The organism is Candidatus Hydrogenedentota bacterium (genome assembly GCA_012523015.1).
Lineage (GTDB): Bacteria > Hydrogenedentota > Hydrogenedentia > Hydrogenedentales > CAITNO01 > JAAYBJ01.
In genome coordinates, this window is record JAAYJI010000078.1 from 1 (window position 1) to 49,987 (window position 49,987).

Genomic DNA, 49,987 nt, shown 5'->3' on the forward strand with positions numbered 1-49,987 from the left:
AGAGATAGAACGTAAGAAGAAACTTGATCATCCTCCTCTTTTGCGCTATGTCATAAGCAAAAGTTATGAGTATTGGTCTCCCGAACAAATTAGCGGCCGCCTTCGTCTGGAATATGCAGGCGACCCCACAATGCAAGTGTCTCATGAAACCTTTTTTCTAGCAGCTTATACCGACAAGCGCTTTACCAATCTTTTTGTCACCCATTGGCGTCAAAGACGAAAGAAACGCAAAAAAGAGGGCTTTTAAGACAATACTTTCCTAAAAAGACTCGTTTTGATACAATTTTTGAAGAGCAGTTACAAAGGGCTGTTCAAGATTTAAATAATAGACCAAGGAAAACACTTAATTACAGAACTCCGGCTGAAGTCTTTTTTCAGGAAGGGGTTGCAATTCGAGTTTGAACCTGCGGATTATAGAGCGTCAAACTTTTCTTTCACAAGGCAATCGTACTGAATAGGTACTAAGAAAACTACAAACATCTTATTAATAAATCTTCATGTCAAAAAAAAAGCAATTCCTTAAAATCTGAGACTAAGATTCTACCAGCGCTGCTCAACCATCCCTTGACAAAAAAATGTCTGTAATGGTTACGATAAGAGGCTTTTTTTTAAATCACTGCATCGCAGCCATGCCTAAGTAAAAATAAAACAAGATTCTTATAAAACTGCATAATTCGAAGAGTAAAAATATTCGCTCACAAAAACGGGTATCAAAAATCCCACGGGCGCTGCGATAAGACTTGTTATCACGACACAATACCCGAAAACGTTTATCTATCTAAATGCTTTCAAGTAGGTTATGTTCTTTTCTAAAAAAATGCCATGTCCTTAGTCACTGTTTTTCTTTTCCCAAATATGCATTAGCATTGCCTTAAATGTGATCAAGATCACAATCAACTGTAACTACGGAAAAGGCTCTCTTTCGCATAAACTAAAATATTTTTGTAAAATGGGAACTTTTTCCCTCCTTAAGGAATATACCTTTCTGAAAGTTGTTTGTACCAGTAGGGCGATAACATCGACCCTGATCTTGGTTTTAACCTGAATCAATGGCAAAGCACTACTTTATAACGTAAATTTGAATCTTTGTGGTCTCAACAAGTAAACTATCAATATCCCTAACAAAATATTAATATTTTCTTGTTACACTTAGTCAACCTTTTGAAATTCCCATACGTTTCTATAAACGAAAGTGACACACACAACACTATTCAACAGACCCATTCCTCGCAAGAGCGCGGACCGTGCCTCCTTCCCTCCCCCGCCATACGGTCCGCGCCAATTTTTTTTGCTTCCTCCCTACCTAAACCCCTACAATCTCTTTTGTTCCATTACATGAAGAAGAGTGCCTGCTCATTGAAAAGATACCCCGCCTTAGCGCATAAAAAGGCGGTCGATGCCACCATCGGTGCGAATATTTTTTAAAAGCCCGCGGCAGCCCTCTTCAAAAAGCCTGAAAAAGGATGTTGTTATGAGCACTGACTTGGGATATACCGACTATCGGGAAGTACTAGCCTTGCCGGAACGATACAAACCGGCAGATGTAATACGCAATTACAAAAAAAGCATCAAACAATTGCGCATTGAAATTAGCGAAAACGAACAGGCCGATGATTTGCGAGATCATTATCTGTTGTTAATCGCACAATTAAATGTGGCGTTCTACATTTTGCGCGACCGGCAGCGAGGCGAAGAATATCTACAACAACGGGAAGAACTTATTGCGCTGGAAGAAACTTGGCGGAGTGTGGCGGCAACGGGAAGCATGGAAGAACAAGACCGCGCACGCCGAAGCTATGACCAATCGCTGCGTAATTTTTTAGCCAAATACATGGAAGAATATTTGCTGGAAGCAGGACGCGATCCCGATTGTATGGAGCACAGTGGCTGGAATTCCGTTTATGAGCGCCTCGCAGGTCGGGTTTTCCGGCAGTATCGCCAGCAGCGTTACCACGAAATTCATGAACGGCTGCCCTATTTCGAAGTATCCACACCAACTATAGACTGGGAACAACGCGCCGATTTTGTGGCGACTCTGTTGGAAGGAATCACGGACGATGAGTGAAACACAAGCAGTAGATTCTGCAGAATATGATGCACAAATAGAAGAATGCCTTGCTTATGCAGTGGCTGAAGGTGATATTGTAAATTTCCGACTTCTATTCATGCCGGCATCCCCCTTTCGTGAGGATTCCCCTGAAGATGCCTCCACCTCAAAATATGACTATTTGTTTCCGGAGAATAAAGACAGCGAAATCTATCAACGCGCCTTGGCTCTTGTACAAGAGAACGAAATCATTTCCTTTGTACATGAACAATTAAAACGAAAAGGGCCGCCGCAGCTGCCCTGGCAATTGGTCCTAATGCTGGGGGATAACGCCCTGCGCTTAGGAAAATATACTGCTGCTGCCCAGGCCTATGAATTGCTCCGTGTACGACGACGTATTCAGGAACTCTTCATGGATCAAGGCGATGACTGCCTTAAAAAAGGGAACAGCGCTGGCGCCGTACAAGGCTATCTTATCGCCTTGGGCTTACAATATGATTACAGTGCTTTTCCCGAACCCTTGCCCGCAGTACCGGATTATCACGAACGCGCCCCCGCCTTGCACAGTGTCTATCCCATTGACTCGAAACAAATTCTCGCCTTGCAGGAAGACAGTACCCTCTGCAAAGTTGCCTATAACTACCTCTTTCCTTATGCGGAATTTACCGGTCGCTTAGATGCGCTGAGCTTAGAGGAACGGGTCGCTTTTACGGCAGCCTTGATACGCGGACTCGACCCTGATTGGGACAGCTTCGCCGCCCTATACCGAAACTGCTTGGAACAAAGTGACAAACAGCGCAGCGCCTTTGAAAAGATCAATGCCTATTCTATGGAAGTAATTGATATGCTCCGCGACGATCCCTTTGATACGGAGACCCTTGCAGAATTGAAAGCGATTCCGCAACGGCTCGCCGAAACCGACACGCCAGATCAAGAGTGGTGGCACTATGTGAAAATAATGGCAACACACCATCCGGGATCCGCGCTCTTCATCGCAAGGCAGCGCCTTACTGCCACCCATGAAATTGTGATACCCCGTGTCAATGCTCATTCGGAACTGGCGAAAGCACTGGGATTGATTATCTGACAGGAAAAACAACATGCCCCTATTCCAACTTCTTCTCGTCGTGATGAGTACTGCAATGACCGGCGTTGTGGAAGCGCCGCAGCCTTATGGTGTAGTACCCAATGAAAGTCAGCTGCAATGGCATGAACTGGAATTTTACGGATTCATCCATTTTACGATCAACACCTTTACAAACAAGGAATGGGGCTATGGCGATGAATCGCCCTCGCTCTTTAATCCCTCCGACTTTGACGCCGATCAAATTGTTGGTGTCGCTCAAGACGCAGGGATGACCGGGCTCATCCTCACCTGTAAACATCATGACGGATTCTGCCTTTGGCCCTCGAAATATACCGACCATTCCGTTGCAGCCAGTCCGTGGCGCGAGGGGAAGGGCGATATGGTTCGAGAATTTTCAGAGGCATGCCGCAAAAAAGGGCTCCGCTTTGGCGTCTACCTTTCCCCGTGGGATCGCAACCACGCCGATTATGGACGTGATGCCTACGTGACCTATTACAGAAATCAGTTGCGCGAATTGTTAACCGAATACGGTCCTATTTTTGAGGTCTGGTTTGACGGCGCTAACGGCGGCGACGGTTGGTACGGCGGCGCAAAAGAAAAACGAACCATCGACCGAAGCAGCTATTATAATTGGCCGGAAACCTGGCAAATCGTACGAGAACCCCAACCCACGGCGCAGCTCTTCTCTGACGTAGGCCCCGATATCCGATGGGTAGGCAATGAGTCCGGCTATGCGGGAGATCCCTGTTGGGCGACCTATACGCCGGAAGGATACAAGGGCTTGCCGCCCAGTCCGGGACAAACGAATTCTAAAGCAGGCGAAGAAGGAACCCGTAATGGAGACTATTGGATGCCTGCGGAAGTGGATGTTTCTATTCGACCGGGATGGTTTTATCACCGTTGGGAAGACCGAAAAGTGCGCAGTCTCGACAACCGACAACAAATCTATTTTCAATCCGTCGGGCGCGGCGCTTCCCTGCTATTAAACCTACCGCCTGACCGACGAGGCCGCATTCATGAAAAGGATACGGATGTATTACACGCTTTCGGCAAATGGTATCGCGCCCTTTATGCCTCAAATCTGATTGACGGCGCGGACATCTCCGCATCCAATGTACGGGGTAATGATGCGCGCTTCGAAGCCGCAGCTGTGGGTGACCCTGATCGAAATCGCTATTGGTCTACCGATGATGACGTAACAACGGCAACCCTTCATCTTAGCTGGCGAGACGCCATCACCTTTAATGTAGTCAGTCTCCGCGAATATTTGCCCCTTGGCTTGCGCGTGGATCATTGGGTCTTGGAGTATCAAGATGGCGGAGCGTGGAGGGAATTCGCACAAGGCGTTGGTATCGGTAACCGTCGCTTATGGCGAGGATCAGCCATTACCACCACGGCAATACGGCTGCGCATCGAAGACGCGTCTGCCTGCCCTGCTATTTCAGAAATTAGTTTACATCGGGACAATTTTGAATAAAGGGCCGCACTTACTTTATAACACCGGGAAATACTTTAAACTGAAAACAGGATTACGTTGACGTCATACCTTCAACAGAAATAGAGGAATCACTATGAAATATGCCATGACACCGGTTTTTATTGTAGCGCTTCTCTGCGCCGCGGGCTGCGGCGCCCTTTCCACCAAAACGACCGACTCCCTTCAGACATCGGAACACTTTACAAAGGAAATTAAATCTACGGTGGAAACAAATTATTTGCTTTTTCTCCCCGAAAATTATGACCAAACACAGCAACAATGGCCGCTCCTGCTTTTCCTCCATGGCGCGGGAGAACGAGGCGACGATCTGAGCAAGGTAGAAGTACACGGACCGCCTCGGCTTATCGCAGATGGGAAAAAAGATTTCCCTTTTATTGTTGTGTCCCCCCAATGCCCGAAAGATGCATGGTGGAGTGATGGCCCGCAAATTGACGCCTTGGACGCACTCCTAAGCCATCTCATCAAAACATATCGTATTGATGAAAATCGCATTTACGCCACAGGGCTCAGCATGGGCGGCTTCGGTACCTGGCGCCTCGCTTGCGAATATCCCGATCGTTTTGCCGCCATTGTTCCCATCTGCGGAAGCGGAGAACCCTATCGTGCCCATAAGATCCGACACCTTCCGGTCTGGGTATTTCATGGCGCAAAAGATGATGTGATTCCTATTCAGTCATCGCAAATGATGGTAGATGCCCTGAAGAAAGCGGAAGGTAACGTGGAATTCACCATATACCCGGAAGCAGGTCATGACGCTTGGACGGAGACCTATAACAACGCTGCCCTCTATGAATGGCTCCTCCAACAAAGACGCTCGCTAAATAAATAGACCAACATAGGGATAGAGAAAGGACCTGGCTTCCCACGCAGTGACGCGACCAATCCTCACCATTCCATGGCACGGACCATAGCGACATCTTTGCCAATCGCTTCCACTAAGGCTTCCCGGGAAGGAAATTTCTTTTCGGGCCGCAGCCGTTTGTGAAAAATAATTTCAAGATCTGCGCCCACCAAATTCTCTTCAAAGTCCAGCAGATGCGCCTCTACCAAAGGTCTGCTGCCCCGTATCGTAGGAGCAATACCGATATTGACGGCTGCTTTACGATGAGTACCCTTCACATAGGCTTCCGAGGCATACACCCCATGGGCAGGGATACAGGCGGCACCAATATCTATATTCGCAGTCGGGAAACCCAAGGTGCTGCCGATGCCTTGACCTGAAATCACGGTCCCATGGAGACTGTAGCTGCGCCCAAGATAAACGTCAATGGCTTCCACTTCTCCCAGCGCGACGCGTTCCCGAATTAAGGTGCTGCTCACCCGTTCCCCATTAATAATGAGCGGGGGCACTTGAGCCAGTTGAAAACCATGCTCCTGCGCGGCCTGTTTCAGATCGTTGTAATTCCCCTGTGCCTGATAACCAAAGGTAAAATCATGTCCGATTACAATAGCTTTTGCTTGACACCGCTCGACTAGAATCTTTTCTATGAAGTCTTGAGGAGACATGGTCACTGTTTCTTCGTCGAAAGGAAGGATGTAAAGAACGGCCACGCCTAAGGCTTCTAAAAGCCGCGCCTTTTGCGGGAGATCAGTCAAGATATACGACGCCTGCCCGGAGGAAAAGTAGTGGCGCGGATTGGGTTCCATGACCATGACAGCAGCAGTGCCCTTCCTGTCATCTGCATGTTCCATAAGTGTTTGGATAATTTTCTGATGTCCGCGGTGGACACCGTCAAAACATCCAATAGTCAACACCACGTCTTCAAAAGATCGTTCTGTTCTTCTGACATCTTCAATAATTTCCACTGAAAGTCCTCCCGAAACGAGATCAGGATGTAAAAACGCATTTAGGCTGCAAACGAAATCCGGCGGCTGAAGGGATCGGCACCGCCAAGGCAATCAGTTTACCCTCAGCATCTTTTAGCTGGATGAGATCGGAGGATGCGCCGCCGCTTTCCGGCAAGTTCAGCCCGGAAATGGCATTGCCTTCCGCGAGCATTTGCTTCTGCATCTCATTCACAACAACTGACGGAAAATCCAATACCTCTCCCATAGGAATGGCACGCTGCAGCACCGCCTCCTTGGAATCCAAGGCATCCAGCGTGGCGGCATCCTCCAGTCTGAATTTTCCTACCCGAGTACGCCGCAGCTTCGCCAGCAACGAACCGCAGCCAAGCTGTTGCCCCACATCATGACATAAGGTGCGCACATAGACGCCGCTGGAACAGCGCACAACAAGTTCCGCATCCGGCGCATTCCATTGGGTAATACGAAATTCCTCGACAGTCACCGACCGCGGCGGGCGATCGATTTCTTTTCCCGCCCGCGCAAGTTTATAAAGCCGTTTTCCCCCAATTTTAACAGCACTGACCATAGGCGGCACTTGCTGTATATTTCCTGTAAAATGCTTGCAAGCCTCTTGAATATCATCCAAGCTAAGATTGGGATCTACGGGCACAGTCGCCGTGATCTCTCCTTCCAGATCGTGTGATGCCGAAGTCAAGCCCAACCGCATGGCGCCTTCATATTCCTTGTCTAGAGCTGTCAAGTATTGCGATAGGCGCGTGGCTTGCCCGATACACATGACCAACAATCCTGTTGCTAAGGGATCCAAAGTGCCGGCATGCCCTATTTTGCGTATACCTGTCACCTTACGAAGCACATCCACCACATCGTGGGATGTTATTTTGGAAGGTTTATCGACAAGAAGAAGGGCATTCAATTGCATAGCTGTGGCACTCCGGCATTTCTATAGGGCTGGTCTATGGTCGGGAAATAAGCTTCGTTATTGTTGAAATTGTTCATGGTGAGCAAGAGCCGACAAGATTTCGTCGCGCGCCTCCTCCATGGACATCTCCAAGGTTGCTCCCGCAGCACAGGCATGACCGCCGCCTCCAAAGGAACGTAAGAAAGCGGCACTATCAAAAGAATTATTCGAACGAAAACTAACGCTAATTTTTCCCGGATAAAAACTCTTAAAGAAAATGGCAACTTGAACCTTGTTGATGCTTTGCCAAATATTGATCAGATTTTCCGTATCTTCCCGGCGTGCACCAAGCTGCTCCAAGTCGGCGTTATCAATCCAAGAAAGGGCTACCGAGCCGTTGAAGTGCAATTCCACACGGGAAAGAACGTGGCGCATCACTTCAAAATGTTGGCCGCTCATATTACTGAAGAGTTGTTGGTTTAATCGTCCAACATCAATGCCACTTTCTATGAGCTCCGCTGCGAGACGATGGGTTTGGGAGGTCGTATTGGAAAAACGAAAACATCCAGTATCCGTTGCCACAGCCGTATAGATGCAGGCGGCGGACTCAGGCGTCCAAGGCACCTCCGCCTCTTCATATAAGGCGGCGATCAATTCTCCCGCCGCAGCGTATTCAATGTCAATGATACCGGAAGTACCCGGCTCACCGTCTTCTCTATGATGATCGAAAATCAAGATTTGCTTCCCGGCGGGGATGTGATCCGCTAAGGCGCCAATACGCGATAACTGTCCGCAATCCACCAAAATGGCGACATCGTATTCCTCGGGCGCAACATCGGCATTCACGATGCTTTTCACACCGGGCAGCTCGCTAAAGGAATCCGGCACTTTTCCATCAAGGGCACAGACAATTTCAGTGACCCCAAAATGCTGCAAGAGCAAACGGAGTGCCAGCATACTGCCGATAGCGTCCCCATCAGGATTTACATGAGAAACAATATAGAATCGGGTACCGGTGCGCAGCGCAGCAACAGCTTCTTCCAAAGAAAGCTTGAGCATGGGCTGTTGTCGTTGTTCGGCATGAATCTCTTCAAAGACATCTTCAAGGTGATACACCTTATCCAAGGTATCATCAGAAAAGAAGCGGATCTCAGGCAAAACGCGCATGTGCAAAAACTTGCCTACCTCATGACGAATCCAGCCCGCTGAGTTCTGTAATCCCACTAAAGAGCTTTTACGCTCAGACTCGGAACCGAAGAGACTCACGTAAACATTCGCATAGCGCAGGTCGGCTGACATGCGCACGTCCATAATCGACACAAATCCAATACGCGGATCTTTTAAGCCTTTCGTGATCAGCTTTGCGATTTCCTCTTTAATGAGGGTTCCAACACGAAGGGTTCTGCCTTTTGCTTTCATAACAATTCCATCCTATAATCAACTAAAACCACTGCAGCACTCATCTCCACATAAGTAACAACAGTATTGAGTTGACTATTCACATGCCGGGAATCTCCACCCACGATACAGACAGCCAAACTGCTGCGTTGCCATAAATCCTGACCGCCTGTTTCTGCCACAGAACAGTTAAACTTGTTGTGCAGCCGATCTTTAAGACTTTTGATGAGACGCCGCTTGTCTTTAAGCGAACGCGCCTCAGGCAAGAGCAGTTCCATCTGCAACAACCCTATGGTCACGCGCTTCCCTGTTCCAGTGTCTTGGCGATAGATTCAATCTTGAACGATTCAATAACATCACCTTCGCGAATATCATCAAAACGCTCCAATTTGATACCGCATTCAAAGCCGGCACTTACGGAACGTACATCGTCTTTCATGCGGCGAAGCGAATTGATATGTCCTTCATAGACAATCACCCCATCACGTACCAATCGCGCTTGGGAACCGCGCGTAGTCTCTCCATCGGTCTGGTAGCAGCCTGCAATATTGCCGAGGGCAGAAGATTTGAATACTTCCCGGACTTCCGCATGGCCCGTTACCACTTCACGGGATTCAGGCGTTAACATGCCTTCCAGTGCGCTGCGAACATCGTCCAACGCCTCATAAATAACGCGATAGCTCCGTATTTCGACACCGGATTGTTCCGCCATTTTTTTGACTTTGGCATTCGCTGTGACATGGAATCCGATGATGACCGCATCACTGGTTTCCGCCAACAACACATCCGATTCACTGACACCGCCGACGCCTGCATGAACAACACAAACGCTCACTTCTTCATTACCCAATTTTGAAAAACTGGATTGGAGCACATCGACAGAGCCCTGCACGTCGGCTTTAATAATGATAGGCAAGGTCTTTTGTTCTTGACCTGAGAAACGCGCGTGAAAATCTTCTAAAGACATGTGACGGATCACAGGTCCGCGCTTAATCCGGGCGCGCGCCTCGCGTTTCTCGGCAATGCCTCGGGCAATACGCTCTTCTTGGGCAACAATGAAAACGTCTCCCGCTTCGGCAGGTTGATTAAATCCGGTCACGATTACAGGCATGGCGGGACCCGCTTCTTGCAGGGATTTGCCGCGGCAATCGGTGATGGAACGGACATGGCCAAAGCTTTGACCTGCCAAAAACGCATCGCCGACCCGTAAGGTACCGCTCTGAATGAGTACCCAAGCAACAGGCCCCAGTCCGGTAGTCAGTTCCGCTTCAATCACAGTACCCCGCGCTCTCTTATCCGGGTTCGCCTTCAATTCGAGCAGCTCAGCCTGTAATATGAGCATTTCCATAAGTTCTTCAACGCCATCATTCATTTTGGCGCTGATATTTTTCATAATGGTCTTGCCGCCCCAAGCTTCATCAAGCAAGCCATATTGGGTTAATTCCTGTCGCACCCGATCGGGCTGCGCATTGGCAAGATCACATTTATTGATAGCAACCACAATGGGTACTTCGGAAGCACGGGCGTGATTGATCGCTTCAATGGTTTGCGGTTTAACACCGTCATTGGCAGCAACCACCAAGATCACGATATCGGTAACATGGGCGCCCCGTGCACGCATTTGCGCAAAGGCTTCATGACCCGGCGTATCCAAGAAGGTGATACGGCCGCCGTTCACGTCGATATCATAAGCAGCAATATGCTGCGTGATACCGCCTGCTTCGCCTTCGACGACCCTCGTCGTACGAATCGCATCGAGCAAAGAGGTCTTCCCATGATCCACGTGTCCCATGACCGTCACCACGGGCGGTCTCAGCACCATGGATTCCGGAGGATCGAGTTCTTCAGCGCAGAGATCCTCCTCTTCAGGAATGACTACATTCACCGTACTATTGAATTTTTCAGCAACGCGCCGGACAGAATCCATATCCAGTTGCTGGTTCTTGGTCGCCATGATATCTTCATCCATAAGCGCTAAGATTACCTCGCTTACCGACACATCCATGAGCGTAGCCAAGCTCTCAACAGTCACCATCTCATCTACGTCAATGGTACCGCTGAACACTTTATCTGTCGTATCTATCTCCTGATCCTCACGTCTTTTTCTGCGACGCTTTTTCGTTCCGAAAACGGAACCCGCTTGAAATTCCTTCACTGCTGCCGCCGCCTCACGGCGCATATTTTCTTCACGGATACGAGAACGTTCCGCCCGTTTTATAGATTTTTTACTGCCCTTAGCATCCGTATCGCCCGCACGTCGAACCGGTTTTCCTTTAGCCACTTCACCTTCAAGCACCGGGTCGGTGGCAATCAAGGGGGTAGTCAACGGTCCGCTTTCTTTCGCTTTGGGTCCACGCCGCTGCGCACGCTTCTTCTCTTCTTCAAGCTTACGTTTGCGTTCTTCATCGCGCCGAATAACGGCCGCTACGATCTCCGGGTCTGCCCGAACATCAGATAATTGTGCGCCTCGCAATTCCTTTTGTGCTTTCTGTTTTTGTTCGCGTTCCGCACGTTGCAATACTTCCGCTTCGTGGCGACGTTCGGCTTGTGCCAATACACCCGTTGATTCAACCGCCCCTGCTTCCGTATCGGCATCGGCTAGAGAGTCTTTTTGACTCGATTCCGCATAAAGCGATTCTTCCGATTCCGGCAATATTTCTGCTATAGGTTTGGCAGCCGCTTCGCTATCCGCCGTTTCTTCATCTACAGTTTCCGACGGCGTTTCCGCTTCCGGCTCTACTTCAGGTTCTGCTACAGGTTGAGACACCTGTTCCTCTTCTTGCGGTGCTTCTTCTTCAAGAAGCTCTTCCGCCGTTTCTTCTGCCTCTGTCACTGCCGGCTCTTCCGGAAGAGTCTTCACAATTTCAGAGATCGGCTCCTCTTCGATGATCTCCGCCTCTACGATCTCGGCCTCTTCAACAATCTCATCAACAATAACCGCTTCTTTTTTCGCTGCCGCCTTCGGCTTCGCTTTGGCTTTCGGTTTCGCCGCCGCTTTGGCTTTTGGAGTCGCTTTAGCCTTGGCTTTTGCCGCAGTCTTTGCTTTTGGTTTGGCTTTCGGCTTTGCCGCCGCTTTTTTCGCTGCTGCCTTCTTGGCGGCCGCCGCTTTCTTTGCCGCTTCCTTCTTCGCTTCCTTTTCTTTTTTCTCTTGTTCCTTTTTCTGAGCGAGTTGATATTTTTCAACCTTCTTATCCAGCTCAGCGGGATCTTCGTCGATATCAAGCAAACAGTCTACCATGTCATCAGAAATTGGCGAATCAATGCCTTCCACAACATGGCCGAGTTTTCGAAGGGCTTCAAGCGCTTCCAAATCGGTAATGTTGTCAAATCTTTCCGCCAAACCGGTAATGGTTTGCATATAATCTAGACCTCCTGAAACGTTACATTATCGGTCCATGGTTACTTTTCAATCGACGATTTTGGACGATAATTCTTGCTTAACTCTATTAGTCGGCGGGCTGCTCTTCAGCGTCTTGAGAAAGATGCTCCCCGGTATCTTCGACGGGCTCCACTTCTTCAGAAGCTTGAGCGGTATCGCTTTGTTCCGGAACGGATTCTTCCACAGCGGTATCTTCGTCACCTTCGTCGGAAAGGTCTTCGTCCTCTTCAGAGTGCTCCTCGTCACTGCCGCGAATGTCTATGTTCCAGCCAACAAGTTGTGAAGCCAACCGTGCATTTTGCCCACGCTTACCAATGGCAAGCGACAATTGATCTTGGGGCACTTGCACGTGAATGCGCTTCATTTCTTCATTTAGTTCTATTTTAACGATATCCACCGGATTGAGTGCATGAACACAGAGTTCTTGAGGATTTTCGCTCCAACGGATAATATCGATTTTTTCACCATACAATTCATCAACCACAGCGCGGACACGAGTACCTTTAAGCCCTACACAGGCGCCCACCGCGTCCACATGGGGATCCAAGGATACAACGGCGACTTTGGTGCGGCTGCCCGCATCCCGAGCGATGGATTTGATCATGACCGTACCGTCGTAAATTTCGGGAACTTCCATTTCAAAAAGAACACGAACCAATTCAGGCGACGTACGCGATAAAATAACTTTCGTGTTATGGGGCGCGCGATTCACTTCAATAACTATGGCCCGTATTCGGTCACCGATTTTATATTTTTCACGGGGTGATTGTTCGCGCATGGGAAGCAGCGCCTCAACCTGACCAATACTCACCAGCAGACCGCTGGACACCATACGCTTCACCGCGCCGGTAACCACATCGCCTTCCCGTTGTTTAAATTCTTCAAAAATACGCTCGCGCTCGGCTTCTTTAATTTTTTGGGCAATCACTTGACGCGCAGTTTGTGCCGCAATACGGCCAAATTCGGCTGGCGTCGCCGGCACTTTGAGACGGTTGCCTACGACCACTTCCGGATTCAGTTTAAGAGCATCTTCTAACAAAATCTCCGAGGTCGGATCTTGAATGGTCTCGGTGACCAATCTGATTTCATAGACATTAATGGCAAGGGTCTTCGGATCAATATCAACGGATACATACGCCACGCGATTTAACGCTTTGCGCGCAGCAGTCTCGATAGCGCTTCGAATCGCTTCAAGAAGTGTATGACGATCCATACTCTTTTCGGACTCAAGTTGCTGCAGTATCAATTTAAGATTGTCTGACAAGGCGATCTCCTTTAACCAGAACTCATCGGTCGATCCAGTCTTGCTTTCTTGATATTGTTCAAATGCAAGGTAACGTTGGCACTTCCCAAATCCAAGTGGATCGTATCGGTTCCAACTTCTGTTAAAACTCCTTTAAACCGGCGCCGTCCTTCCACAGGAGTTATGACAGTAACCTCTACCGTACTGTCTGTATAGCGTTTAAAATGGTCTAGCTTTCGTATGGGTCGATTCAAGCCGGGCGAGGAAAGTTCAAGGAAATAATCTTCCGGCATGAACTCCAAATTGTCCAATAAAGGACTCAACATGCGGCTCGCCTTGGTACAGTCATCAAGCGATATTGACGAGCTCACATTATCAATAAAGACACGCAATAAGAGCGAACTTCCCTGTTTGCCGATTTCCAGCTCGACCAACTCATAACCCAACAGTTGGAGATCTGTCTCCACGACGGGCCAAAGTTGGCGTACCAGCGAGTTCGCGTCCATTTTTGCCTTTCCGAGCGGGCTCCGTTTAAAACAACAAAAAAAGTGGGCATAAACCCACTTTACTTCGGCTATTATTATGCGTCGGTCATTATATCATAGACCTAAATCCAGACGCAACCGACCTTAAGCACACCAACGGTCTTGACACGTCACCTTAGACACCCTGCCTTCAACTGAAGGCCTGCTTCAGGTCATGTTGTATGAAGGGTTCAAAGCATCACTACCACCAAGTTCCTGTTGGATATTTCGCCGGAGCGATAACTAAAAAACAAATCGCCACAGACTGTACAGTGGGGCACAACAACTATATTGTGCCTGATTAGACCGGCTGTTTCAAGTTGGGACTGATTGGCTTGCCCTAAATCCAAATACCGCCCCTGCCGTGGCAGCCCCTGATCCTGCCATTGTGCTGCGCAAGATTCAGATACCTCATAGCAACAAACACCTGCACAAGGACCGATAAGCGCCTTAATGGAGGCGACAGAACAGGCATAATCGCGCACAAGTAAATTAACCGCTTTACCGGCAATATTGCATAACGTCCCTTCCCGGCCGGCATGAAGAGCCGCCAGTACCTGCGCCTCGGGATCGAAGAGAATGACAGGCGCACAATCAGCAACGCTGATCCCCAATGCTGTGCCCGGCTCTGTTGTAATCATCCCGTCTGCTTCGGGATAGTCTTTCTCCCGCCCCATCAGCGCCGGGAAACGTTTCGTATCAAGGATATGATTTCCATGGACTTGTCGAAGGCGATACACGAGATCAATATCAATGCCCAAGGGGTCCAGGAGTCGCCGCGCCGTCCCTTCTGCTTCAGGTCGTATACTGCAGTCTCCGTCCGATTTATCGGAAATAAACGCAGCAGAAAGTCCTGCCTCTTCTAAGAAGGGAAACCGAATCATAGCAAGGGCTTCCGATTAGAGAATGTATTGGTTCAGATTCTGTTGTTCCACAATATTTTCCAATTGTGTCTCAACGAAGGTCGGTGTAATCGCGATGGTCTCGCCCGAACGTTCCGAAGCGCTAAAAGCAATGTCTTCCAAAAGATATTCCAAAATCGTATGAAGCCGACGAGCACCAATATCTTCAGATTCCGCGTTTACCCGCTCACAAATTTCTGCAATTTTTTCAACCGTCTCCGCTTCAAAGACCAAAGACACCCCCTCTGTGGCGAGCATCATCTGATATTGTTTAATTAAGGAACATTCGGTCTGTGTCAGAATCCGCTCAAAATCTTCCCGTTTAAGACTGTCCAATTCCACGCGAATAGGAAAGCGCCCTTGTAATTCAGGGATCAAATCTGAAATTTTCGCATTATGGAAAGCGCCGGCAGCGATAAATAAAATATGATCCGTGCGAACTGATCCGTACTTCGTGATTACAGTGCTTCCTTCTACAATGGGAAGAATATCCCGTTGCACCCCTTCACGGGACACATCAGGCCCATGACCGGAATAGCCGCCACGCCCTGCAATTTTATCGATTTCATCAAGAAAAATAATACCGCTGTTTTCAACACGGTCAATAGCGCGCCGTGCCGCCAAGTCCATATCAATCATTTCGTTGAAAGCTTCTTGCAACAAAATTTCACGCGCTTCCGCAACGGTCACTTTTTTGTTTTTTCGACGTTTCGGCGACATCTGCCCCAACATATCCTGCAGATTCAGCCCCATTTCTTCCATACCGCTGGCTGCAAAAACTTGCAGCATCGCATTTTTATTGGATTCAGAAACAGTCAACTCCACTTCTTGATCGTCCAACTCGCCGGCAGCCAGTTTTTTCGCAACCAAACGGCGTGCCTTCTCTTCGGCGGCAGCGCCCGGTTCGACCGGAGGCTCATCGCCCGCACGGGGATCCATAGGGTTAAAATCTACACGCTGTTCAACGCTGCGCCGCGTCGGCAAAAGCAAATCCAGCAGATGATGTTCGGCAATATGTGTTGCCTTTTCCTCGCAGTCCTCGCGAAGTTCTTCGCGAGCCATCTTGACCGCCGCTTCAGTCAACTCACGAACCATAGACTCGCAGTCGCGCCCCACATAGCCCACTTCCGTGAATTTGCTCGCTTCCACTTTCACAAAGGGCGCGTCTGCCATTTTAGATAGACGACGGGCTATTTCAGTTTTACCGACGCCCGTGGAACCGATCATGATGATATTTTTGGGTATCACTTCATCACGCATGGATTCCGGCAGTTGCAGACGGCGCCAACGGTTGCGGAGCGCAATGGCAACTTTACGTTTTGCCTTATCCTGGCCAATGATATATTTGTCTAATTCCTGCACAATCGCTTTAGGCGTATATTCTTTCATGTGCAATTCCTTTATAATTCATGGAAAATTAATAGATTGTCGCTTGACGGATTGTCCCTCCTCCAACCCCTATTATAACCAGCGCCTCTTACGAAAGAAAAGAAGCATGAGCCCGGCAATTGTCGTACACGTACCTAAAACTATGGGATAGGCCCATTTCATTCCCAATTCCGGCATATGCAAAAAATTCATCCCGTAAATACCGGTGATAAACGTGAGCGGAATAAAAATTGTGGCGATAATGGTCAACACCTTCATGATCTCATTCATGCGGTTGCTCATGCTGGACAGATAGACATCCAGAAGTCCCAAGGTCATGTCGCGCAAAATTTCCACCGTGTCCATAATCGCAAGGGTATGATCGTATAAATCCCGTACGTAGATCGACATATCTGAACCAAGGGCGCTGTGCTCCTCGCGCAAAAGTACGGTAATCTGCTCGCGCAAAGGCCAAATCGTTTTACGAAGGCTGAGCAGTTCCCGCTTGATTTGCTGAAGGCTTGACACGAGCTGCGCTGTCGGATCTTGGAGTACCCGGCTTTCCAAATATTCGATTTGATCATCCATTTCTTCAAGACAAATAAAATAATGATCAATAATAAGATCCATCATCGAATAGAAAAGGAAATCAGCTCCTTCATGACGCATTTTCCCCGTGGCTTTTGATAAACGACTGCGCAAAGGATCAAAGATGCCGTCACGATGTTCATGTATACTGATCACAAATTGAGGAAACAGAATCAAGCTTACTTGCGTTGTTTCCAAGCGCTTATTCGTGCTGTTATACTGAATCAATTTTAGCACCGAGTAAATATAGGTCTCGTAAAAATCGGTTTTAGGGCGGTGGTTCGTGTTTAGAATATCCTCAAGGGTCAAAGGATGAATGCCATAGGCTTGACCCAGCAACTCCAAAATTTCCGTATCTTGCAAGCCTTCAATTTGAAGCCACGTTACAGCAGATTCGGACATCAAAGAATTCAATTCCGACAACGCTTTAATATCGGTTGCTTCATACTGAGCAGGACTAAAGCAAACCACAGACAGATGCATATCCGCTCCGCCCGGCTTGCCTACATGAACCAGTGATCCGGGGGGAAGTGCAACTTTCTTTTTATAAGAGTGATGCTTTTTGCTCATATCAGCAAATCCTTCGCAGACTGTGCCTCGACCAAAAGCACAGTATAACACGCTCTCACCAAAATCGACGGATTGGTTCGGCTATAACACCACCGCTTCCCGTTCATGACGTCCTTGTCATTCGATCTTCATATTGTTGCAGACCGTGAATGGTGCGGATGAGCGCTCGGCCTGCATGGAAAGAAGTTTTAAATTCTCTTCCTTTGTCTGTTGTAACGGGCGCGCCGCTGTCCCAATAGGTGGCTTCATACCAATCGCCGTGGCGATGATCCATTTGATAACATTCAATCCAATCCACCGTTTTGATCAGTGCGTCAAGATAGATTTTTTTCTCGCTTCGCAGAAAAGCCGCACTGAGCGCATTCAGCAATTCTGCTTGTGCCCACCACGTTTTATACAATCGCTCTTCACCAAGCCCTTCCGCAGCCAACACAGAACCGGACATGGGCCCATTAGCTGCCAATCCGCCACAGTCATGATCAAAGCCAAAAGCAAGGGCATGATCAAGCAAGGCATAGGCAATCTGTGAGAATTCTTCATTCGGACTGTTCAGCACGTCAAGGGCCTCCCAGATAAGCCATGCCAATTCCACGTTCAAACCATAAGAAGTAGTCATACGTCCGTCGGCGTCTTTTTCAGCTTCCCAATCTCGGTTGAATACAGTAATGGTACATCCTGTTTCCGAATGAATGCCGTTCCGGCAGATCAGCTGCAACAATGCCATGAGAGCGTCACCATGTTTTTGATCGCCCGAAGCGTCAAACAAAAAGACCAGCGCTTCCAACATATTCGTGTGCATATCAATCGTTTTAAGAGTGCTGCGGTCGCCCAGATTCATTTGTTCCGCGTTCAGTGCTGGCCAATTCCCCCCATCAAAACCCTCTATAAATCCCCGGTCACGATCTTTGGCTTTGTCCATCAACAACTCAAAAACGCGGCACGCCCACTCCAGAACTTCCGGTCGCTTTGACGCTAGATAATATTCCGCAAGCCCTGTAAGTGCATAGGCATGAAAATCCGTGTTTTTGCGCCGAGAACGCGGTGACCCATCCCGATTGACGGAGAAATAAAAGCCGCCGTCTTCCTCATCCCAAAAGTTTTCCCTCACATAGTCAAAGGCTTTACCCGCCAGCGTCAGATAGCCTTGATCTTGAATCCCGTAGCGATGTGCCGCAGATAAACTGTGCATCATACGAACCTGCATCATCAATACTTTTTCCGTGTCATCCAGACGTCGACCATAGCGGTCAAGGCGCGTCAAAAATCCGCCTTGTTCCTGATCCCAACTATTTTTCGCCCAAAAAGGCATTAGATTCTCGCTTAACGCTTTCTCTAATTTTTGACGTAATAGAGGAAATATTTCCTTAAACTCCCGATGAATAGGGCACATGTTTTTCTCTTTCATTTCTTTTCAATTCCAAAGGCATTCTTCAGAAGCATGATATACTACCGCCATGGATGAATCCATGTTACGCATGCCCTCTTTTCTTTGATGAAGAAAGGTATTTCATGATCAAACTGATTATTTCCGATGTGGATGGATGTATTTCGCCGGAAGCTTCTTTAGCTTGGGACCGGGTCTTATTTGACCAACTCGCTCAATACAGCCGTGCCGCTTCCGCCGACGATAAGGCTTCGGTACCCTTAACTCTATGCACAGGCCGACCGCAACCTTATGTGGAAGTTTTAATGAAACTTTTAGACATTCGCTATCCCGCAATTTGCGAAGCCGGCGCAGTCTATTACACACTCCAAGATAACCGTTCTGTCTTTGCCGCCTCAGTGAGCCCTTTAATGGTGGAAGGACTTCAAAAGCTGCGTCATTATATCTGTTCAGAATTACTGCCGCGCTATACAGGGCTGGTCTACCAATTTGGGAAGGAAGCACAGCTTTCTTTATTTTGTGAAGATCCAAGCTGTTTCCCCGAACTTACAAAAGAAATTATTGATGTTGCGGAAACGATACCCGGTCTTCAGATTGAGATTACACCAACCCATTTCTATCTGAACATAGATCTGAAAGGCGTAACAAAAGGCGCGGCTATAGAAGGGCTCGCTGCCGAATTTGGATTTCAAAAAGAAAACTTGGCGGGAATCGGCGACACCTGCGGTGATTTATCCATTCGCGACTGCGTTTCTTTTTTCGCATGCCCGTCAAACGCGGTACCGGAGATCAAAGCAGTGGCGAACTATATATCCCCCTATCCCGATATACAAGGTGTTTTAGATATCCTCAAGCACCCGACATTGCAAGGACAATAACCTCGCTTTATCGAAGCATGCTTTTTCAAGTATGCTAGCGGAATCCCATAGATAATCCTTGTAAACAATCAAAAACAGCAGAAGGGTTTCGATGATGAAAAAACAGCGCTTCGACCGTCGGCTTTTTATAAAGAGTGTTGCTTTGGGTGCCGGCGCCGTCGGGATATCACGTGCTGCCCATCCTGTCCATGCCGCAGCAACAGCCCCCTCATCCAATTCCATAAAATATTGGATGCACGGCTTCGACGGCGGAGAAGATCCGCTGGAACTGGCGACGAAATTAAGAGAGGCCGGATTCAACACCGTGGTGGCGGGAGGTGCGGCTGTCATTGATGCCGTCAATAAGGCGGGCATGGATTCTTGGATTTGCGGAGGCGGTTTCTCCTTAATCCGCGATGAAGACAGCCTCAAGGCAAAAGACATTTTCGACGATCCCCAAGCATGGTTTGGTTCCGCTTCACCCTGTTCCCAAGAAATACGCGATGCCTCTTTAGACACCTATACCAAAATGGTAAAAACAGAAGGCATCAAAGGAATCTTGGTGGATGGTGTCCGTTTCGCCTCGCCGGCAAGCGGATTAATGCCCTTCCTAACAGACTTTTCTGATCATGCAGCAAAGCGTGCCGCTGAACTGGACTGTGACTTCAGCTTGATGAAACGGGACGTGACGCGATTGCATGCACAACTTACCGCTTCTGGAAAAATACGTCTGCGCTGGTTCGAACAAATCGCCACGCCAAGCGGATTGTTGGAATGGCTTAGCGGCTCTCCGGGAATCATGGTATGGCTGCGCTTTCGGCGTATCCACACCACGGGTCATCTCAACGCCATCGCTGAAATTATTCACGGTGCCGGTTTGCAAATGGGCATCTATATTTTTACCCCTTCAATCGCGCCCTTGGTCGGACAGTCTTACGAAGATCTTCGAGATACAGTCGATGTATTCGCCCCCATGATTTATCGCAATTACCCCGACCATCCCGGCCCTGCTTGCCTGAATTGGGAGTTAGCTGAACTTCCTGAAGAACTTAAGATAACGGGCAGCGCTGAAGAAGAAGCTGTTGTGAAAGCCATTCTCTCGTGGGCGGGCTTCTCGGACTTTTCCATTACACCGACCGTTGAAGCCATACGAAGCGAATTGCCGCCGGAAGTGGTGGGCTTAGAAACCGCCAGGGCACGTGCCCTCCTTCGCGACGACAAAGAACTCGCGCCCATCCTCTACATTGACGATCCCAAGATGGCGGACACCGTCGCCTCCGTGAAAGAAAAAGGAGTCTATGGCATTAATTTCTTTGTGTTCAAGAAAGACTGGGCCGCAATGACCGCGGCAGCCTTTTCCTGATATAACCTGTGTAAGCTATACATGAAATCGTAAAGGACACACCTCATGACCAAACAATCTACACCCCGCATTTTTCGATTTTTAATTCTCACACTAACGGTTTGGACCCTTAGCCTGTCTATGGCATGGGCAGCATCAACGGTCACGCCCGTATCGAAATCCGATGACTGGTGGACCCAGCGCAATGACGCGGTCAACGAGCGCGTAAAAGAAGGCAATGTGGATCTTCTCATGATCGGTGACTCCATTACCCATGGCTGGGAAGGCGCAGGAAAAGAGATGTGGGATCGTTATTATGCCAAGCGCAATGCTGTGAACATGGGCTTTAGCGGCGATCGGACGGAACACGTATTATGGCGGCTTGAACATGGTCATTTAGAAGGCATTCAACCCAAAGCCGCCGTCATTATGATTGGCACCAATAACCATGGGGCAAACACAGCGGAAGAAATCGCTGATGGCGTAAAAGCCATTGTCGCCTTATTGCGCGAGCGGCAGCCTCAAATGAAAATCCTCTTGCTGAGTATTTTCCCTCGCACCGATGTAAAGGCCGACATTCAAGAAAAATTACGGGAGGCAACGGCATTATTCGCCGCGGCAGCCAATGACGATCCTATGGTCGAATTTCTCGACATTACCCGTGCTTTTCTTAACCGAGAAGACGAACTGACGAAAGAGGTCATGCCCGATCTGCTGCATCCCAATGAATATGGCTATGCCCTCTGGGCACACGTCGTAGAACCGACTATTGCCCGCCTTCTGGGAGAAGAAGGTTGGACCGACCTCTTTAATGGAAAAGATCTCATCGGCTGGAACCAGGTGGGTGGTAAAAATCTGACTTGGGCAGTAGATAACGGCGTACTCTTCACCGACGGCGGCGGTGGCGGATGGCTGGGCACCGTCCGTGAATTTTCCAATTTCGAATTGGAACTTGAATTTAATGTGCCCGAAGCCGGCAACAGCGGCGTTTTCCTACGGGCCGGTCTGGAAGGAGATCCTGCCTATCAGGGGCTCGAAATACAAGTTTTGGATGATGACACCAAAGCGTACGGAGCATTAAAACCTTGGCAATATACGGGCTCCGTCTACGCCTTGGTCGCCCCTTCCCAACGGGCGTCAAAGGGCGCCGGCGAATGGCAGAAAATGCATATCAAATATGATGCGTCTCAAGTGCAGGTCACTTTAAACGGAACAATGATTGTGGACAGTGACATCAGTACCTTCAGCGATCAAGCCAAAGATCATCCCGGCGTCCTTAAAAAAGCCGGATTTATTGGTCTGCAAAATCATGGGTCACGCCTGGATTATCGCAACATCAAAATCAAAGAACTCCCCTAAATTTAACGACATTCCCTGAACATAAAAAACCGCCGGAAAGGAGCGATTCCTCTCCGGCGGTTTGCATTCTGTCCGATGAGGGACGTCTATGCTTTAAAAGGAGTAACAAGACATTGTTTTGCAAAATCCCAATTGACAACATCCCAGAAGCCTTCAATAAACTTCGGGCGCTGGTTGCGATAATCAATGTAATAGGCATGTTCCCACACGTCCAAGGTGAGGATTGGTTCTTTGCCATGACGCAAGGGCGTATCAGCGTTGCTTAACGCCATAATCTCGAGTTTGCCCGCTCCATCGGCGGCGAGCCAAGCCCAGCCGGAACCAAAAAGTTTCGCGGCCGCTGTGGAAAACTGCGACTTGAATTCATCGAAAGATCCAAAATCCCGTTCAATAGAGGCGAGCAGATCAGCCGCAGGCGTACCACCGCCAGAACCGGACATGCAATGCCAAAAGAAACTGTGATTCCATGCTTGGGCCGCATTGTTGAATACAGCGCCTTCTGATTTTAATACCACGTCCTTCAGCGCCCACTCCGACTCAGGCTTTCCATCAACAAGCCCATTGAGATTCGCGAAATACGCCGCATGGTGTTTGCCGTAATGAAAGTCCATCTGCTCTTCAGAGACAAAAGGATTCAGCCCGTTTAAACCGTAAGGCAGTTCTGGTTGTTTGAAACTCATTGGTGATCCTCCCATGTTGGGGTTTTAACACATGACACATACAATTGAACACTTGCACAACAACAGTATACAACAATATCTGCATGGCGTTTATTCCGAAGCTGAAATCTCGTAAGTGATCCATCGCCCGAGAAAAACAGATTCTTGTGGGAGATTTTGAGCAATGCCGCGGAAAATCAAGACAGGATTCATAGGCGCTGCGTGCTTAGGTCTTGGTCGGGAACAAAAAGGCACGCAATAGTTTGAGCGTACGCCAAGGATTATTGATGAAGGTTAATAGGTGGATGAACAAAATCCGCGGCCGCAGATAAAACCGGCGATAAAGACGTTGACGGCGCGCATTGGCAATGCGATACACATCCGGATCTTTATATTCACATTTAAAAGGAACTAGATTAAAGGCTATTTGATCGGATAACTGATGAAAATAAGGTGTAGCTGCGAAGGGCTCTATGCTCGTCACAATAATGAAATCCAAGGGGGAATCAAGGGCGCCGCGAATGGTTTCTTCCAAATCCTCTTCGGTTTCAAAAGGAGCGCCAACCATAAAGAACGCCAGAATTTTCATCCCCGATTTATGAATCAATTCCAGTTTGGGATTAATCATTTCCGGGGATATTCCTTTGTGCAGTCGATCCAACACACGGGCGGAATAACTTTCGATCCCGATCATGACACGGCGGCATCCTGCTTTGCACATCCAATCCAACATCTCTTTGTCTAAGGTGTCGATTCTGGATAAACATGTCCAAGGAATATTCAAATTGCTTTCAATAATTCCTTTGCAAATGGAGATGACCCGTCCTTTGTCGCAGGTAAAAATATCGTCAAGAAAACGAATGGTCTTAATCCCTTTTTCTTTAAGATACTTCATTTCCTTTACCACACTTTCCGGCGACCGCATCGTAACATAACGACCGTAAGTGGTGGTGCAGTAACTACAAGAAAAAGGACATCCCCGTATGGACAAAATGGCGCCGCAAGGTCCCCCTAAAAAAGCTTCTTCATAGCGCTTCATCGTGACCAGAGAGGGATCCGGAAAAGGAAGAGCGTCAGCATCTTCAATACGCTGCTCCTTATTGTCAAACAAAAGTCCATCCGCTGTACGTCCCGCCAAGCCGGCAATCCCGTCAATGGCCCCTCCCGTCTCCATACGATCTATGTATTGGGATAATGGAAACTCCGGCTCACTGCGCAGAATGAGATCCACCTTTATTTTTTCCAACAAGTTGCTCGTGAAGGCTGTAGGATAATAACCGAAAATGGTCAGCGTTGTTTCCGGAAAATGCTCCTTAATAAGGGCGATGGTATCCAAATCATCTCCAAATACTTTTACGCCCATTAAAACTACAATCATATCAGGCGCGTAGTCCGCGATCTTTTGGAGCACGCCCTTTAAATCGTATCCTTCCGCGATGGCGTCGAAGACTTTGACTTCTGCTTTATTGTTCTCTCGGACAAAGGTGGCAAGCGAAAGTAAGTCTGTGGGGGGCAACATATACTCAGGCGAATAATAACTGCACATGTAGCGACGCATAATCGGCAAAACGTGCGGTGGATTTAAAAAGAAAAGTTTCATCTTAAACCATTCCGAAAAGATAGATGAGGAAAGCAATGGAATTGAAGAACACTTAAATTTTGGGGCATATATTTACTGAGGAACCAAAGGGTATCATACATCCAAGGCAGCGGCCCGCTTAATCGGGTTAGTCTACCAAAGCCATTAATAAGATACCAAAAGCCCATGACGCGTGTTCATTGGAAATAACGTTTTTTCTGTACATGAATAGCCTTTGACCGATTCATCCATTTTGGCGCCCGTTGAAATAGAAAAAAATATCCTTAATCTTTTTGGGGAAAGAAAATAACAGCGACCGTGGACGAAGCCAAAGGCTTAATTCTGTGTATGCTGTATCCCAACAAGAAGAGGTGCAACGATGGACTTGTTTTCTAAGGTTATGAAAGTCTTCTTCTTTCCAAATGTCGGCAATGGATTGTTCGGTGATTGAGAAGGGACTGTCCATATTACTACAGGGCGATACACAGCCCGCCGGACTGATGGCACAAATGGCATAGCCCGCGTAACAGCGGACTCGATGAGGTGTCCCATACAAATGGGCGATACCGTCAAAAAAAGCAGCCGAGTTGCTCATCAATCGGTTCTTACTGCAGGCCCCTTGAACTTTTTTCACTTCTTGTTTCAATTCATCAAGGTCCGATTCTTGAAAGAAGAGATCTTGGCAATTATCGAAACTTTTGTCCTTGTGCAACAAATTCGTGTGTATGGGCGCAAATTTAAGTTGGTGTACGCCCAGTTCTTTCGCAAAACGCACCATATCCATCATAAAACGATAATTGTGGCGTGTAATGACAAAATTAATGCCAAGGTGGACTTCCGGTGCAAGCGCTTTAAATTTCTTGACCGCACTTGTCGCACGCTCAAAAGTCTGTGGACCGCGCAATTGTTCATGAATCGACGATTCTGAGCCATCAATAGAAAAAGAAACGGTGGCAACACCGGCACGTTGCAACAAACGAATTTTTTCTTCCGTTAAGAGTAAGGCATTGGTGCATAGGTGCGTGGCAACCCCCAAGTCCGTCGCGTGTGCAATAATTTCAAAGACATCATCCCGCATCAAGGCTTCGCCGCCGCTGATTACCACAAGGGACGTTCCCAGTTTTTCAGCGGCTTCGCTAATCAGCCTTTTCCATTGATCAGTGCTCAGCTCTTCATTACTTTCGTATCCATGTTCTAAATCACAGACACCGCACATACGACATTTTAAGTTGCACCGTCCTGTCAGAAAGAGAAGCATGACCGGGCAGTATCGGGGCGCTTTTTGCAGGTAACGACTGAGCATTACATTTCCAGTCCGATACATGTTTTTTATGAATAGCCGACGCCGTGAAATCTTGTTGGATTTCGGGGGTTGTATAGGAGCTGTCGGTCTTGAAAGCATAAAAAACCATCTGGACTGTATGGAGTAAAAGGCAGTGCTATTCTTTGGTCTCAACATGCAGTCTTTTCATGGTAAGATCAAATGATGAAAACGAGGGTTTGAAATATCTGAGATAGATACAGCACTTTACGCTATCAACGCCTCAGCAACTGCCGAGGGTACCTGCCTTATCGATCGTACGAAACACGCAGAATTATTATAAAAATTAACACTCATAAACTTCAAAGAAGAACAGTCTAAAAAGAAACTGTAACACTATAACAAACCTAATCCGGTATAAATGTCCGGGCTTGCCACAATGCCGCCGAGCCCTTTGCTGCATCACAAGATTCCGAAATCATATCAGTAATTCGCTTAAATAAAAAGAAAGGGTTTATGCTATAGTTTTACTTTCGAATATAAAACTTACCGCTGTTATGGTTCCACTACTGAGATTCGCCTCATTCGGTTAATTGGATATGTATCACGAGACTCCCTACCCTTCAAATTTGAAAGAATCATGAAAATCTTAATCATCAACCCACCTGATGAAAATGTGGTTGCAGAATTTAAGGCATCTGACGGAACAGGCTTTCTGGAAGCAAGTGACTTTGGAAAATTCCCCCCCCTGGGACCCTTGTACGTGGTATCCTATGCCAAAAAAAAACTGCCGGAACACGATTATTGTTTTCTCGATTGCGTCGCCGAAGAAATTTCCCATAACGAATTAGAAAAACGTATTGCCCACATTGTTCCCGATCTCATCGGCATAACCAGCTACACCATCGCCCTTTTGGATGCTGTGAAAGTGGCGCGGGCGGCGCGCAAACTCGTTCCCGCAGCTCATATATCTTTGGGCGGTCATCATGCTACCGCCTTTCCTATCGAAGCCGCGTCATTGGGGATCTTTGACTCTATTGTTGTCGGGGAAGGAGAGATAGCCTTCACGGATCTCATCAAATGCATCAGTGAGGAAAAAGATATTAATGGCATTCCCGGTGTGTACAGTACAGCCCAATTAACAGCAGCTCGATTATCCAACGAACGCGATCCACGGTTTAAACAGGATATTCTTGTTGTTCCAGCCTATATTGATGATATTAATCTCTTGCCGCCGCCCGACAGAAGCTTTATCGCCCATATCGATTACCACAGTATTGTAGGCATCCGGCCGCGCCTGGCTACGATCATCACCAGCCGTGGCTGTCCATATCAATGCACTTTTTGCAATGTGCCCTACAAACAATATCGGCCCAGAGCAATGGAGCTTGTCATGGACGAGATAGAAACATGCCTTTTACTCGGCTATGAGGAATTCCATTTTTACGATGATCTCTTCAACATTACTGCTAAACGCTTGGAAGAATTTTGTCTTGCCCTAAAAAAACGAAAGTTACGCATCATTTGGGATTTCCGGGGCAGGGTCACCGGAGTGACTCGGGAGAGTTTGGCTTTGGCAAAAAGTGTGGGATTACGACTCATCTTTTTTGGTGTTGAAACAGGCTCGGATGAAGGATTGCGCGTGCTTAAGAAAGGCTGTACCATCGCTGAAATTCAACAAGCCTTCGCGTGGTGCCGAGAATTAGGAATCAAAACCGTTGCCGATTTTATGATCGGGTTACCCCATGAAAAATCTATTGCGGATATTCGGAAAAATATCAACTTCTTAATTTCCCTTCGACCCGATTACGCGCAGATTGGTATCATGAACATTTATCCCCACACAGAAGTATACGACCAAGCCCTTGAAAAAGGCTTGGTAGAGCCGGAGCAATGGAGCAAATGGGCTTTGGATCCAAGTCAAGAACTCAACATTGAGCATTGGACTGAATTTGTTTCCGAAAACGATCTGATTCGGCTACATCGAGAATCGTATCGTCGTTTTTATTTTAGAATATCCTATGTGTTGAGGAGCCTTATCACGCTGCGCTCCTTTCATGAATTTAAATCTAAGGCTTTGGGAGCGATCAAGCTTCTCTTTTTAAAATCATAATGATTGGCCGCGCCCATACATTAAATTTCTATTCCAGCTTTTTGTGAAAACTCCGGCCTATCGGAATCGACACAAAAAAATAGCAAGATAACAGGTTCTTTTAAAAGGGATCAAATGGCGCTTATCCAACAATTCAGCAAGGTGTTTCGTGTAGCACGTCAGTATCGTGTTGACATCCTTCTGCTCATTTTGATGCTGATCATAGGGTATGGCTTATGCAGAAGCTACCATAATTCCTTAGACGAGCCAATACACTATTCCGGCCCCTATACGATGGCTTTACTGGGACCTGCCGTATTTTTTGCAGCAGGACAGGGCTTAGGTGTCCATGCACCCGATTCCATACCCGGCTTAAAAGAGTTCATTACCCTCAAAACATCCGAATTTGATATTTCTAAAATACCCGACAACGTGCAGACCGTGCCTGTACAAACCCCCTTCGAATTGACCAATATTTATTATTTGTATACGGTCGGCTGGTTTTGGCGGCTCTTCGGGGTATCACTACGCAGCCTGTCTATTTTCGCAGCGGTCTGGTGCGCCCTTTCCGCCGGAGCCTTTTATGCATTACTGCGTAATGGATTGAATAAAGGCTTCAGCTTTGTCGGTGTACTCTTGATTATTTCTTCTCCTGCCTTTTTACACAGCACGCTCATGTTCCGTGATTTTGCAAAAACACCGATTACTCTGCTTATCCTTTGTCTCTTGTTACGGCTCATTCTTTCTAAACATTCCAATCTTCGTATCGTTGTTATCGCCATAGCATTAGGGGTCTTAACAGGTTTAGGAATGGGCTTTCGACAAGATATCATCCTTTGCGTGCCATGGGCGGCAGCACTCCTTTTATTCGCGCCAAACCGTGACAGGAAGCATGTGTGGAAAACACGAGTACTTTCCATACTCTTGTTCTTTTTGCTTTTCGTCCCCCTTGCCAAACCCGCCTTTACCGGCGGAGCGCTTGAAGGCAATCAGGCGTCTGTACATGGTTTTTTTCAGGGCTTGACCGATGAAGTCGAAGAACGGCTAGATTTCGGAGGCGCATCCTATAATTTTCTGGTGTGGTCAGATTCAGGACTCTATGGACAAGCCAATGCCTACGCAAGGCGCATGAACAATACGGACTCCTTTGAAAATCCCCATGCTGCGGTTTATAAACGTGCCCACGAGGATCCCAATGCGCCCTTTATGATCAATCCCGGTCTATTCTATACAGGCGCAACATATGCAAACACACAATGGCAGCTGCTCAGAAAAGCTCTGTTCATCTTTCCCGCAGACATTATCACCCGTGCGTGGCAGTCTACTATATCATTTTATAGTGTACCTTTTAAGATGTTCCGTAATGTTGCGTTGATCCAAGAACAATATCCGACATGGCTGAAAGGCAACTATTATTTTCATCACCTTGTCACCCGCCTTCTTTCCTATGTCGGGCTGATCGCCATGCTCATATTGCTCTGTTCCGTGGCTGCGTTTCGCTTTAAAGATGCATTGCTATTGACAGGCATGTTGCTTTGCTTTACAGGCGCCCTGAGCATCAACTTCGAGCTTCGTCTTACCCCTTATTTATTTTTTGTTCCTTATTTGGGGGTCTTATTTTGTTTGGAACGAAGCTTTGGGTGGTTTTGTAAAAAACAGATCCATAAAAGTTCCGTATCTGAAGACACTTCCGACAAGAAAAACGATACGCTTCATGTTTTCGATCTCTTGCCCATGGTGAAGATCTCTGTCTTCCTGTGTCTTATCTTGATCATAGCACTTGTACCTTTAGTGATACTCCAATTATGGCAAAGCAGGCAGACCCTTGCCTTGACAGAGCAATTGCAATCCATGCCCTTGGAAGCGGTGCCGACCGAAGTCTCACATCATGACGGATGTGTCCTTATTGCGCCGGACCGTGACATGCTAGGATTCGATGAGGCCGAGCAAAACTTGCCGCCGGGCGAAACAGCGTGGTTCTATGGCGCTGTCGTTTTCGATACGCGAGGCAGGGATCTTCCCATCACCCTCGAATATGACCCTGAAAGAGTGTTCAACGACTTTACACAACCCATCACCATCTGGGGCGTTGAAGATAAAAAGCAGGGAAGGGTTACATTGTTCTTTCCCGTCTACGAAACAACCACCCTCTATACAGCATCCTTATTTGAAAGTTATCTGGAAACTGTTTACCTTCCATCGTGGCAAGAAAAAATCAAGCCTGATCTTCCTTTTGAAGCACAGCCCCTTTGGAAACGCAGTCGTTTTTTGGGTATCTCGCTGCCGGAATCATGCCGTGATTCTTTCCAAGGATTTTATCGCCTAACTGATCTTGACGCTCTTTCACTGCTGATTTTTGTCCAAGTACCGGAAGACCGCTCTTTTTTCCGCGATCATAAAATGGGACCTTGGGAACGATGGCAGCGCGGCTATTCCGGTGAAGCACGTCTCTGCGCCGATTGAAGACAGCGTTACTATTCTAAACTCTGACGAATTGGATGGAACGTGGCGCAAAAAGGTATGATTAATCCCACTGAGAAAATCGCTTGCAATAGGATATTTACGTTGCCCGTCGCGGCTCCAAGCAGCGTCCGATCCCATAAGCGAGATAGGCGTCATAGCCTCCAACAACCGATTCAGATCACGCGGAACAAAACCGACGGAAAGGAATTAAGATGCGTTTTCACTTTTTGCTGCTCGTCTCCCTGTTAAGCACCCTATGCGCAGCGGAGGTCATCCTCACTGAAGAGAGGTTGATCCTGCCCACCTATGAAACGAAAGACCCCGATAAGGTACCGCTCTTTTTCAGATCAGAGGAAGTGCAGCTGGCGGAACGGCATATCTATCCTTATCCTTTTTATGATGTCCAGTCTACAGAGAAGGTAGACAAAAGCTACCAAGCGCTTATACTGGAAAATGAATATATACGGCTGTGCGTAACGCCGGAATTGGGCGGACGCCTTTATTATTGTCAAGACAAAACCAATGATTATGAGTTGGTCTATTATAATCATGTGGTTAAACCTGCCTTGATTGGAACACTCGGCGCATGGATTTCAGGAGGCGTGGAATGGAACACACCCCATCATCACCGTGCCACCAGCATGATCCCCGTCGATTATGCCTTTCAAAACCACAAGGACGGCAGCAAAACCATCTGGGTCGGTGAATATGAAAAGCGAAGTCAAACCCGATGGATGACGGGCGTAACGCTGGCGCCGGACAGTGCGTGCGTGAAATTATCCTTCAAAAGCATGAACGTGACCCCCTTCCAATATCCCGCCTTATATTTCGCCAATGTGGCGGTTCATGTCAATGACAGCTATCAGATTATTTTCCCGCCCGACGTGGAGATGATGAACTTTCATTACGTCACGGAATTCACCCGCTGGCCTGTGCTGAATCAGGTCTACCAGTCCGTAGATTACACCAAAGGAGAAGATTTGTCTTGGTGGAAAGAAACGAAACAACCAGTGTCCTTCTTCGTTACCAAAACAGACCAAGATTTTATGGGCGGTATCGATCATGATAAAGATGCCGGTATCGCGCTGGTCGGTGACCGCCACATTTTCAAAGGCAAAAAACTTTGGAACTGGGGCAAGAACGAAGTACAAGAAGTATGGGATCAAAAACTAACTGATGACGACGGGCCCTATGCGGAATTAATGATGGGGTTTTACTCCGATAACCAACCGGATTACAATTTTGTTGCGCCTTTCGAGACCAAATACGGCGATATGTACCTGTATGGGATTAAAGGGTTGAAAGATATCAAAGAGGCAAATCAGGACTGCGCGCTCAATCTGGAGATCCATGAAAACAGCGCACTCATCCAGATCAATACCACGTCTCCCCAGCCAAAGACCGTCATCACCCTTCGACGCGAGGACAATGTAATTTGGGAGAAGACCGTCTCGATCACGCCGGAATCGCCTTGGCAAGAAACCGTACCAATCCCACAGGGAAGCACGTTGGAGAATTTGGAAATCATGGTGCACAGTCACCAAGGCCGGCAGCTTGCCCGCTGGCAAAAACAACCGCTTCTAAACGAGGAGTTTCCCGATATCTACCACGATCCATTGGACCCCGGCGAATATACGACGAGCCAAGAACTCTATCAGGCGGGACTTAAACTGGAACAGTACGGCAACACCACATTTGATTATATGAAATACTATGAACGAGCGCTGCAGTTAGACCCGGATCACGTGGCGACCAATACGCGCCTTGGTCAGCTTTACCTGAAACGAGGTGAATACGAGAAGGCACAAAGCTATCTGAAACGAGCGGCGGACATCGTAACAGCGAACCACACCAAGGCAGAAGACGCGGACTCGCTTTATTACCTCGCTTTGACCTACCTGCAGCAAGATAAGATTGAAGAGGCACTCCACTATCTGTACCGTGCCACCTGGGCTTACGAATGGACCTCGGCAGGGTACACAGCAGCCGCACGCCTAGAGGGTCGGCAAGGGCGCTGGGAAAAAGCCTTGGATGCGGCGGAACGTGCCTATGCCGCCAATCAGTTTAACGGAGAGGCTGCCACGGCCCAATCCATTGCACTGCGCAAATTGGGACGTTATGAAGATGCGCAAAAATTGATCCAACACATTTGCGACGAAGACCCTTTAAATTTTTTGGCCTTATATGAACAGATTCGCCTTGATCAAGCGGAAAATAAAGAGCCCAATGCCGACAAATTAACGGACTTGAAAAAGATTCTTCGCAATGAGCCCTATAATTACATTGAGACGGCGGATCGTTATGCTAACTTTGGACTTTATGAAGAGGCAGCCGCTGTGATGCGATACGCCGCAACATCAGACCTGCCCGAACTCAACGCCAATCCCATGGTCTATTATCATTTAGCACTGTATGAGGAGAAACAAGGCCACCGAGATAATGCAAAGGCAGCACGAAAGACGGCCGCATCGTTGCCCGTGGATTTGTGTTTCCCCTATGGCGAGGCGTCGATAAAAGCGCTCCGGCACGCGCTCGAACAAGAACAGGAAGATGCTATTGCATGGCAATTGCTGGGTAATGCGCTTGCTGACCATCAACACGAGGCGGCTGTCTCCTGTTGGGAAAAGGCGGCCCGCTATATGCCGGATACAGCTATGCTCTACCGCAACATGGCCTATATACAAGCGAACCATTTCCATAAAATGCCTGATGCCATGGATAACATTATGGAGGCCATTTCACTTGACCCAACGGAACCCCGATTTTTCTCTGAAGCCCAATTGTACATGTCCTACGCCAGTCTCACGGCCGCGGAATTGTCTGAATTCCTCAGCCACTACGGTTCCTTCGGTAAAGACGTGGTGGAAATACAACTGATGCAAATCAAATTGAATTTATTTGAAGGCAAGTATGAGGATGCCATCGTCCTTCTTGAAAATCTTGAATACCACAGCAAAGAAGGCGCTTCCTTTAACCCCCATACCTACTGGGTAGATGCGCATCTGCAGCGCGGTATACACGAGACTCAAGAAGGACTGTTTGACGCCGCGGAAAAATCGTTGCTCCGTACAATGGAATTTCCTCCCAATCTTGAAGCAGAACGAGACAATAAAATCGCAATTGCTTACTATTACCTCGGTCTCAACCGTAAAGCTGCAGGCGATCTAGAAAAAGCGAAAGAATACTTTCAGGAAATGGTCTCCTACACCCCGGCGCGAGGCTGGGGCGCCGGTGATTTCCCCGAATTAACTTATTTCAAAGCCATGGCACAGCGGGAACTGGGCGATGATCCAAGGGAAAGCGAAGAACAGTTCCGTGAATTGATACGTGTGGGAGAAAAACGACTTGATACAGAAAAAGACGGTAGACATATCACCGTTTTTCTGGATGAAAGTCATACTGCACGCAAATTTTTACTGGAGCAAGAGCTGGACAGAAAAGAGCGCCGCGTTTCCTCCTATTATCTACAAGCCTTGGGCTTCCTCGGTCTGGGCGATACAGAGCAAGCACACGGATTCTTCGCCAAAGCTTTAGAAGTCGACCCGCTTAGTGTAGACCCGAAATTTATGCTTGATCAACTCACACAAAAAAATGAATGATATGCAGCATAGACGCGATTAAAAAATAGACGTGCGATACTCAACTTTGCTCAACGTGTCTGAGCGCTTGCAAGACGTCTTGAAAATGTTTCGGCGCTTCGCTGCTAAAGTGCATACGTTCTTTAGTAAGCGGATGCTCAAAGCCTAAAAGCTGCGCATGAAGCGCCTGGCCTTTGAGCTTTGCCAAAGCAGCGAGACAGGCCGGCGACACGTTCAGCGCGCTGTAACGGGTCTCGCCATAGACAGGATCACCCAATATGGGATGTCCGGAAAAACGCATATGGACGCGGATTTGGTGGGTTCTGCCTGTTTCAAGACGAAGCCGGACAAGACTCGCCGCGCCAAAGGATTCAAGTATCTCAAAATGGGTCGTTGCCTCTTTTGCTTTCACGCCCGTCACAGTCATCCGTGAACCATCGACAAGACTTCTGCCGACGCTGGCGTGAATCGTCCCGCGCACGACTTTGAATGCGCCGCGAACCAGCGCAATATAACGACGGTCAAAACTGTGATCAGCGGCCTGTTTGGCAAGGTAATGATAGGCTTGGACGGTCTTCGCCGCCACCATGACCCCCGAGGTATACCGATCAAGGCGGTGCACGATACCCGGCCGTTTTAGGTCTCCTCCGCTTTGCTCATAGCCTTTACAATGATAGAGAAGGGCATTAACCAACGTGCCCTTTTCATGACCGGGCGCAGGATGCACCACCATGCCGGCCGCCTTGTTGATCACCACCACAGACGCATCTTCATACAAGATTTCAAGGGGCAAGTTTTCGGGAACAGGCTCCGTAGGCACGGGATCAGGAAGCTCCACCACAATCTGCTCCCCTTCTAGAACAGGGCGTGACGGTTTGGTGCACACTTCCCCATCAATCCGAACGCTCCCTTCCTTAATGCGTTTTTGCAAAAAGGAACGGGAGGCATCTTCTACCATTTCCGCGAGAAAAACATCCAGCCGCAGTCCTGCTTCAGCAGTCTCCACCGTGAGATCTAAGATGTCAGACATGGCTTGCGTCTCCTCTATAGCAGGGCGAAGCAGTCATGAATGCGATACCTCCGGGTCTTTTGCGCTTCCGCCGGGCTCACTATATTTGAAGATATTAATTCCCAGCCATGCTTCGCTATAAAAACGACGGAATAAGAGTCCGGCCAAGAGCATGATGAAAAGCGTCGCGCCGAGCCAAGCGCCCAGTACGCCGCCTTTCAAAACAAAACCAAATAACACTGCCAAAGGCAAAAACACCAGATAAGACATGACAAAGGTCAACACCATCATCCACCGTGTATCTCCGGCGCCGCGCAAGGCACCGGTGGATACAATATTGATCGCGTCAAAGGCTTGGAAAAACGCAGCAAGAATCAAGATTTTGTGGCCCAGCAAAGCGACTTCCGGTTCTGCGCGAAAGAAGATCATAATCAGTTTATCGCCGAAGAGAGCAAAAAGGACACCCATGATGCCCATATAAACCATAGCAATTTTGATGGCCGTATACGTGCGCGCTTTCGCAAGCGCTACGTTGCTGCGTCCTAACCATTGCCCCACAATCGCAGCGATACCGTGATTCAATCCGATGGCGGGCAAAAAACAAATGTGGATAAAGCCCAAGGCAATGGTACTGGCTGCGAGCTCAACAGCGCCAAGCCTTCCCACAATAAAGGCTACAAGAATCCACCAGTTCGCTACATCCAAGAAAAAGGTGAGCGCTGAGGGAATACCGATACGCAATAATTCATGGGTACGCGCCCAGTCGAAGCGCCAGTTTCGATGGGTGCCGTAATGCTCACGAAATGAGCGGCTAAAAAAGAATACGAGCAGAAAAACCGATTGGATGCCCATGGCGATTACAGTCGCCAACGCAGCGCCCCCTATCCCCATACGCGGGAAACCAAACTTTCCGAAAATCAATAGATAATTAAGGGAGAGGTTTAAGAAATTACCAACGATCGCCGCGTACATAGGGATACGGGAACGGTTCACTGCCTGAAAGAAAGCGGCCAGGGCAGTGATCACACCGACAAAAACATAACCGGCGAGTCGAATCCGGAAATACTCTAATTCCAATGCCGTTATCGTCTCTGTATGACCCATGGCACGAAACATAGGCGCCGAAAGAGGATAGAGAATTGCTGCAAAAACGAGGCCCAATAAAGAAAGGTAAAGCCCTTGCCAACCATAACGGGCACAAAGATGATGTTCGCCGCGCCCGTAACATTGCGCCACGAAAGTGGACACCACACTAATAATACCCATATAAAGCGTGGTCATGGAAAAAGAGGCAATTCCTGCACTGCCAATACCTGCCAAGGCATCCGTACTGATATAGGACACCATGACTTTGTCGAAGAATTCCATAATCGTGACAGAAAGCATACCCAAAATAATCGGGCCTGACATGGACATCACTTCACGAAAACCGGAAGAACACGGGGATTCTGTCAAAGTAGGGTTGGAATGCATTAATTTCTTTTCTCGGAAAGGGACGGGGGGATGGCCGGCCTTCTGCCAGCAGAGGTAGTATAGCATATTTATGGAGATGAAAAAGGCTTAGACTCTGATATAAAGCGTTATACCTTTATATCGGTCCCTTTATATCCGGAAATGATTTTACATGCGTTCATTCCTGTTGTGCCTCTTAAACGCGCTCCGAATCGCAGGACTTTACAAAAGTTGTCACCTAGTAACAATTTTTGTCCGGACAAAGGCAGCCTTTTCCGCCGCAGATACTATGATTATGGTGATATCTCATAAATAAAATCTTAAAAAGGCCATTTAATAATTGGCATACATCTTGCTCTTATAAAGCCAAGAAGGCAAGGTGCCTTACTAAAAGAAAATCATGCAACACAACTATGGAGGATTATGCGCATGAAAAACAAAGGTTTTACCCTCATTGAACTGATGATCGTAGTGGCGATTATTGCCATTATCGCGGCCATCGCTATCCCGAACTTGCTCCGTTCGCGCTTGCAGTCCAACGAATCTGCAGCCATTGCCAACCTGAAGACGCTGGTCGGCGCGGAAACCGCTTTTGCTGCTGCAAATGGCGGCTACACCGCTGACTGGGATCTGCTGAACACGCCGGATGAAGGCCCTCCCTTCCTTGATATCGAACTCGGCGGCGGCATTGTCCAAGGCTATACCTATGCTCTCGAAGAAGACGGCGAAGAAGTAACAGAGGACAGTGATTTCTTCACCAACTTCACCTGCACCGCCAGCCCCGCCACCGACTCCGGCGCGGGCGCGGGAGCCACCGGTATCCGTGTTTTCTGGGTCGACGCCGGCGGTGTCATCCGCTTGGATGATGCAGACGGTAACCCCATCTGAAACTAATCCGTGACCGAAAGGTCTCACCGTATTTTGCTAACACGGCGATGTTCACCCATCGCCGTGTTTTTTTTATTTGATTTTAATGAGTCTCAATTCCTCCATCCCCTCCACCACAAAAAAGTCTCCCTTGTTTCAACCCGTCCCTATCGTAGAAGTTCCTCACCATATTCTTTTTTTTGATCGGTATCATGCTGCGAATAAGAGTTGGCTTCCTTCTCCAAAGAATGAATAGTTGATGTTGAATCGCCTAATCAGGTACTCTTTTACAGAGCGCACATGGAAGGGCTGTGTGCGTTTGTAAACACACTATCGTGTATCCGGCATCGGTGACTCATGCCGGCTCAAAGAATCTTTACAACCCCGGGAGTGAGAACATGGCTAAGAAGACGGTTAATGTTGCAATGATTGGCGCTCAGTTTATGGGTAAGGCCCATAGCAATGCTTGGCGCAAGGTGGACATGTTTTTTGATCTGCCGGTCAAACCGGTAATGAAAGTGATGTGCGGTAAGTTTCCTGAAGAGCTTGCGACAGCAGAACGGTATGGCTGGGAAGAGACTTCGCTGGATTGGAAAGAAGTGGTGAATCGTCCGGATATGGATATCGTGGATATTTGCAAGCCCAACTTTCTGCATCCTGTCATGGCTACTGAAGCGGCAATACCCGGCAAACATATTGTTTGTGAAAAGCCCCTTGCCAACACGCTGCAAGAAGCGAAAGATATGTTGAAAGCCGCAGAGAACGCAAAAGTAAAACACATGTGCGGCTTTTCCTATCGTTATGCGCCTGCCGTTCAGAGCATGAAAAAACTGATCGCGTCGGGTAAGTTAGGCGAAATTTATCATTTTCGCGCGGCCTACCAACAAGACTGGATTATGAGCCCTGACTTCCCGATGGTTTGGCGTTTGAAAAAGAAACATACCGGCTCCGGCGCTCTCGGTGATATCGGCGCACACGTCACGGATCTGTGACACTTCTTAGTCGGTCCCGTCGGTGAAGTAACCAGCGCAATGGAGACCTTTATTAAACGTCGTGTTATCGCTGATTCTGATGTGGGCGCTTGGGCGGCGAAAGGCAGCAAGAAAACCAAAAAGTACGACACTGTCGACGTTGACGATGCCGCCATTTTCATCGGCCGCATTAAAGGGAAGAACACCCTTGCATCCTTTGAAGTAACGCGTTTTGCCGGCGGCCGCCGCAATTACAACGCCATCGAAATTTACGGCAGCAAAGGCTCTCTGCTCTGGAATCAGGAAGATATGAATGAATTCCACTATTATAATTGCGCCGATCCAGAAGGCTTGCAGGGCTTCCGCAAAGTACTGGCTTGCGATCCCGGTCATCCTTATGTAAATTCTTGGTGGCCCCCCGGACACATTATCGGCTATGAACATTTATTTGTCCACGAGATTTATGAATTCTTGTCTTGCTTGAAGAAAAAGAAACCTACCTATTCCACCTTTGAAGATGCTGTCAATTGTCAGTCTGTACTGGAAGCGGTGGAAAAGGCTGCCTCGACCAAACAATGGATCAAAGTGTGATCCTTCTGCTGATCTGATTATCTATTTGGAAATATAAAAACTATAAAGGAGTAGTCGAATGAAACTAGGGTTATTAACGGCAATGTTCAGCGAAAAACCGCTGAAGGAAGTACTTGAACTGATCCGCCCCCTTGAATTGCAAACTGTTGAACTGGGTACCGGTAATTTTCCGGGCGACCCCCACTGTCCGCGCCGCGCTTTGCTTGACTCCAAGCCCATGCGCACAGAATTGCTTGACACCCTCAAAGGAGAAGGCCTTGAAATCAGCGCGCTCAGCTGCCACGGCAACCCCTTGCATCCTGATGAAGGCTACGCCAAAGAAAATCACACGGTTACTTTGGAAACCATCGAATTGGCGAATCTCCTCGGTGTGGAAGTGGTGAATGGTTTCTCCGGATGTCCCGGTTCCGGTCCTTGGGATAAGAAGCCCAATTGGGTCACTTGCGCGTGGCCGCCGGATTATTTAGAAATTCTGGATTGGCAATGGAACGAAAAAGTGATTCCTTATTGGACAGAGATGGACAAAGTTCTTAAAAACGCCGGTGTCAAATTCGCTTTCGAAATTCACCCCGGCTTTGTTGTCTACAATACCGAAACCTTGCTGAAACTGCGTAACGCTTGCGGCGACAGTCTTGGCGCTAATTTCGATCCCAGCCATCTGTTCTGGCAAGGTATGGAGCCGATTGAATACGTGAAAGCACTGAAAGGCTGCATCTATCACGTCCACGCCAAAGACTCTATCGTGCATACGGTCAATGCGGCTGTGAACGGTGTTAATGATGCCAAGCCCTACAGCGATGAAATCAATCGTTCTTGGATTTTCCGTACCTGCGGTTATGGCCATGACATGAAATGGTGGAACGATTTCTTCTCGACCTTGCGCATGGTTGGCTATGATGGCCCCATCAGTATTGAGCATGAAGACAGCCTCATGTCCAATTGGGAAGGCCTGACGAAGGCCGTTTCTTTCCTGAAAGAAAGCATTATTTTTGAAGCGCCGACGGCGATGACCTGGGCATAATCCCGGTTATTTCTGAAGCTCTGTGTATGGCCGGGTCCCTTTGGCGGCCCGGCCATTTTCTTAACAAATACGTGTAAGAACAGCCGTGCTCCCATGGTCTAATCATGAGTGACGACGAAGGATGGCTCTCGGTAATTCACGGTGCGAATCTATATTTTTGCCATACCCCTGATTGTAGCTGCAATCAGTTTGATTTATATCATTCTTCGTGAAATGACCCGAGGATGGTTTGAGCATCGTGTCAAAATGCTCTTATTAGAGCGCCTTGAAAATAATCCGGAGTTGCTCTACTCCTTTCATGATCTCCAAGAATTATTGGATGGCCGCCCCCATCCGGACAAATCGAATGGTAAATTAGATTTGACCATCACGGGCTTTAGTCTGGCGATCATTGGCATCCTCTTTGTTGTGATCAATACACTCATAGGTAAAAGCCAATGGGGCGTAGGCGCGTATTTTGGCGGCGTGGCGTGTGTAGTGCTTGGATTTTTGCTCACCGTTTTGGGACTGGTCATACGCATACTTCGACGCCCGCCCAAATAACCAATGCGCCAACACAGCCGCCATGAAGGGCCGATTTCGGCTTTGTTCTTAGATGCAGGATTCTCTTGATTCATGGGAAAAAAACGTGCAACATTGCGGGTAGGTATTGTCGGCAGCGGACCGGCTGCTTTTTTTTGTGCTGATTATCTGCTGCGCTTAGCCAAGCCTTGTAAAGTGACCCTATTCGAACGGTGGCCATGGCCTTTCGGATTGGTTCGTGATGCCATCGCTCCCGACAAACAAAATCTGCGATCCTCCATGGACACCTTTACGAATACAGCGGGTGCCTCCAATTTTTCCTTTTGCGGCAATGTCACCATAGGTAAAGATATCAGCATTGAAACGCTCAAGGACTATTATCACTGTCTAATTGTCGCTACAGGCGCATCCACACCGCACATCTTGCCTATGCGCAATCCGTCACTGCAGGGCTGTCTGAGCGCGGTGGAATTCGCCGGCTGGTACAACGGCCGGCCCGGCGCTGCAGCCTTACACATTCCCCTAGACACGCCCTCGGCGATAATTATCGGCGTTGGCAATGCCGCTCTTGATGCGGCCCGCATATTGGCGCTGCCCACATCAGATTTAGCGCATACCGACATCTCCGCTGTGGCATTGGATCAACTCGCCGCAAGCAAGATCACGGATATTCATGTGGTCGGTCGCCGCGGTCCTTTTGATGTTCGCTTCGCGCCCCAAGAATTAGAGTTGTTGGGAAAAATACAAGATTGCACTATTGAGGTTCATTCTGATATTCAAGTGCCTAAGATTGAAAATCCGTCCCCTGCTTGGGCGCGTCTTGAAAAGGCATATGCGCAAGTCTTCCGACAGGATCGTACCAATCGACGAATCCATTTCCATTTTAACTTGTCTCCAACAGCCATAATAGGCGATGACCATGTGACCGGCGTACTCTTCGATTCCGAGAATGACCATAGCATCCACATACCGGCGGGGCTTGTTATTGAGAGTATCGGACAGAAGACGGAGCGCCTTCCCGGCTTGCCCTACGATACGGAACAGCACTGTATCCCGAACCAAGAGGGACGTATAGAGGAGGGGGGCATCACGCTGCCCGGATTTTATGTCGCCGGTTCGGCAGCCCAAGGCGGTAACACTGTCATCGGAGCCAACAAACCGGCATGCATGAAAACAATCCGCAAAATCGTGGAAGACCGTGCTGAGCTCTGCCTCAAAGAAGCGCTCGACGAGGAAGGCTTATATACCTTGCTTCGTAAACAGCACTGCCACTATGTTTCTTTTCAAGACTGGCAGCGTATTAATAGTGTGGAACTAGAACGGGGCGCCCGTGCCGGCAAAGTACGTGAACGCTTTACCTGCGTTGCGGACGCCCTATCCGTTCTTCATGGCGCGGAAAAAGACCGTTAAGCCTTAGGCAGCTTTTGCCGCTTCATCTGCACGCTTTACGTAAGCATCCAAGGTCTGTCCGGTACTGCAGATATCTTTGACATAAGCAGACACGGCATCAAGATAGGTGAAATCAGCCTTCTCTGCACTTGGCATATCTGTAAACAGTGGGTTGTCTTGAACAACCTCGTCAAAACGCTCCGCCCACTCCAACTCGGGCATCAACACCTTGTAGGTACGGGAAAGATCCAAATCGCCGGTAAATGTCCATACTTTTTGCTCGCCGTCCCCGACACTTTCCGAAGTGACTTTTCCGTCAAAGCCCGCCCATGAGGTCTGCCCTTTCTTCTTGGTGGCAAGCCCCTCCAAATAGGCTTTGATCTGAGCGCCGGTGAGGGACACGTAGACTAAGATTTCGCCGCGCTGTCCACCGGCGCGATATAAGGCATTTTTATCGATGCCCCCGGCAGCGAGATTGCTGCGCATAATTTGACCGGCATGACAAAAAGCTATATCTGCCTTACCAAAAGACCGGAGCCCTTCAGCAGAGATCTGAGCGAGGGTGTTGGGCTGAATCACTTCGTTGGTGTGCCCCACCACTTCGTTCGCTTCAGGCACAATACGCGCCTCTTCCTCAAGGATCCATGCAATCATGGCTTCATCAGGCTGAATTCGATCATGAGCCATTTCGACGGCTTCCATACGATAATCAGCAATAACCCCTTTCTCACAATCGACAACCAAATCCATGGAAATGACATGTCTGCCGTTACTTCCCGCCATCAAAATTTCTGCGCCTGTTTCCGGAACTTTTCGCGGCTCTTGCAACAATTCATGGCTGTGTCCGCCGAAAAAGAGCGCCACATCCGGAGCCTTCGGCGCGATCTTCGCCAAATCCCGTGAGCTGAGGTGAGCAACAACAATAACCAAGTGCGCCCCTTCCGTTTTGAGCCGTGCCGACTCAACAGCAAGCCGGTCGCCCGTCTCTTCTAAATCGAGATACTTTTTCCCTTTGGGTATGGTCATACCAATGACCCCAATCTTGGTTCCTTTAATGTCGAAAACTTTCGACACGGGGAAAACAGCCGCGCCTGATTCATCCACATAATTGAGGCACAGATGGGTCATACCCGCCATACGGGAGCAGTTCTTAAAATGATCGACACTGTACACAAAATCATGGTTACCGATGGCACCGGCATCATAGCCGATCTTTTTCATGGCTTCATATAAAATAGTGCTCTGCGTGGCATAGGAGATCATATCCCCTTTTTCCATGACGTCGCCGCCGTCTAGCAACAAGATATCATCCCGTTCCTTGCGCTGGTCAGCAACGTAGCCCGCCACATAGGGCAAGCCGCCAATACCGGCCGGACCGGGCTTAACATTATCGTGTATATCGCTTGTATATAGAATGAGTACGGAACTCGTATCGGCGTAACCGCTCAGTGCCGTAAAAAGGCACAACACAAGACAAAAACTAATCTTCTTAAACATGTACATTCTCCCACCAATATCCTAATCGAAGTGTTTTACTTATTGCTCTATTAAATCATCGGGATCTACAGGCTCACTTTGTGCCAAATCGGGGGGCAGATCGTCGGCCGGCCAACTTTCCATCGCCAACGTAGCAACAGGATGAAAGGGGCAAGGAAACTGCGCCTTACCGGCGCTGCGGTCAATCAGAACTGATACACCGATTACTTCAGCGCCCCGTTCGATCAGATGATTGATAGACTTTAAAACGGAGCCGCCCGTCGTAATGACATCCTCCACCACCAACACGCGTTCGCCCGCTTTCAAACGGAAGCCTCGCTTCAATGCCATGCCTCCGCCATCGGCCTTTTCGGTATAGGCGGCGCGGCATCCCAACTGCCGTGCTGTTTCATAGGCTAAAATTATCCCGCCCGTGGCAGGGCCAATAACAAGATCAATGGCTGACGCTTCAAAGGGCGCTGCCAAAGCACGGCCCAGCGCTTCGCCATTTCCCGGATATTGCAGAACCCGCGCCGCCTGCAGAAATTGGCGGCCATGACGGCCGCTTGTATAAAGGAAATGTCCTTCCAACAAAGCGCCCGTATCGCGAAACAACTGTATTACCTGCTCTGCCTTCATAGATGTAACTCCTCCAAAATTTGTGCAGCAGCTTCTGATGGATTGGGGTGCTTCAAGATGGGACGACCCACTACAACCATGGACGCGCCCGCTAAGGCGGCCTCCCGGGGGGTCATGACGCGCGCTTGATCATCCTTGGACGCCCACGTTGGGCGTACACCGGGTGTGACAATCAGCGGATCTTTTCCCAAGGCTTCCCGTAAAATTTCTATTTCTAAGGGGGAACATACGATACCGTGAGCACCTGCATCAATAGCCTGGAGGGCTAGACGACGGACAGCATCTCGAACCTTCTCTCGTATTCCCACTTCTTCATGAAGCACCACCTCGCTGATGCTGGTCAGCACCGTAACCGCCAAAATGCGTGTGTCACTGCCTTCCACAGCCGCTCGTGCCGCTTCGATCATGGCACGTCCGCCGCCGGCATGAAGTGTCATGAGCCCGGCGCCGAGATCGGCGGCAGCGCGAGACGCAGCGCCCACCGTGTTCGGGATATCATGATATTTAAGGTCAAGAAAAACTTTTTTACCACAAGCCTGCACCTCGCGGACGATATCAGGACCGCAGCGCGTAAACAATTGGGCGCCGATCTTAAACCATTCACAGGCGCCACATGCGTGAACCGCTTCCAAAGCGGCTTCACGGGTATCCATATCTAAAACAACAATTAATTCTGTTGACATAAGCTTCTTTCTTTAGCTGCAATTAATAAGCAGCATTTCGCCCTGTTTCCAATGCTTGGAAGGGCGTACAAAGCATTTCGCCTGCCTCTCCTGTGCGCTGCGTCAAGATAACAATTTGGCGATTCGCAACATGAAATCACCAACACGCCCCCCGTATTCGGGAGAACCGTCATTGACAAGCAATCCCTGCGCAATCGCTGTGACAGTATCTACCGAATTGGACAAGACCGGCAGCGCATTATCGACACTGGAGAAGCGCATATGGACAAAAGGCTGCCGCCGTGTGTAAACGCCACGGCCTGCTTTGGTATTGCCCGCCTTCACTTTCAAATAACAGGCAATGTCTGAGCCTTCAACGCTCCATTGGTAAATACGTTCCGGTTGTTTCGACGTCCACGCTTTCATGTCCGGATCGCCCGCTTTGTTCATACGGCTCAAGGCGGTTGAAACCATGTACAACGACATCTTCACTTTCAGATACGCTTTTTCCGGCGTTTTCGGTTGGGCGTTGGGCATTAAAATTTTCATTGCCAACAAGACCTTAAAGGTTTTCAGCAACAATCCGAAACGGCTGGGAATTGCCTTGAACAGCGGACCTAAGCGCGGCAAAACAGGTTTTCCACGAAACATATCGTTCATTGATTTAAGGCTTGGAAAATCGAAAAGGAGATCCGCTTTGCCTTCGAAGATGCCTTGTTCTACGCAAAAGTCGCCCTTGTCGAAAACAAGGTAAGCGCCTACAGGCGCGTCCGTGTCTTGCGCACGAAATTGAACAATTCCGCTCAGCCCTTCAAAAGATTTTTTGAAGGCAGGATCGTCTTCGAGCAGCACTTTAATGACGGGCAACACGGCATGCAATACGATTTTTCCAGCCAATTGTTCGTCGGAGAACGTCATAGATTACACCTCATCTTCCCAGTCTTCCGTCTCTTCAAACTCTCGATTCAACAATTCGCGAACCTTCTCTACGATGCCCTCTGTATCAATTTTGAAGTTGTGCATGAGGTCTTCCGGATGTCCATGAGGCGTGAAGGTGTCGGGGATACCCAGTTTTGTGAAGGCACAGGCTTTTCCGCTGCCGGCGATCACATCGGCCACTGCACTTCCCAATCCGTTGATAATAGAGTGATCTTCAACGGTGATCAAGCGCCGTGTATCAACAAGGGCTTTTAAAATGCTCTCTTCGTCCAAAGGTTTCAGTGTGTGCATATTGAGCACCCGCGCACTGATATCACTTTCTTCCTTAAGTATGTCCGCTGCTTGCACTGCATGCCAAACGGTGTTGCCTGTGGCAATAATACATAAATCGGAACCGGAACGCATTTCAATGGCTTTGCCGATCTCAAATTCATAGTCTTCCGATTCATAAACGGCAGGCTCGAAACAGCGTCCAATACGAATGTAGACCGGCCCATCAATATCCATGCTCCGCTTCACGGCTTGCGCAGTCTCTATGGCGTCAGCCGGTACGATGACGGTCAGATTGGGCAAGGCGCGCACGATGGCGAAATCTTCAAGAGCGTGATGCGTACTTCCTGCAGAACCGAAGGAAATGCCGCCATGGGTTGCGATCACTTTCACATTCAGATTTTGGTAGCAAACATCAGTGCGCAGGAATTCACAAGCGCGCATAGACGCAAAAGCGGAGAAGGTAGAAACGAAAGGAATGAGCCCTGCCCTGGCAAGCCCTGCACTCACACCAAACATGTTTTGCTCGGCGATGCCGAAATTAAAAAAGCGATCGGGATAGGCGTCGCCGAAAGTTCCGATCTTGGTCGATTTCGCCAAATCCGCGGAAAGGCCCACAATTTCAGGATGAAGGGCGCCTAAATCTTTCAAGACGATGCCATAAATTTCCCGCTGAGAAAGGGTATTGGCATCATAAATGGTCCAACTAAAGGTACTGTCTGTTTTTGACATGATGCTTATTCTCCTATGGATCGTTTGGCTGCTTCCACTTGTTCCGTACTCAGCCCGCCATAGTGCCAGCCCGGATTGCCTTCCATATAATCAACGCCTTTGCCTTTGACCGTATCGCAAAGAATCATGAAGGGTTTCCCTTTATGCTGCAAAGCTTGTTCGATGGCGTCGGCAAGTTGAACCAAATCATGACCATCCACTTCCACGGTTTCAAAACCGAAAGCGCGCCACTTGTCCGCTAAGGGTTCAAGACTCATAACCTCTTCGGTGGGGCCGTCAATCATCATGTGGTTGCGATCTAAAAATACAATCAAATTATCTAGTTTATAGTGGGCTGCCGACATCGCCGCTTCCCAAATAGACCCTTCGTTGCTCTCTCCGTCGCCCACCAAGCAATAGACGCGCCAGTCTTTTTTCAGAACCCGAGCGCCCAAAGCCATTCCCACGGCTTGCGACAACCCATGACCCATGGAACCCGTGGATGCCTCACATCCCAACACCTTATGGGCGTCCAAGTGCATGCCCAACATGGAATCGGTTTCATTGAATTCGCGCAGTTCCTTGCGGTCAAAATAGCCTCGTTGCGCCAAGACCACGGCATGACCCACGCCGCCGTGTCCTTTGCTCAAAACGAAACGGTCCCGCTCTTCCCAGTCCGGCCGAGACGGATCAATATTCATATACTTCCAATACAACACGGTCAGTATATCCACCATACTGAGCGAACCGCCAACGTGCGCGCCTCCGGACCAGCCTGTGACATCCACAATCTCCCGGCGTATTAATTTCGCGCGCTCCTGCAGCACTTCCAATTCTTGACTTGTCAATGTCATAAAGGACACCCTCTTCTTTAACGTTGTTATCCTGCCTTACTTTTCAAGTGGCTTCCGATCGGGCACACACGATACCCGACACACGCTCAGGGTATAAAACCCTCATCCCACACCAAACAATACACATCAGCCTTATGTAAAGGCAAATTTCCCTTGATCCTGATTGGTATTTTTCGGATAGGTAAAACTCAGGCGCTTTCTGTATTCTTTTTGAGTGCCGTGAAAGCGGCGTCACAGATTTCCAAGGTACGCCGAATATCCTCTTCCGTGTGGGCGGCTGACACGAACCAATTATGATGAGAGGTAAAGAATGCGCCGCGGCGCGTACATTCACCGCACCATTGCTGATGGAGCATCAAACTATCATCATCGGTTAAGCGCAAATAGGGCATGGATGGTTCACCGGAAACTTTCATGGTAAAGCCATGTGCTGCGGCGCTGTCCACAATACCATCTGTCAATTGTTTGCCCAGCCCCAAGATCAGTTCCGGTCCATTGATCCGCTTCAATTCTGTGAGACAGGCTATGGCGGCAGCAAAAGACGCGGCACAGAACCAAAAGCTGCCCGTCTGAAAAACCCGCGATGCATCAACGCGCAAGGCTTCCACACCGACAAGTGCAGACAAGGCATAGCCATTGGCAATAGCTTTCGAAAAGGCGATTAAATCGGGCTTAAACCCATAATGTTCACAGGAACCGCCCATATGCAGCCTGAATCCTGCGCGCACATCATCCACAATGATGACGCTGCCATTCTTGCGCAGCAGCGCTGTCGCCTGTTCCCAATAGCCCGGCGCCGGCAGTTCATTATCCGCAAAAATGGGGTGATGATAGGGGGACGCAATAAAGCCGGCAATATCGGCTCCATGTTCCGCTAATACGGCTTCCAGCGCAGGGATATCATTCCAAGGGATACGAATCAGATGATCATGATCACCGTCAACAACCCCATGATGACCGGGCGCTTGCATCCACGGAGAGGTTCCATGATAGCCGCCGTTAATGGCAATAATCTTTTTGCGGCCTGTAGCGGAACGCGCGACCATAACAGCCATATTGGTTACATCGGCGCCGTTCTTGGCAAAAAAGGCCCATTCTGCGACGGGAATGGTATCTACCATCAATTCCGCCAGCTCCACCATGCGCGGCGAGGCTACGGTATTGGCGTCGGCAGCGGCGCGCTGTTTTAGGTAGGCTTCATCCACTGCGGCATTTCCATAGCCCAAAATCATGGGCCCGTAAGCACACATGTAATCGATGAATTCATTGCCGTCCACATCCCAAAAGCGCGCTCCTTCTGCACGTTCTGAGAAGAAGGGATACGATTCTACAGGGACACAGGGGGCGGGGCTGAAATGACCATAGATACCGCAAGGAATCACTTTTGCCGCCCGTTTAAACCACGCTCTTGAGTTTTCAAATGTGTAGGTTTCCAAAAGAGATACTCCTTTTTTTATCACAGGCTGTGGGTCTTCTTAATCAAAAAGAAAACAGCCGGTCTTAGGATAAATAGGTGCCAATACGATCCAAGATCAGATTCGTGTTGTCAATCAAAGGTAACATACCCCTGAGCTCCACATCGCCCAAGGCGACAGAACCAAACTCATCCAATTCACCGGTAAAGGCGGCATTGGCAATTTCGTGATTACGGAAAGACAAGACCGCGCTCGCATCCTTGATCTCGCCACGTCCACAATCGACAATACCTTTGTCTTTATAGCGCGCCCATGCATAGGGCCCCTCCGGCAAGATACGAATTTGTACGATCCCGGACGGGGTCTGAGCGGCCACTATAGAGGCAACGGGATCCAATGCTGCCAACTCTTTGGCGGCATAGGCGGCGGTATATAAAGACAAGGCTGTATTGATGCGCTTATAGGTATCATCGCGGGGCGTATTTTGATCAGGCTTTAAAAAATATTCCAAGCGCTGCGTAAGTTGTGCGAACTCATTTTTTAAGAAGCCAAGCCGCGTAAACCCCTTCAACGGAATGGGATTCCCTTTGTTCTCAAACATGTTGTTTAACTGCAGCGGAGACATGAAAAACAGAATTACATCGGAAGCCGCCTGAGCCTCTTGCTCAAAATAGCAACGCCCCTCTTTAAAGCGCAGCACCGGCGAGATATCCCCTTTAATCCAAAAGCGTATGGATACATCCCAGTCTTTGATTTGCGCCTGTGTCTCTGTGTCAAGCTCGGGCAGTACTTCAAGATTGCGCAACACTGCGTTCAGGTTTAACCGTGCTTTTAGCGTGTCTGTTATCATGAATATCCACCTTGCCGCTATGGTGAAAGATCCACCATGGTCCGTATCCGGGTTCTAAAAACAAGTTTATCAGTAGTAAGAATAGGGGCGACTCCAAAAACATACGGCCACTGTCTCAAGCAAAGGCTTTGCTTTTGTGTAACAATCTATTTTTTTCGCCCTTCTGTACCTTACAGGCTCGGCAAATCATACAAGACTAGACTACCAAAAATAGGCTTTTGTTTCAACTGAGCTGTTCCCCGACCTCTAAAAGTAAGTATGACCCATTTACGAGGTGCAGCGATGCATCAATAAAAAAGCCGCGCCCAATTGTGTTTCAGGCGCGGCTTGCAAACAAGGCGGATTCAAGGTTGAAATGCAACCGGTGCAAAAAAAGAGGACATCACAGAGATCTTCGGTACAATAGTTCTGTTGAAACACCCGAAGGAGTCCATAATGTCCCACCACCATTTTACACGAGATGA

The 49,987-nt window shown here is 48.6% G+C and carries 39 protein-coding genes and 1 pseudogene; 16 read left to right on the top strand and 24 right to left on the bottom strand.

Going from position 1 to position 49,987, the window contains the following annotated elements:
• From GX117_03240 to GX117_03260, 5 genes are all read left to right on the top strand, one after another.
• On the top strand, positions 1–247 hold a 247-nt coding region (locus GX117_03240; protein ID NLO32359.1), incomplete at its 5' end, for an IS30 family transposase.
• Positions 248–1,471: 1,224 nt separating this feature from the next.
• Positions 1,472–2,065, top strand: coding sequence for a hypothetical protein (locus GX117_03245; protein ID NLO32360.1), 594 nt, complete (start codon positions 1,472–1,474; stop codon positions 2,063–2,065).
• Entirely contained in the window at positions 2,058–3,134 is a 1,077-nt protein-coding gene (locus tag GX117_03250) for a hypothetical protein (protein NLO32361.1), read from the top strand. Before GX117_03245 ends, GX117_03250 begins: the two co-directional genes overlap by 8 nt.
• A 13-nt stretch (positions 3,135–3,147) precedes the next feature.
• Positions 3,148–4,611, top strand: a complete 1,464-nt coding sequence (locus GX117_03255) for an alpha-L-fucosidase (protein NLO32362.1) — start codon at positions 3,148–3,150, stop codon at positions 4,609–4,611.
• Positions 4,612–4,717: 106 nt separating this feature from the next.
• Positions 4,718–5,461 carry a prolyl oligopeptidase family serine peptidase gene (locus tag GX117_03260; GenBank protein NLO32363.1) on the top strand — a complete coding sequence of 248 codons (744 nt, stop codon included), beginning with the start codon at positions 4,718–4,720 and terminating at the stop codon, positions 5,459–5,461.
• 56 nt (positions 5,462–5,517) lie between these two features.
• Here the strand turns inward: GX117_03260 and GX117_03265 are convergent, their stop codons facing one another.
• The 11 genes from GX117_03265 to GX117_03315 form a co-directional block, all read right to left on the bottom strand.
• Positions 5,518–6,438, bottom strand: a complete 921-nt coding sequence (locus GX117_03265; GenBank protein NLO32364.1) for a bifunctional riboflavin kinase/FAD synthetase — start codon at positions 6,436–6,438, stop codon at positions 5,518–5,520.
• Between the two features lie 22 nt (positions 6,439–6,460).
• Positions 6,461–7,360, bottom strand: a complete 900-nt coding sequence (gene truB / locus GX117_03270; protein ID NLO32365.1) for a tRNA pseudouridine(55) synthase TruB — start codon at positions 7,358–7,360, stop codon at positions 6,461–6,463.
• A gap of 57 nt (positions 7,361–7,417) precedes the next feature.
• On the bottom strand, positions 7,418–8,758 hold the full coding sequence (rbfA, locus tag GX117_03275; protein ID NLO32366.1) for a 30S ribosome-binding factor RbfA: 1,341 nt from the start codon (positions 8,756–8,758) through the stop codon (positions 7,418–7,420).
• Positions 8,755–9,036 carry a DUF503 domain-containing protein gene (locus GX117_03280; protein ID NLO32367.1) on the bottom strand — a complete coding sequence of 94 codons (282 nt, stop codon included), beginning with the start codon at positions 9,034–9,036 and terminating at the stop codon, positions 8,755–8,757. Before GX117_03280 ends, rbfA begins: the two co-directional genes overlap by 4 nt.
• Positions 9,033–12,095, bottom strand: coding sequence for a translation initiation factor IF-2 (gene infB / locus GX117_03285; GenBank protein ID NLO32368.1), 3,063 nt, complete (start codon positions 12,093–12,095; stop codon positions 9,033–9,035). The genes GX117_03280 and infB overlap by 4 nt, the downstream gene beginning before the upstream one ends.
• A gap of 88 nt (positions 12,096–12,183) precedes the next feature.
• Complete coding sequence (gene nusA, locus GX117_03290; protein ID NLO32369.1) at positions 12,184–13,329, bottom strand: transcription termination/antitermination protein NusA; 1,146 nt, start codon at positions 13,327–13,329, stop codon at positions 12,184–12,186.
• A gap of 62 nt (positions 13,330–13,391) precedes the next feature.
• Positions 13,392–13,865: a ribosome maturation factor RimP gene (locus GX117_03295; GenBank protein NLO32370.1), complete on the bottom strand. Its 474-nt coding sequence runs from the start codon at positions 13,863–13,865 to the stop codon at positions 13,392–13,394.
• Between the two features lie 209 nt (positions 13,866–14,074).
• The gene (locus GX117_03300) at positions 14,075–14,767 is read right to left on the bottom strand and encodes a laccase domain-containing protein (protein ID NLO32371.1); all 693 of its coding nucleotides are present in this window, start codon (positions 14,765–14,767) and stop codon (positions 14,075–14,077) included.
• Positions 14,768–14,782: 15 nt separating this feature from the next.
• Positions 14,783–16,180: an ATP-dependent protease ATPase subunit HslU gene (hslU, locus tag GX117_03305; protein NLO32372.1), complete on the bottom strand. Its 1,398-nt coding sequence runs from the start codon at positions 16,178–16,180 to the stop codon at positions 14,783–14,785.
• Positions 16,181–16,246: 66 nt separating this feature from the next.
• Positions 16,247–17,311 carry a magnesium/cobalt transporter CorA gene (gene corA, locus GX117_03310; protein NLO32373.1) on the bottom strand — a complete coding sequence of 355 codons (1,065 nt, stop codon included), beginning with the start codon at positions 17,309–17,311 and terminating at the stop codon, positions 16,247–16,249.
• Positions 17,312–17,414: 103 nt separating this feature from the next.
• On the bottom strand, positions 17,415–18,716 hold the full coding sequence (locus tag GX117_03315; protein ID NLO32374.1) for a hypothetical protein: 1,302 nt from the start codon (positions 18,714–18,716) through the stop codon (positions 17,415–17,417).
• A gap of 104 nt (positions 18,717–18,820) precedes the next feature.
• Here GX117_03315 and GX117_03320 point away from each other — a divergent pair, with 104 nt between their 5' ends.
• The 3 genes from GX117_03320 (at position 18,821) to GX117_03330 (ending at position 22,253) form a co-directional block, all read left to right on the top strand.
• Entirely contained in the window at positions 18,821–19,573 is a 753-nt protein-coding gene (locus GX117_03320) for an HAD hydrolase family protein (GenBank protein ID NLO32375.1), read from the top strand.
• Positions 19,574–19,664: 91 nt separating this feature from the next.
• Entirely contained in the window at positions 19,665–20,915 is a 1,251-nt protein-coding gene (locus tag GX117_03325; GenBank protein ID NLO32376.1) for a hypothetical protein, read from the top strand.
• A 45-nt stretch (positions 20,916–20,960) separates the two neighbouring features.
• Positions 20,961–22,253 carry a DUF1080 domain-containing protein gene (locus GX117_03330; protein NLO32377.1) on the top strand — a complete coding sequence of 431 codons (1,293 nt, stop codon included), beginning with the start codon at positions 20,961–20,963 and terminating at the stop codon, positions 22,251–22,253.
• Between the two features lie 86 nt (positions 22,254–22,339).
• On the opposite strand, the gene GX117_03335 is transcribed toward GX117_03330, so the two are convergent.
• From GX117_03335 to GX117_03345, 3 genes are all read right to left on the bottom strand, one after another.
• Positions 22,340–22,933: a superoxide dismutase gene (locus GX117_03335; GenBank protein ID NLO32378.1), complete on the bottom strand. Its 594-nt coding sequence runs from the start codon at positions 22,931–22,933 to the stop codon at positions 22,340–22,342.
• Positions 22,934–23,138: 205 nt separating this feature from the next.
• Positions 23,139–24,512: a radical SAM protein gene (locus tag GX117_03340; GenBank protein NLO32379.1), complete on the bottom strand. Its 1,374-nt coding sequence runs from the start codon at positions 24,510–24,512 to the stop codon at positions 23,139–23,141.
• Between the two features lie 223 nt (positions 24,513–24,735).
• On the bottom strand, positions 24,736–25,794 hold the full coding sequence (locus tag GX117_03345; protein ID NLO32380.1) for a radical SAM protein: 1,059 nt from the start codon (positions 25,792–25,794) through the stop codon (positions 24,736–24,738).
• Positions 25,795–26,392: 598 nt separating this feature from the next.
• Between GX117_03345 and GX117_03350 the strand changes: the two genes are divergently transcribed.
• From GX117_03350 to GX117_03360, 3 genes are all read left to right on the top strand, one after another.
• On the top strand, positions 26,393–27,865 hold the full coding sequence (locus tag GX117_03350) for a radical SAM protein (protein ID NLO32381.1): 1,473 nt from the start codon (positions 26,393–26,395) through the stop codon (positions 27,863–27,865).
• 114 nt (positions 27,866–27,979) lie between these two features.
• Positions 27,980–30,307 (top strand): glycosyltransferase family 39 protein, encoded by a 2,328-nt coding sequence (locus tag GX117_03355; protein ID NLO32382.1) that lies wholly within the window; start codon positions 27,980–27,982, stop codon positions 30,305–30,307.
• A 212-nt stretch (positions 30,308–30,519) separates the two neighbouring features.
• The gene (locus tag GX117_03360; protein ID NLO32383.1) at positions 30,520–33,906 is read left to right on the top strand and encodes a DUF5107 domain-containing protein; all 3,387 of its coding nucleotides are present in this window, start codon (positions 30,520–30,522) and stop codon (positions 33,904–33,906) included.
• A 40-nt stretch (positions 33,907–33,946) separates the two neighbouring features.
• On the opposite strand, the gene GX117_03365 is transcribed toward GX117_03360, so the two are convergent.
• The gene (locus tag GX117_03365; GenBank protein NLO32384.1) at positions 33,947–34,915 is read right to left on the bottom strand and encodes an RluA family pseudouridine synthase; all 969 of its coding nucleotides are present in this window, start codon (positions 34,913–34,915) and stop codon (positions 33,947–33,949) included.
• A gap of 33 nt (positions 34,916–34,948) precedes the next feature.
• Positions 34,949–36,304, bottom strand: a complete 1,356-nt coding sequence (locus GX117_03370; protein ID NLO32385.1) for an MATE family efflux transporter — start codon at positions 36,302–36,304, stop codon at positions 34,949–34,951.
• Positions 36,305–36,775: 471 nt separating this feature from the next.
• Between GX117_03370 and GX117_03375 the strand changes: the two genes are divergently transcribed.
• The 5 genes and pseudogenes from GX117_03375 (at position 36,776) to GX117_03395 (ending at position 41,728) form a co-directional block, all read left to right on the top strand.
• Entirely contained in the window at positions 36,776–37,234 is a 459-nt protein-coding gene (locus GX117_03375) for a prepilin-type N-terminal cleavage/methylation domain-containing protein (protein NLO32386.1), read from the top strand.
• 377 nt (positions 37,235–37,611) lie between these two features.
• A pseudogene (locus GX117_03380) lies at positions 37,612–38,775 on the top strand (Gfo/Idh/MocA family oxidoreductase).
• Between the two features lie 58 nt (positions 38,776–38,833).
• Positions 38,834–39,796, top strand: coding sequence for a sugar phosphate isomerase/epimerase (locus GX117_03385; protein ID NLO32387.1), 963 nt, complete (start codon positions 38,834–38,836; stop codon positions 39,794–39,796).
• Positions 39,797–39,937: 141 nt separating this feature from the next.
• Positions 39,938–40,339, top strand: a complete 402-nt coding sequence (locus GX117_03390) for a hypothetical protein (protein NLO32388.1) — start codon at positions 39,938–39,940, stop codon at positions 40,337–40,339.
• 72 nt (positions 40,340–40,411) lie between these two features.
• Positions 40,412–41,728, top strand: a complete 1,317-nt coding sequence (locus GX117_03395; GenBank protein NLO32389.1) for an FAD-dependent oxidoreductase — start codon at positions 40,412–40,414, stop codon at positions 41,726–41,728.
• Between the two features lie 3 nt (positions 41,729–41,731).
• On the opposite strand, the gene GX117_03400 is transcribed toward GX117_03395, so the two are convergent.
• The 8 genes from GX117_03400 to GX117_03435 form a co-directional block, all read right to left on the bottom strand.
• The gene (locus GX117_03400) at positions 41,732–43,204 is read right to left on the bottom strand and encodes a bifunctional metallophosphatase/5'-nucleotidase (protein NLO32390.1); all 1,473 of its coding nucleotides are present in this window, start codon (positions 43,202–43,204) and stop codon (positions 41,732–41,734) included.
• 39 nt (positions 43,205–43,243) lie between these two features.
• Complete coding sequence (locus GX117_03405; GenBank protein ID NLO32391.1) at positions 43,244–43,822, bottom strand: orotate phosphoribosyltransferase; 579 nt, start codon at positions 43,820–43,822, stop codon at positions 43,244–43,246.
• Complete coding sequence (pyrF, locus tag GX117_03410; GenBank protein NLO32392.1) at positions 43,819–44,505, bottom strand: orotidine-5'-phosphate decarboxylase; 687 nt, start codon at positions 44,503–44,505, stop codon at positions 43,819–43,821. The genes GX117_03405 and pyrF overlap by 4 nt, the downstream gene beginning before the upstream one ends.
• A gap of 102 nt (positions 44,506–44,607) precedes the next feature.
• Positions 44,608–45,402 (bottom strand): hypothetical protein, encoded by a 795-nt coding sequence (locus GX117_03415; protein ID NLO32393.1) that lies wholly within the window; start codon positions 45,400–45,402, stop codon positions 44,608–44,610.
• Between the two features lie 3 nt (positions 45,403–45,405).
• Positions 45,406–46,425, bottom strand: a complete 1,020-nt coding sequence (locus GX117_03420; GenBank protein NLO32394.1) for a transketolase family protein — start codon at positions 46,423–46,425, stop codon at positions 45,406–45,408.
• A 5-nt stretch (positions 46,426–46,430) separates the two neighbouring features.
• The gene (locus tag GX117_03425) at positions 46,431–47,258 is read right to left on the bottom strand and encodes a transketolase (GenBank protein NLO32395.1); all 828 of its coding nucleotides are present in this window, start codon (positions 47,256–47,258) and stop codon (positions 46,431–46,433) included.
• Between the two features lie 188 nt (positions 47,259–47,446).
• Complete coding sequence (locus GX117_03430) at positions 47,447–48,694, bottom strand: aminotransferase class III-fold pyridoxal phosphate-dependent enzyme (protein ID NLO32396.1); 1,248 nt, start codon at positions 48,692–48,694, stop codon at positions 47,447–47,449.
• Positions 48,695–48,758: 64 nt separating this feature from the next.
• The gene (locus GX117_03435) at positions 48,759–49,523 is read right to left on the bottom strand and encodes a hypothetical protein (GenBank protein ID NLO32397.1); all 765 of its coding nucleotides are present in this window, start codon (positions 49,521–49,523) and stop codon (positions 48,759–48,761) included.
• Between the last annotated feature and the right edge of the window lie 464 nt (positions 49,524–49,987).

Excerpts from the sequence above, each read along its gene's own strand:
- GX117_03340 (NLO32379.1), bottom strand. The coding sequence starts at position 24,512 with ATGAAACTTTTCTTTTTAAATCCACCGCACGTTTTGCCGATTATGCGT.
- GX117_03425 (NLO32395.1), bottom strand. The coding sequence starts at position 47,258 with ATGACATTGACAAGTCAAGAATTGGAAGTGCTGCAGGAGCGCGCGAAA.
- GX117_03435 (NLO32397.1), bottom strand. The coding sequence starts at position 49,523 with ATGATAACAGACACGCTAAAAGCACGGTTAAACCTGAACGCAGTGTTG.
- GX117_03420 (NLO32394.1), bottom strand. The coding sequence starts at position 46,425 with ATGTCAAAAACAGACAGTACCTTTAGTTGGACCATTTATGATGCCAAT.
- GX117_03345 (NLO32380.1), bottom strand. The coding sequence starts at position 25,794 with ATGCTCAGTCGTTACCTGCAAAAAGCGCCCCGATACTGCCCGGTCATG.
- GX117_03315 (NLO32374.1), bottom strand. The coding sequence starts at position 18,716 with ATGAAAGAGAAAAACATGTGCCCTATTCATCGGGAGTTTAAGGAAATA.
- GX117_03250 (NLO32361.1), top strand. The coding sequence starts at position 2,058 with ATGAGTGAAACACAAGCAGTAGATTCTGCAGAATATGATGCACAAATA.
- GX117_03300 (NLO32371.1), bottom strand. The coding sequence starts at position 14,767 with ATGATTCGGTTTCCCTTCTTAGAAGAGGCAGGACTTTCTGCTGCGTTT.
- GX117_03385 (NLO32387.1), top strand. The coding sequence starts at position 38,834 with ATGAAACTAGGGTTATTAACGGCAATGTTCAGCGAAAAACCGCTGAAG.
- GX117_03330 (NLO32377.1), top strand. The coding sequence starts at position 20,961 with ATGACCAAACAATCTACACCCCGCATTTTTCGATTTTTAATTCTCACA.
- GX117_03400 (NLO32390.1), bottom strand. The coding sequence starts at position 43,204 with ATGTTTAAGAAGATTAGTTTTTGTCTTGTGTTGTGCCTTTTTACGGCA.
- pyrF (NLO32392.1), bottom strand. The coding sequence starts at position 44,505 with ATGTCAACAGAATTAATTGTTGTTTTAGATATGGATACCCGTGAAGCC.
- GX117_03365 (NLO32384.1), bottom strand. The coding sequence starts at position 34,915 with ATGTCTGACATCTTAGATCTCACGGTGGAGACTGCTGAAGCAGGACTG.
- GX117_03355 (NLO32382.1), top strand. The coding sequence starts at position 27,980 with ATGGCGCTTATCCAACAATTCAGCAAGGTGTTTCGTGTAGCACGTCAG.
- GX117_03245 (NLO32360.1), top strand. The coding sequence starts at position 1,472 with ATGAGCACTGACTTGGGATATACCGACTATCGGGAAGTACTAGCCTTG.
- corA (NLO32373.1), bottom strand. The coding sequence starts at position 17,311 with ATGAGCAAAAAGCATCACTCTTATAAAAAGAAAGTTGCACTTCCCCCC.
- GX117_03405 (NLO32391.1), bottom strand. The coding sequence starts at position 43,822 with ATGAAGGCAGAGCAGGTAATACAGTTGTTTCGCGATACGGGCGCTTTG.
- GX117_03335 (NLO32378.1), bottom strand. The coding sequence starts at position 22,933 with ATGAGTTTCAAACAACCAGAACTGCCTTACGGTTTAAACGGGCTGAAT.
- rbfA (NLO32366.1), bottom strand. The coding sequence starts at position 8,758 with ATGAAAGCAAAAGGCAGAACCCTTCGTGTTGGAACCCTCATTAAAGAG.
- GX117_03350 (NLO32381.1), top strand. The coding sequence starts at position 26,393 with ATGAAAATCTTAATCATCAACCCACCTGATGAAAATGTGGTTGCAGAA.
- GX117_03255 (NLO32362.1), top strand. The coding sequence starts at position 3,148 with ATGCCCCTATTCCAACTTCTTCTCGTCGTGATGAGTACTGCAATGACC.
- GX117_03325 (NLO32376.1), top strand. The coding sequence starts at position 19,665 with ATGATGAAAAAACAGCGCTTCGACCGTCGGCTTTTTATAAAGAGTGTT.
- GX117_03375 (NLO32386.1), top strand. The coding sequence starts at position 36,776 with ATGAAAAACAAAGGTTTTACCCTCATTGAACTGATGATCGTAGTGGCG.
- infB (NLO32368.1), bottom strand. The coding sequence starts at position 12,095 with ATGCAAACCATTACCGGTTTGGCGGAAAGATTTGACAACATTACCGAT.
- truB (NLO32365.1), bottom strand. The coding sequence starts at position 7,360 with ATGCAATTGAATGCCCTTCTTCTTGTCGATAAACCTTCCAAAATAACA.
- GX117_03295 (NLO32370.1), bottom strand. The coding sequence starts at position 13,865 with ATGGACGCGAACTCGCTGGTACGCCAACTTTGGCCCGTCGTGGAGACA.
- GX117_03415 (NLO32393.1), bottom strand. The coding sequence starts at position 45,402 with ATGACGTTCTCCGACGAACAATTGGCTGGAAAAATCGTATTGCATGCC.
- nusA (NLO32369.1), bottom strand. The coding sequence starts at position 13,329 with ATGGATCGTCATACACTTCTTGAAGCGATTCGAAGCGCTATCGAGACT.
- GX117_03370 (NLO32385.1), bottom strand. The coding sequence starts at position 36,304 with ATGTCAGGCCCGATTATTTTGGGTATGCTTTCTGTCACGATTATGGAA.
- GX117_03260 (NLO32363.1), top strand. The coding sequence starts at position 4,718 with ATGACACCGGTTTTTATTGTAGCGCTTCTCTGCGCCGCGGGCTGCGGC.
- GX117_03360 (NLO32383.1), top strand. The coding sequence starts at position 30,520 with ATGCGTTTTCACTTTTTGCTGCTCGTCTCCCTGTTAAGCACCCTATGC.
- GX117_03395 (NLO32389.1), top strand. The coding sequence starts at position 40,412 with ATGGGAAAAAAACGTGCAACATTGCGGGTAGGTATTGTCGGCAGCGGA.
- GX117_03320 (NLO32375.1), top strand. The coding sequence starts at position 18,821 with ATGATCAAACTGATTATTTCCGATGTGGATGGATGTATTTCGCCGGAA.